Origin of the sequence: Mesorhizobium zhangyense, from assembly GCF_011045115.1 — a bacterium.
GTDB classification, from domain to species: Bacteria; Pseudomonadota; Alphaproteobacteria; order Rhizobiales; family Rhizobiaceae; genus Mesorhizobium_M; species Mesorhizobium_M zhangyense.
The window spans coordinates 1-56271 of sequence record NZ_JAAKZG010000006.1 but is presented as its reverse complement, the minus strand read 5'-3'; the positions used below and the strand labels follow the sequence as shown (position 1 = coordinate 56271).

Genomic DNA, 56271 nt, shown 5'->3' with positions numbered 1-56271 from the left:
GGCTTGCCATTCCCGATCCCTACGCGTAACAGGAAGTGACAACCAACCGGACGATGATGAACGAGAACCCAGAGACTGCCGCCAAGACTGATGCCGGCAGCGGCCAAGCGGCCAACGAAAACACCGAAGACGGTCCTAGTCACAGTTCGGCGTCTTCCGGTGCGGCGACCGAACCTTCCCATGAACGGCCTTCGCTGTTGGAGCGTCTCGCCGGCCTGTTCCGGTCGCGCAACGGGTCGAGCCTCCGCGATGATCTGACTGATGCTCTCGCCGAGAGCACGACGGATGCCGAGTCGTTCTCGCCTGGCGAACGGGCGATGCTCAACAACATCCTGCGCCTGCGCGAAGTGCGCGTCGAAGACGTGATGATCCCCCGGGCTGATGTCGAAGCGATTGAGATCACCACGACGCTCGGCGATCTCATGGCGGTGTTCGAACAGTCCGGTCATTCCCGCATGCCGGTCTATTCTGAAACGCTCGACGATCCGCGCGGCATGGTGCACATTCGTGATGTTCTTGCGCACATAACGAAGCTCGCGCGAACCAAGAAAGGCCGACAGTCGAAGAAGCCGCCCGCTGGTGGCGTGGCGCTGGATTTCGCCAATGTCGACCTGACACGCACGATCGGCGACCTTAATCTCATCCGAACCGTGCTTTTCGTACCGCCGTCCATGCTCGCCTCCGACCTGATGGCACGCATGCAGGCCGCCCGCACGCAGATGGCGTTGGTCATCGACGAATATGGCGGTACCGATGGTCTGGTTTCGCTTGAAGACATCGTGGAGATGGTCGTCGGCGACATCGAAGACGAGCACGACGATGACGAGCCGCTGATCACCCAGACCGGAGACGGTGTTTTCGTCGTCGATGCCAAGGCCGAGATCGACGACGTCGCCAAGATGATCGGCGAGGATTTCGCCGCCGGCGAACATGGCGAATATGTCGACACGATCGGCGGCATGATCTTCAACACGCTCGGCCGTGTGCCGGCGCGGGGCGAAGTCGTGCAGGCGATACCCGGGTTCGAATTCCATGTGCTCGATGCCGATCCAAGGCGCGTCAAGCGGGTGCGTATCGTCGAAACGCAGAAGAGCGAGCGCCGCCGCCGTGCGGCACGGGCCGAGCAGGCCTGATCGCCGCGTTTGGAACGAATAGCGCATGCTGATAAACCTTGTCGCGTGATTCGAGTGACGAGGGGCAGCCTATGGAGCGCCTTGCAGGGCGGGTAATTCTGCTGTGGGGCTGGCGGCGGGCGATCACGGCTTTTCTGGCTGGCGCTCTGGCAGTTCTTTCCCAGGCCCCATACGACTTCTTCGCAGTCTGTTTCGTTTCCTTTCCGGTTCTGGTCTGGTTGCTCGATGGTGCCACTGTGGCATCGCAGCGTGGATTTCTGCGGCGGCTCATGCCGGCATTTGCCACCGGATGGTGGTTCGGCTTCGGCTATTTCCTGGCAGGGTTGTGGTGGATCGGCGGCGCCATGCTGGTGGAAGCCGACAGCTTCGCCTGGGCCCTTCCTTTCGCCGTGGTCGGCATTCCGCTGATCCTTGCCTTCTTTTATGGTTTTGCCTGCGCCGCCGCTCGCCTGTTCTGGAGCAACGGTCTGGGGCGCATCGCAGCGCTTGCCTTCGGTTTCGGCCTGGCCGAATGGCTCAGAACGTTTCTTTTCACCGGCTTTCCCTGGAACGCCATCGGCTACGCGGCGACACCGGTTCCTCTGATGATGCAGAGCGTGTCGGTTACCGGCATGATCGGCATGAACACGCTTGGCGTGTTCGTCTTCGCCATGCCGGCGCTTCTTGCTGCGCGTCAACATCGCCGGCTGGGGCTCTCCCTCGCAGCCGTCCTTGCCCTTGCACATGTCGGTTTCGGCTATGTTCGGCTGGCAGCCCCCGTCAAGCCGGATGGACGCAGCCTCGCGGTGCGTGTCGTTCAGCCCAACATCGACATGACCGAGAAATGGGACGCGAGCGTGCGCGACCGAATTTTCCGCACGCTCCTCGATTTATCGGCCGAAGCGCCCCAGAAGGACGAACCCAAGCCGCAATTGATCCTGTGGCCCGAAACCTCGGTGCCGTTTTTCTTCACTGACCGCCCGGACGCCCTGACGGCGCTTGGTGCTCTTTTGGATGAAGGGCAGATGCTGATCGCCGGCGCGATGCGCGAGGAGGGCGGAAACTCCACCAAAGGTGATGCGCGCTACTACAATTCGGTAGTTGCCATCAATGCTTCGGGTGAAATTGTCGATGCCGTAGACAAAGTGCATCTTGTCCCTTTTGGGGAATACATGCCTTTTGCCGATTTACTGGCTCGGTTTGGCCTCGATCAGATCGTCGCCGGTCCGATGAATCTGGCGCCCGGCATCGAACGTCACGCAATCACCATGTCGTCGGGCATCCGGGCTCTTCCATTTATATGTTACGAAATTATATTTCCTGAATTGGTGGCGGTTGACGCTACGTCAACGGACATTATTGTGAACGTCACAAATGATGCCTGGTTCGGCGATACGCCGGGTCCTTACCAGCATTTCCGGCAAGCGCAGCTTCGTGCCGTTGAGGCGGGGCTACCTGTCGTTCGTGCCGCCAACACGGGGGTTTCGGGGGTGATCGACCAGCGTGGCCGCATAATTGACGCATTGGCGATGAATACGCGCGGCGTAGTCGACGCGACCATATCGTTGGGTCGCTACGACAAATTAACGCTCGGATATGCCGGTATTAACGGTTTGGTTATCCTGTTCGCCTTTGGAGCATTAGGCCTTGGAATGGGGATGGGACAAAAGCTCCGGTCGAATTGACAGCCGGTATATTAGAGATTCATAGTGCGCCCGCCTCAATGTAAGTGGAATGATGGGCGATTGAATTGGGGACAATCACTACATTGTCGTGATAAAATCAAATAGAAGAAGCCGGTTAATCGGCGAGGAAAAAATGATCGACAAGGAAAATAAGAAGAAGCCGAACCCGACAGACATATATGTCGGAAGCAGAATTCGCCTGCGTCGGAACATGTTGGGAATGAGTCAGGAAAACTTGGGTGAAAAGCTCGGGATTACCTTTCAGCAAATACAGAAGTACGAGAAGGGAACGAATAGAGTCGGTGCCAGCAGGCTTCAAGCCATATCTACTATCCTTGGCGTGCCCGTTTCCTTTTTCTTCGAAGATTTCGTGAGCCAGGATACTGCTGGAGGCAAAGGTTTTGGCGAAGAGTCGTCAGCAACTTTCGCCCTCGATTTCGTGACCAGTCCCGAGGGTTTGCAGCTCAACCGGGCTTTCTTCAAGATCGGTGACGCCAAGGTGCGTCGCAAGATCATCGATCTGGTAAAGGTGCTGGCGGCCGATGAGGAAAGCTAGGCGACCTTTCTAGGTCGCCAATTCCAAAAAGGCCTTGCGCCACGCAAAATGTCTGCTTGACGGGCTCTGTGCGGCTTCGGTAACACGTGTGCCGCCAGAACGCGGCATTCTGCCGTTCGTTTCTTTCAAGAGGGGACACCCGTGACGCGGCAGAATTATCTCTTTACAAGCGAATCCGTTTCCGAAGGCCATCCGGACAAGGTCTGCGATCGCATTTCCGACGAAATCGTCGATCTGGTTTATCGCGAAGCAGCGAAGAAAAACGGCAATGGCGAGGCGCAGATGGACGCCTGGGAGGTGCGCGTCGCATGCGAGACGCTGGCCACCACCAATCGCGTCGTCATCGCCGGTGAGGTCCGTGTGCCCAAGTCGCTGCTGAAGCAGGACAAGAACGGCAACATCCTGGAAGACGCCAGGGAATTCCCGATCATCAACCCGTCCAAGTTCAAGTCCGCCGCGCGCAAGGCGATCAGGGCGATCGGCTACGAGCAGGACGGCTTCCACTGGAAGAAGGCGAAGATCGACATCCTGCTGCATGGCCAGTCAGCCGATATCGCCCAGGGCGTCGACAACGCCGCCGACAAGCAGGGCGAGGAAGGCGCGGGCGACCAGGGCATCATGTTCGGCTACGCCTGCAACGAGACGCCGGACCTCATGCCGGCGCCGCTCTACTACAGCCACAAGATCCTCGAACTGCTGGCCGCTGCCCGCCACAAGGGCGAAGGCGATGCCGGCAAGCTCGGCCCGGACGCCAAGAGCCAGGTGACCGTGCGCTACATCGACGGCAAGCCCGCCGAAGTGACCCAGATCGTGCTCTCGACCCAGCATCTCGACGCAAGCTGGGATTCCAAGAAGGTGCGCAAGGTCGTCGAGCCTTACATCATCGAGGCGCTCGGCTCGCTCAAGATCGCGGACGATTGCAACTGGTACATCAACCCGACCGGCAAGTTCGTGATCGGCGGACCCGATGGCGATGCCGGCCTGACCGGACGCAAGATCATCGTCGACACCTATGGCGGTGCGGCACCTCATGGTGGCGGCGCGTTCTCCGGCAAGGACACGACCAAGGTCGACCGCTCGGCAGCCTACGCCGCGCGCTACCTCGCCAAGAACGTCGTTGCTGCCAAGCTGGCCGATCGCTGCACGATCCAGCTTTCCTACGCCATCGGCGTGGCGCAGCCGCTGTCGGTCTATGTCGACCTGCACGGCACCGGAAAGGTCAGCGAAGACGTGGTGGAAACCGCCTTGCGCAATGTGATGGACCTGTCTCCGTCGGGCATCCGCAAGCATCTCGACCTGAACAAGCCGATCTACGCACGCACGGCCGCCTACGGTCACTTCGGCCGCAAGGCCGGCCGCGACGGGTCCTTCTCCTGGGAGAAGACCGACCTCGTCAAGGCGCTCAAGGAGGCGGTCGCGGCCTGATCGTCAGGGGTGATGTTGCTATGAACGCCGAAGCAAGGCGCAGCCGTTCGACCGAAGCTTTTTTCGGTCGGCGGCATGGCAAGACCATGAGTCCGTACCAGGCCGCGTCTCTTGAGGCAGGCCTAGAGAAACACCGGCTCGATCTGGCCGAGATGGCGCCTGCCGATCTGCGCCAGTTGTTTCCCGTGCCGGTTGCCGACGTGCGTCTGGAAATCGGCTTCGGCGGCGGCGAGCATCTCCACCACATCGCCTCGCTTCACCCCGACACCGGCTTCATCGGCGTCGAGCCGTTCGTCAACGGCATGGCCCGCCTGATGACGTCGCTCGCCGAAAAGCCGCTCGCCAATCTGCGCGTCTATGACGACGACGCGACGCGCGTGCTCGACTGGCTACCCGAAGCATCGCTGTCCGGCATCGACCTGCTTTATCCAGATCCCTGGCCGAAAAAGAAGCACTGGAAGCGGCGCTTTGTCAGCGAGGCCAATCTCGACCGTTTCGCGCGCGTGCTGAAGAGCGGCGCTAAATTCCGCTTCGCTTCCGACATAGACACCTATGTGAATTGGACGCTGCTTCACTGCCGCGCCCATGAGGCATTCGAGTGGCAGGCTTCCGATGCCAGCGACTGGCACGAGCCTTACGAGGGCTGGATCCGTACCCGCTACGAGGCAAAGGCAGTTCGTGAAGGCCGTCGGCCAGCCTATATGACCTTCATCAGGGTCTGACTGCGACTACCGCGCGGCTTCGGGAAATTTTACGCGAGCGCGCAACCCACTCCCGCCGGGAGCCGGGAGCAGCGAAAGCTTTCCTGCGAAAAGTCCGGCGATTTCCTCCACGATCGGCAGGCCAAGGCCCGTACCCGGTTTCGAGCCGTCGCCACCGCGCGAAAAGCGCTTCCGGACCGTCTCGATCTGCTCTGAGGAAAGGCCGGGACCGTTGTCTTCGACTTCGAGGATGACGCCGTCATCCCTCAGCACGCGTGCCGTCACCATCGCGCCCGAGCCGGCATAGGCTATGGCGTTCTCGATGAGGTTTCCGATCAACTCGCCCAGCAGCAGCGGCTCGCCCCGGATCACGAGTATCTCTTCGCCTTCGAAACCGAGATCGATCCCAGCCGTTTGTGCTTTCGGGATGCGGTCGGCGGTGCAACCTTGCGCGAGCGCGGTGAGATCGACGGCAACAAGATCCCTGAGGCGTTGGGATGCCGCCTCGTCGATCTTCGCCATCAGCAGCAACTGGGTAAGCATTCGCTCGGCATGGGCAACGGCTTCGTCACCGGTAGCAGCCGCTGTCCGGGCCTCATCAAGCGAATGTGCCCGCGCCGCCAGAGCCAGCTGCGTCCTGATGATGGTCAGCGGCGTGCGCAACTGATGGCTGGCATTGCCGGTGAAATGACGCAGCGCATCGAGCGCCGAGGCTAGTCTGACCATGAAGGAATTGACGGAATCGACAAGTCCCCGCACCTCGTTGGGCACCGATTGCTCGATAGGGCGAAGATCGTCCGGGCTGCGCTCGGTGATGGCTTCGCGGAGTCGGTAGAGCGGCCGCAGTGAGGCGGTGACGGCAAACCAGACGATGATGGCCGCCCCCGCAATAAGTATCGCCAAGCGCAGCGCCGAGCGCAGCAGGATGGTTTCGGTCAACCGCGTGCGGGCGATGGTGGTTTCGGCGACCGTCACGACAAAGGGGACGGAGTTCACGCCGGTCGAGGCCGAGCGCGCCAGCACCGCGAGCCGTATAGGCTCGCCGCGAAACTCCGCGTCGGCATAGACCGCACGCTCGGGCACGGAAACAGCGATTGTCGGCAACGACTGGTAGCCGGTGATGAATGTACCGGGCGGACCTTCCACACGATAGAACACCCGGTCCTGCGCCGCCGATGTCAGCATTTCCAGCGCGACATAGGGGATGTCGACCTCCAGCGTGCCGTCTTCCGCGACGACCACGCGCTCGGCAATCGCCAGCGCCGAGCCGGCAAGCACGCGGTCGGACACGGCATTGGCGGTTTGCACGGCTTCGCCATAGGTGTCGACCAGCGCTATCAGGCCAAGCGCGATCAGCGGCAGCAGCAGCCAGAGAAGGAGCCGGCGGCGCAGCGAATAGGTCGATACGCCAGCCATCAGGAGCTTTGCGTCTTTTCGAGGTAGTAGCCGATGCCGCGCGCGGTGCGCACCGTCAGCCCGTGCGGCGCCAGGCGCTTGCGCAGCCGGCTGACATATTGCTCGATGGCATTGGCGCTCAGATCGTCGTCGAAGCCGGCGAGCGACTCTATGATCGACTGCTTGGTGACGACCTTGCCGGCGCGCAGGAACAGTGTTTCCAGCAGGCTGATTTCGCGCGCCGGCAAATCGAGCGATATCCCGCCGGCTGAAAAGCTGCGCGAATTCTGGTCGAAGGACACATCGCCGAACGCGATGGTGGCGGCCTTCAGTCCCGCCTGCCGGCGCAGGAGCACGCGAACGCGGGCTTCGAGTTCGCCGACGTCGAACGGCTTGATCATGTAGTCGTCCGCGCCGAGGTTGAGGCCCTTGACCCTGTCTTCGAAGGCGCTGCGCGCCGTCAGGATCAGCACGCTGGCATTGTTCTGGCGCGCCCGCATGGTGCGCAGCACGTCAAGGCCGTCCATCTCCGGGAGATTGAGGTCGAGCACGACCACATCGAAACGTTCGGTCGCAAGCACGGCGACTGCCGAGGCGCCGTCGCCGACGATATCCACGGCATAGCCGCTGCCGCGCAGGACGGCAGCGAGTCCGTTTGCCAGTGTGACGTTGTCCTCCACCACCAGTATGCGCACGAATTCCTCATTTTTCCTGGCACCCTAGAGCAATTCCAGGAAAAGTGTGAAACGGTTTTCCGTCCGGAATTGCGTACAAACAAATACTTACGGGAGCGAAAGCTTGTGAACACATTGAGCCTGTTGCATGGTCGCCCGATCATGCGGCTGCTTGCATTCCTCATTCTTCTGCTCTCTGGAGCTTTCTCTGCCACGGCACAAGAGGTGCTCTTCCCGGCATTGGACGGCAACGCGAGCGCGCGCACGCTCATCGTCTACTCCTCGCTGGATACGCCGCTGGTCGAACCGATGATCGCCGGTTTCCAGAAGGCCAATCCGGGCGTTGCGGTTCGCTACGAGGATATGCTGACCTCCGACATCTACGACCGCATCGTGCGCGAGACCGATGCAGGCGAGAAAACCGCGGATATGGCATTCTCGTCGGCTATGGATCTGCAGGTGAAGCTTGCCAATGACGGCTATGCGCAGCAAAGCGATCTCCCGCTGAGCGAGCGCTGGCCGCGCTGGGCGAACTGGCGCAACACGGCTTATGCGCTGACATTCGAGCCCGCAGTCTTCGTCTATCACAAGCCTAGCTTTAGGAATGTCGAGCCGCCTGCCACGCGCAAACAGTTCGTGGATTATCTGCAGCATCAGGGCGATGCTGTTTTCGGCCGCATCGCCACCTACGACATCGAGCGCTCCGGCGTCGGCTTCATGTTCATGTCCCGCGACCAGGAACAGTTCGGCGATATCTGGACGGTGATCCAGGCGATGGGAGCGGCGGGCGTAAAGCTCTATTCGACAAGCTCCGCCATTCTGGAGCGTATCGCCGATGGCCGCTTCGTGCTTGGCTATAACATTCTCGGCTCCTACGCTGCCGATTGGGCGTCGCGCCATCCCGATGTCGGCATCATGCTGCCCAAGGACTATACGGTGGTCATGTCGCGCATCGGGTTGGTGCCGAAGGCGGCGCAGTCGCCTGATCTCGGGCGCAGATATCTCGAGTATTTCATGTCCGCCGAAGGCCAGGCGATCATGGCAAGGCAACTGCATATTGCGGCGGTCAATCCGGACGTGTCCGGCGAGAATACCGCCAGCATGATGCAGACGACGCTGGGCGCTCAGTTGCGGCCGGTGCCGGTCAGTCCCGGCCTGATGGTCTATCTCGATCAGGTCAAGCGCACCCGGCTGATCAAGCGCTGGAACGATGCCTTGCGAGGACAGGAGTGAACTGACAGAATGCCTGCACGATCTTGCCGGATGTCAGCCTTATGTCAGGTTGATGTGGTGATGTGACGGTCGGTTTGGCTGTTGGAGGCAGCCAGAACGGGGAGTTTCGGGAGGAACCAAGCCCATATCCCAGAATATTTGCCCGCGGCCTTGAGGCTTGCGGCAGGGGAAAATGGGTATGCTGACTGCGGTGTGGCACGGCCACGCCCTGCCAGACCTTCCAAACCAGAGAAAGCCCGGATGCCGGTGATGAACCGGGCAATCGAGGCTTCGACAGTCACATCTGGCGCGCCACCTCCTGATGGCGCACCGAACCAAGGAGGAAACATCGTGAAGCATTTCGTACTCGCGTCGATACTGGGTGGCTTGCTTGCCCTTCCGGCACATGCTGCCGACTACAAGATCATGGCGCCCGCAGCGCCCGGTGGCGGCTGGGACCAGACCGCCCGCACCATGCAGACGGCCCTTCAGGACGAAAAGATTTCCGGCAGCGTGCAGGTCAATAACGTCCCCGGCGCCGGTGGCACCATCGGCCTTGCCCAGTTTGCCAATCAGGCCAGCGGCGATCCTTCGCAGCTCATCGTCGGCGGCTATGTCATGGTCGGCGCGATCCTCACCAACGCATCTCCCGTCACGCTCGACCAGGTGACGCCGATTGCCCGCCTCACCGGCGAATTTGAAGCTATCGTCGTGCCCGCCAAGTCCGACATCAAGGACATGGCTGGCCTCGTCGCAAAGCTCAAGGCAGATCCCGGCTCGGTGTCCTGGGGTGGCGGCTCGGCCGGCGGTACCGATCACATCACGGCCGGCCTGATTGCCAAGGCGGTGGGCGTCGATCCGACCAAGGTCAACTACATCGCCTTCTCCGGTGGCGGTGAAGCCCTTGCAGCGATTCTCGGCGGCCAGGTCACGGTCGGCATTTCCGGCTACGGCGAGTTCGAATCGCAGATCAAGGCCGGCGAACTGCGCATCATCGGTATCTCCAGCGACGAGAAGGTCGCGGGCATCGATGCGCCGACCTTCAAGGAAGGCGGCGTTGACGTTTCCATCCAGAACTGGCGCATGGTTGCAGCGGCACCCGGCATCACCGACGAGCAGAAGGCTGCTATCAGCGCCGACGTTGAAAAGATGGTGACGTCGAAGAGCTGGAAGGACGCGCTCGCCACCAAGGGCTGGGCCGACACCTATCTGGCCGGCGACGAGTTCAAGGCGCAGCTTGCCAAGGACATTGAATCGACCTCCGGCATCCTGAAGGACATCGGTCTCGTCAAATGACGGAAAACAACACATCCGGAACCAAGCGCCGCCCTGATCGGGCGGCGTTCGTTATCGCGGCGGTTCTGGCGATCATCGCCGGCGTTATTGCCTGGAACACCGCCAATATGGGCGGCGCCGGCAGCTATTCCCGCCTCGGCCCGACGGCTTTCCCCTATGCGATTGCCGCAGCCCTTTTCGTTCTGGCCGTGTGGACGGTGTTTGCCGCCCTTCGCCATGATTTTCCGGAGCGCGAACCGCAGCAGTTCGGACCGGTCATCTGGATCGTCGGCGGCCTGGCCGCACAGATGCTGCTTTTGAAGTTCGTAGGCTTTTCCATCGCCACCGGCCTGCTGTTTGCCGCCACGGCGCGCGGCTTTGGGCGCGGACCGCTGTGGATGACGATCCCGATTGGCATCGTCCTGTCCTTCGTCGTCTGGTTCATCTTCTCCAAGGGGCTGCAACTGTCGCTGCCCGCAGGTCCGCTCGAGCGGTTTATTTTAGGCTGAAAGGTTAGAGCATGGATACGTTCGGCCTTTTGGCACAAGGGTTCCTGGTTGCGCTGGAGCCGATGAATCTTCTTTACGCGCTGATCGGAGTGACGCTGGGCACCGCCGTCGGCGTGCTGCCGGGCATCGGCCCGGCGCTGACCGTCGCGCTGCTTCTGCCGGTCACCTACAAGCTCGATCCGGCCGGCTCGCTGATCATGTTCGCGGGTATCTACTACGGTGGCATGTATGGCGGTTCGACCACGTCGATCCTGCTCAATACGCCGGGCGAAAGTGCCTCGATCGTTACCGCGCTGGAAGGCAACAAAATGGCCCGCAAGGGCAGGGGCGGGCCGGCGCTGGCGACGGCTGCCATTGGCTCCTTCGTCGCCGGTCTGATTGCGACGTTCGGGCTGGCGCTTATCGCGCCCTTTATCGTCAAATTCGCGCTGTCCTTCGGCCCGGCCGAATATTTCGCGTTGATGGTGCTGGCCTTCATGACCGTTTCGGCTGCCTTCGGCGAGTCTTCCCTGCGTGGCCTGACGGCGCTTTTTCTCGGCCTCGCGCTCGGCTTGATCGGAATCGACCTGCAGACAGGGCAGGCGCGCCTTGCCTTTGGCATTCCCGATCTGCTCGACGGTATCGAGGTGACGACGCTGGCTGTCGCGCTCTTTGCGATTGGTGAAACATTGACGGTTGCCGCGTCACGCAGCAGCGGCGACGAGCGCATCGAGCCGGTGAAGGGCTCCGTCTGGATGAGCAGGGAGGATTGGTCGCGGTCGTGGAAGCCATGGCTGCGCGGCACGGCGATCGGTTTCCCGATCGGCGCCATGCCGGCGGGCGGCGCCGAGATCGGCACCTTCCTGTCCTATTCGGTGGAAAAGCAGCTTGCCAGGAAGCCGGAAGAATTCGGCCATGGCGCGATCGAAGGCGTTGCGGGACCCGAAGCAGCCAACAATGCATCGGCCGCCGGTACGCTGGTGCCGCTGCTGACGCTCGGCCTGCCGACGACGGCGACCGCGGCGATCATGCTGGCCGGCTTCCAACAGTTTGGCCTTCAGCCGGGGCCGTTGCTCTTCGCCAACAATTCATCGTTGGTCTGGGGCCTGATCGCCAGCCTGCTGGTGGCCAATTTCATGCTGCTGGTGCTGAACCTGCCGCTGATCGGCCTGTGGGTCAGGCTTCTGTCGATCCCACGCCACTGGCTCTATGCCGGCATCCTGGTCTTCGCGACGCTCGGCACCATAGGCGCCAACCCGTCGGTGTTCGAACTGGGAATGCTGCTGGCGTTCGGTATTCTGGGCTATCTGCTGCGCCAGTTTGGCTATCCGATCGCACCGGTGGTCGTCGGGCTAATCCTGGGGCCGTTGGCCGAGCAGCAATTGCGCCGTGCTCTGGCGATCAGCCAGGGCGATCTGACGGTGCTGGTGCACTCGCCGATCTCGATCGTGCTGCTGACGCTTGCGGCTGCTGCCGTGATCGTGCCGCTGGTGATGCGGGCACGCGGGCGAGGCAAGGTGCTGTCGCAACTCGCCGCCGACGAGGATTGATCGATCCTCGTCTCATCAACATCCGGCTCTCTAGAGCATGATCCCGAAAAGTTGCAGACTTTTCGGACAAGATCATGCTTCAAAATCAATATCTAGAAGGGCCGGATGTTCTTGAAGGACTCGGGGTTGATGCCGAGGTTGCGGAGGTGATGTTCACTCGGCGTCTTGCGGCCATCGACGGCACGGGACACTGCCACGGCGCTGCCGAATACGCTGAAGAGATCGCTCATCACCGAAATTGCGCTTCGCTTGGTCATTGAAAGCTTCCTTTCGAGTTGTGCATCGCATCAAATTTCTGCTGCGATGCAACATATATAGGAAGCCGTTGATATTTCTGGCAGATGGTTTCCTGCATGCGAGCCATGCGCCCCGCGCATCCTTGGGAAACCTGCCGTCTTGCCCACAGCCAAGCTCGCCGTTCCGTCTTGGACTTGAAACCCGCCGGCCAATGGGTTATATCCCATCCAAATTCTTGGTCGGTATGACGAAGAGTGGGTCCACCCGGTCCCGCTCTTTTTTGTTACCTGGCCCAGCCTCGGACAGGGAATGACGGAAGAGACATCCAGCATAGCAGGCGACGATCGCATCATCCGCGAAAGCGGTGTCGATGCACGCGTGGCTTCGATTATTGCGCCGGTGCTGCGTGCAATCGGCTTTCGGCTGGTGCGCGTGCGGCTTTCGGGCCAGAACGGCCTGACGCTGCAGATCATGGCCGAGCGCGAAGACGGCACCATGACCGTCGAGGACTGCGAAGAGGTCAGCCGCGCGGTTTCTCCCGCGCTCGATGTCGACGACCCGATCGACAAGGCCTATCATCTGGAAGTGTCATCGCCTGGCATCGACCGCCCGCTGGTGCGCAAGACGGATTTCTCCGCCTGGATCGGTCATCTGGTGAAGATGGAAACGTCGATCCTGGTCGCCGACCGCAAGCGTTTTCGCGGCAAGATCGCAGAGACCGACGATGAAAGCGTTCTTATCGAGCGCGACCAGCCTGCTTACGGCGACGAGCCCAGCGTGCGCATACCGTTCGAGACGATTGCCGACGCCCGCCTGATCCTGACCGACGACCTGATCCGGGATGCGCTGAGCAAGGACAACAGGGCCCGCAAAGAAGCCAAGAAAAACCGCGGCGAAGATGAAGACGACGCGGAAGACGAAATCGAAACAGAAGAGTGATTGAGCAGCCGGCCCGCCGGCATTGTTCAGGGAGACGAAGATGGTAGTCAGTGCGAACAGGCTTGAACTGCTGCAGATCGCCGATGCGGTTGCGCGTGAAAAGTCGATCGACAAATCAATCGTGATCGCCGCAATGGCCGACGCGATCCAGAAGGCCGCGCGGTCGCGCTACGGCCAGGAAACCAACATCCGCGCCGACATCAACCCGACCACCGGCGAGATGAAGCTGCAGCGTCTGATGGAAGTCGTGGAAAAGGTCGACGACTACGCGACCCAGATCGCACTGTCCTCGGCGCGCGAGCGCAATCCCGATGCGCAGCTCGGCGACTTCATCGCCGAACAGCTGCCGCCGATGGATTTCGGCCGCATCGCCGCACAGTCGGCCAAGCAGGTCATCGTTCAGAAGGTGCGCGAGGCCGAGCGTGACCGTCAGTTCGACGAATACAAGGATCGCATCGGCGAGATCGTCAACGGCACGGTCAAGCGCGTCGAATACGGCAACGTCATCGTCGATCTCGGCCGTGGCGAGGCGATCATCCGCCGCGACGAGCTGATCCCCCGCGAAAACTATAAGTATGGCGACCGCGTCCGCGCCTATGTCTACGACGTGCGCCGCGAACAGCGCGGCCCGCAGATTTTCCTGTCGCGTACCCATCCGCAGTTCATGGCCAAGCTCTTCACCATGGAAGTGCCGGAAATCTACGACGGCATCATCGAGATCAAGTCGGTCGCCCGTGATCCGGGTTCCCGCGCCAAGATCGCCGTCATTTCGCGCGATAGCTCGATCGATCCGGTCGGCGCATGCGTCGGTATGCGCGGTTCGCGCGTCCAGGCCGTTGTCGGCGAATTGCAGGGCGAAAAGATCGACATCATTCCGTGGTCGCCTTCGGCAGCCTCCTTCATCGTCAATGCCTTGCAGCCGGCTGAAGTCGCCAAGGTGGTTCTCGACGAAGACGCCGAGCGCATCGAAGTCGTGGTGCCGGACGACCAGCTTTCGCTGGCCATCGGCCGCCGCGGCCAGAACGTTCGCCTGGCCTCGCAGCTCACCGGCTGGGATATCGACATCCTGACCGAGCAGGAAGAATCCGAGCGTCGCCAGAAGGAATTCGTCGAGCGTTCGAACCTCTTCATGGAAGCGCTGGACGTCGACGAGATGGTCGGCCAGGTGCTGGCCTCCGAAGGCTTCACCAGCGTTGAGGAAGTAGCCTATGTCGATGCCGACGAGATTTCCTCGATAGACGGCTTTGACGAGGACACCGCCAGCGAGATCCAGACCCGCGCGCGTGAATATCTTGAGAAGATCGAAGCCGAGCATAACGACAAGCGTCTCGCTCTCGGCGTCGAGGACGAACTGCGCGAAATCCCGGGCATCACCACGGCAATGCTGGTGACGCTCGGCGAGGACGGCGTGAAGACGGTCGAGGATTTTGCCGGTTACGCAGTCGACGATCTCGTCGGCTGGAAGGAACGCAAGGACGGCGAGACTAAGTTCTTCCCGGGCGTTCTTGCCACTTACGCCATTTCGCGCACCGACGCTGAACAGATGGTCCTGGCTGCACGCCTGAAGGCCGGTTGGATCACAGAGGACGAAGCAGTCGCTGAGGAAGCGCCTGCCGAAGCCGCTGGTGCGTGAGGTGAACACGCATCGCACGGGACCTGACCCACGAAGAGATGAACGATCGCACCTGCATCGTCACGCGCAAGACCGCCGAGCCGGATGAACTGATCCGTTTCGTTGTCGGGCCGGATTCTGCTGTCGTTCCCGATCTGAAAAGAAATCTTCCAGGGCGTGGTTGCTGGGTGACCGGCGACCGCCTACATGTGGACAAGGCCGTGGCAAAGAACAGCTTTGCCCGCGCCTTCAAGAAGGAAGTCACCGTTTCGCCTGATCTTGGCGCGATGGTGGATATGCTTCTGGCAAAATCCGTCCTTGGTGTCCTCGGACTGGCCCGCAAAGCCGGTGCCATTGCACTTGGCGCGACAAAGGTCGAAAGTGCGGTGCGCAGCGGAAAGGCGCTTCTCGTTCTTCACGCAGTGGAAGCATCGGAAGACGGCCTTCGCAAGATTACCCAGGCACGCCGCGCCACCGCCTATGCCGGCGGCCCCGAAATCTATGCCTACAAACTTTTTTCGGAAGCCGATTTGAGTTTGGCATTAGGGGGCACAAATGTGATACATGCTGCCGTTCTCGCGGAAGACGCGGGAAAAGCGGTGCTGAAGCGCATGGTTGCGCTTGACCGATACCGGGGCGGATCCCCGGATGACCGGGCAATGTTTGCGGCAATTGCTGACGAAGATGAAGCCGCAGAGGATATGGAATGAGCGATACGAAATCGGGTGACGACAACACGTTGAGCGTCAACACGAAGAAGACCTTGACGCTGAAGCGCCCAGGCGTGGAGCAGGGCACCGTGCGGCAGAACTTCTCGCACGGGCGCACCAAGGCCGTCGTCGTCGAAACCAAGAAGCGCAAATTCTCGATGCCCGGCGACAAGCCGGAGCCGACGGCTGCCTCGGTATTCACGCCGAAGCCCGCTCCTGTTGCACCCGCACCCGCTCCGGTCGTTGCAGCACCGGTGGTGCAGGAAGCGCCGAAGCCCGTTGCTGCACCTGCACCCACGCCTCCACCTGCTGCGCCAGCACCCAGGCCCGCACCGGTGGCGGAGCGTTCCGGCATGGTTCTCAACGAGCTGTCGAGCAGCGAGATGGAAGCGCGCCGCCGCGCACTCGAAGGCTCCAAGGCTCGCGAGATCGAAGATCGCCAGCGCGCCCTGGAAGACACGAAGCGCCGCCAGGAAGAAGAAGAGCGCCGTCGTCGCGAGCGTGAGGACTCCGCCCGCCGTCAGGCCGAGGAAGAAGCCCGTCTCCAGACAGAAGCCGAGGCCCGCCGCCGCGCCGAGGAAGAAGCACGCCGTCGTGCGCCTCAGCACGCGGATCTGGTGGCTGACGAACCGGAAGCCAAGAGCAAGAGCGTGGCTTCCCCGCGCAGCGCCGTTCCGATCAAGCGGATCGTAACACCAGAAGTCGCCCGCCCGGCAAAGACCAAGGGCGAGGAAGACCGCCGTCGCGGCAAGCTGACGCTGAGCAGCGCCACCTCAGACGAAGACAGCCGCGGCCGTTCGCTGTCGTCGATGCGCCGCCGTCAGGAAAAGTTCAAGCGTGCCATGCATCAGGAACCGCGCGAGAAGGTTCTGCGCGAAGTGGTGCTGCCTGAAACCATCACCATCCAGGAACTCGCGCAGCGTATGTCCGAGCGGGCCGTGGATGTGGTCAAGTACTTCATGAAGCAGGGCCAGATCCTGAAGCCGGGCGACGTTATCGATGCCGATACGGCGGAGCTCATTGCTGTCGAATTCGGCCACACGGTTCGCCGCGTCGCTGAATCCGATATCGAAGAAGGCCTGTTCGACGTTGCCGACCGTCCCGAGGACATGGAGCCGCGTTCGCCGGTCGTCACCATCATGGGTCACGTCGACCACGGCAAGACCTCGCTTCTCGATGCAATCCGCAATGCCAACGTGGTCTCCGGCGAAGCCGGCGGTATCACCCAGCATATCGGCGCTTATCAGGTCGAGAAGAACGGTCAGAAGATTACCTTCATCGACACGCCGGGCCACGCCGCCTTCACGGCGATGCGTGCCCGCGGTGCGCAGGCGACCGATATTGCCATCCTGGTGGTTGCTGCCGACGACAGCGTGATGCCGCAGACGATCGAGTCCATCAGCCACGCCAAGGCTGCCGGTGTTCCGATCATCGTGGCGATCAACAAGATCGACAAGCCGTCGGCCGATCCGCAGAAGGTGCGCACGCAGCTTCTGCAGCACGAGGTTTTCGTGGAATCGATGGGCGGTGAAGTTCTGGACGTCGAGGTTTCGGCGACCAAGGGCACCAATCTCGACAAGCTGCTTGAAGCAATCCTGCTGCAGGCCGAATTGCTCGACCTCAGGGCCAACGCGAACCGTACCGCCGAAGGCGTCGTCATCGAAGCCAAGCTCGACAAGGGCCGTGGTTCGGTGGCAACCGTTCTGGTGCAGACCGGTACGCTGCTTGTCGGCGACATCGTCGTGGCTGGCAACGAGTGGGGCCGTGTGCGCGCGCTCGTCGACGATCATGGCGAGCACGTGAAGGAAGCGCTGCCGGCGACCCCGGTCGAGATCCTGGGTCTTCAGGGCACGCCGCAGGCGGGCGACCGCTTTGCTGTCGTTACCAACGAGGCGCGGGCACGCGAGATCACCGAGTATCGTCAGCGTCTCGCACGCGACAAGGCCGCTGCCCGCCATGTCGGCCAGCGCGGCTCGCTCGAACATATGATGTCGCAGTTGCAGTCGAGCGGCCTCAAGGAGTTCCCGCTGGTCATCAAGGCCGACGTGCAGGGCTCCGTCGAGGCGATCATCGCCGCGTTGGACAAGCTCGGCACCGACGAAGTGCGGGCTCGCATCGTTCATGCCGGCGCCGGCGGCATCACGGAAAGCGACGTGTCGCTCGCCGAGACGTCTGGTGCAGCCATGATCGGCTTCAACGTGCGTGCCAACCCGCAGGCCCGTCAGGCCGCCGAACAAGCCGGTATCGACATCCGCTACTACAACATCATCTACAATCTCGTGGATGATGTTAAGGCAGCGATGTCGGGCCTGCTGTCGCCGGAACGCCGCGAAACCTTCATCGGCAATGCCGAAATCCTAGAAGTCTTCAACATCACCAAGACCGGCAAGGTTGCCGGTTGCCGTGTCACCGAAGGCAAGGTCGAGCGTGGTGCCGGCGTACGCCTGATCCGCGACGATGTCGTCATCCACGAAGGCACGCTGAAGACGCTGAAGCGCTTCAAGGACGAAGTCTCCGAGGTTCCGGTCGGCCAGGAATGTGGCATGGCCTTCCAGAACTACGAAGACATGCGCCAGGGCGACATCATCGAGTGCTTCCGCGTCGAGATGGTGACGAGGACGCTGTAAGGCATGCAGTTAGGTTACACGCCTGACTACTCAGAGATGATTACGGCGGGCGGCATTGCGGCTCGCCGTATTCTCAGCCCATGGCAGCGCTATTGGTGCTGGCCATATTACATCCTTCTTGGACTTGTGGCCTATGGACTGGGTGTAACCGCAGGCAATTTCTTTCGGCCCGAAATCGGTACCCACTACGCGAATGTCCTTATGATATGCGTAATGGCAGTAATTTATGTGGCCGGCTCTATCATCGGTGTGCGTCTGGGCCGCAGTCTGACGGCGCGCTGGTTGCGAAAGAACAAGCCTGAACGTCCTGTGCAATTCTCTGTCGAGCCAGACGGCCTTCAATGGCGGCAAAGTGGAACCTATACGCACCTTGGCTTTGCGGATATCGACAGAATGGTGGTGACCGGCGATCTGGTTGGTTTCATTTCGGCTGGGAATATTTGTTATGTGCCTCACCGCGCTTTTGAGAGCGTGGAGCAAACCAAAATGCTGGTGCGAACCACATTTGAGCGGATGACTGAGCAGGCCAGGCAACTTTCGTTGAAAGATGTGGCCCTCAGATCGATGATCGCGGCCTGATCGTCATTATACAGGCTCTTTGATCTTACCCGTTGATTATCTGAGAGAGCCGAGCCGAACTCGTAGCTTTAGAAAGACGTAGATGTCCCAACAAAAAGGCCCCTCCCAGCGCCAGCTTCGCGTCGGCGAACAGGTGCGCCATGCGCTGTCCGAGATGCTGCAGCGTGGCGAGATACTCGACCCCGTCATAGAGACGACGGTGATATCTATCTCCGAAGTGCGCATGTCGCCGGATCTGAAGATCGCGACGGCTTTCGTCTCGCCGCTCGGCGCGCGCGACGACGCGGCGGTGATCGAAACGCTCAACAAGCATGCGCGCTTCATTCGCGGACGCGTTTCGTCGGCGTTGCGGCAGATGAAATATATGCCGGAATTCCGCTTCCGGCTGGACACGAGCTACGACAATTTCGCCAAGATCAATGAACTCCTGAAATCGCCGGTGGTCGTGCGGGATCTGGAAGCCGACGACGACAAGGAGCAGGAATAGTGGGGCGCAGGGGCAAGAAGAAAGGCCGGCCGATTTCCGGCTGGCTGGTGTTCGACAAGCCGATCGGCATGGGCTCGACCGACGCGGTCTCCAAGATCAAGTGGCTGTTCCAGGCCGAAAAAGCCGGCCATGCCGGCACGCTCGACCCGCTCGCTTCCGGCATGCTGCCGATAGCGCTCGGCGAGGCGACCAAGACGGTGCCTTACGTTCAAGACGGTGCCAAGGTCTACCGCTTCACGGTTGCCTGGGGCGAGGAGCGCTCGACCGACGATCTCGAAGGCCCGGTGACGAAGACTTCGGAAAAGCGCCCGTCGGAAGCCGAAATCCTGGCGCTGCTGCCGAAATACACCGGCGTCATCATGCAGATACCGCCGCAATTTTCCGCGATCAAGATCGCCGGCGAGCGCGCTTATGACCTGGCGCGCGAAGGCGAAACGGTCGACATTCCCGCCCGGGAAATCGAAATCGGGCGGCTTGAACTCATCGAAACCACGCCGGAAGGCAATTCGGTTTTCGAGATCGAATGCGGCAAGGGCACTTATGTCCGTTCGCTGGCCCGCGACATGGGCCGCGATCTCGAATGCTTCGGCCACATCTCGACGCTGAGGCGCACCGAGGTCGATCCTTTCACCGCCGAGGATCTTGTCACGCTGGAACAGCTGGAGGCCGCGGTGCCGAAGGCGGAAGAAGGGGAAGAGGTGGTGTTGAGCTACGATGCCATCGACGCCTATATCGTTGATACCGGTGCTGCACTTGAGTGCCTGCCGCAGGTGGCTATCACCGACGATGCGGCAGCCAAGATAAGGCTCGGCAATCCGGTCATTATTCGTGGCCGCGATGCGCCCGTGGAAGCCGAGGAAGCCTGTGCCACCGCGCGTGGAAAGCTGGTGGCGATTGGCGCGATCGAGGCCGGCATGTTCAAGCCGAAGCGGGTCTTTGCGGGTTAAAACGCCGACTTTTTGCCGGTTTTCGATTCGCTATGGCCTTTATCGGCTTTTTGCACTATATGCGCCGCAGCATCGCGCAAGATTGCGCATGTGTACTGGCCCCCGCTGGACGACATCCCGGCCGTGGGCGTCCCGTTTCCTCAAATTGAAAGGAAAAACACGATGTCGATTACTGCTGAACGCAAGACCGAATTGCTTTCCGAATTCGCTACCGCCAAGGGTGACACCGGTTCGCCGGAAGTCCAGGTAGCGATCCTCTCGGAGCGGATCAAGAACCTGACCGAGCACTTCAAGGACCACAAGAAGGATAACCATTCCCGCCGTGGTCTTCTGGCCCTGGTTTCGCAGCGCCGCAGCCTCCTTGATTATCTCAAGGGCAAGGATGAGGCCCGCTACCAGACGCTGATCGAGAAGCTCGGCCTGCGTCGCTAAACTCCTGACCGGCGGATTTTCGTCCTGAAAGTCCGCCGGTCTTCTTATTCGGGCCTGCCCACTGCAGGTCCATGCATCCAGATGCCGAGGGCCTTGCGCCTGTCCGGCAGATCAGATGCCAAAGCAGGGTTTCGGCTGCAGCAGAGGGCAGCGCCGAGACCACCCATGGGACCAGTCATGGGGCAGGATTGCAGGATGCCTGGGGCGTTGTCGAACGCCGTTAATCCAGACCTCCCGTTGTCTTGCCCGTGGCTCGTCTGAAACAAGCCAGGAAACGCTGCGCGCATGCATTGCGCCGCCTTTCCGCATTTGAAGGACAAGACATGTTCAAACAACACCGCGTGGAAATCGAGTGGGCAGGACGCCCGCTCATCCTCGAAACCGGCAAGATCGCCCGTCAAGCTGACGGCGCAGTGCTCGCCACCTACGGCGAGACCATGGTGCTGGCCACCGTCGTCTCCGCGAAAGAGCCGAAGCCGGGCTTCGACTTCTTCCCGCTGACCGTCAACTACCAGGAAAAGACCTATGCCGCCGGCAAGATCCCGGGCGGCTATTTCAAGCGTGAAGGCCGTCCGAGCGAGAAGGAAACGCTGGTTTCCCGCCTCATCGACCGCCCGATCCGTCCGCTCTTTGCTGACGGCTACAAGAACGACACGCAGGTCGTCGTCACCGTCGTCCAGCACGATCTCGAAAACGATCCGGACATCCTGTCGATCGTCGCCACGTCTGCTGCCTTGACGCTCTCGGGCGTGCCCTTCATGGGCCCGATCGGCGGCGCACGCGTCGGCTACATCAACGGCGAATACAAACTCAACCCGCATGTCGACGAGATGCCTGAATCGCTTCTCGACCTCGTCGTTGCCGGCACGGGCGACGCCGTTCTCATGGTCGAGTCCGAAGCCAAGGAACTGCCCGAGGACATCATGCTCGGCGCCGTCATGTTCGGCCACAAGGGCTTCCAGCCGGTCATCGACGCGATCATCAAGCTCGCTGAAGTTGCCGCCAAGGACCCGCGCGATTTCACCTCGCCGAGCTATGCTGATCTCGAAGCCGAAATGCTGAAGATCGTCGAAGGCGAACTGCGCGACGCCTACAAGATCACCGACAAGCAGGCCCGCTATGCCGCTGTCGACGCCGTCAAGGCCAAGGTCAAGGCTGCATTCGCACCGGCCGAGGGCGAGGAAGCGAAGTATTCTTCCGACAAGGTCGCGACCGTGTTCAAGGAACTCCAGGCCAAGATCGTGCGCTGGAACATTCTCGACACCGGTTCGCGCATCGACGGCCGTGATCTCTCGACCGTTCGCCAGATCGTGTCGGAAGTCGGCATCCTGCCGCGCACCCATGGTTCGTCGCTGTTCACCCGCGGCGAGACCCAGGCTATCGTGGTTGCGACGCTCGGCACTGGTGAGGACGAGCAGTATGTCGACTCGCTGACCGGCATGTACAAGGAGAAGTTCCTTCTCCATTACAACTTCCCGCCCTATTCGGTCGGTGAAACCGGCCGCATGGGTTCGCCCGGCCGCCGCGAAATCGGCCATGGCAAGCTCGCCTGGCGCGCCATTCGCCCGATGCTGCCGGCTGCCGAGCAGTTCCCCTACACGCTGCGCGTCGTCTCGGAAATCACCGAGTCCAACGGTTCGTCCTCGATGGCGACCGTCTGCGGCACCTCGCTGGCGCTGATGGATGCCGGCGTTCCGCTGGCCAAGCCGGTTGCCGGCATCGCCATGGGCCTGATCAAGGAAGGCGAGCGTTTCGCCGTTCTCTCCGACATTCTTGGCGATGAGGATCACCTCGGCGACATGGATTTCAAGGTGGCCGGCACGCAGGGCGGCATCACCGCACTGCAGATGGACATCAAGATCGACGGCATCACCGAAGAGATCATGAAGGTCGCTCTCGGCCAGGCCAAGGAAGGCCGCCTGCACATCCTGGGCGAGATGGCCAATGCCATCACCGAGGGCCGTTCGGAGCTCGGCGAGTTCGCGCCGCGCATCGAGGTCATGCACATTCCGACCGACAAGATCCGTGACGTCATCGGCTCGGGCGGCAAGGTCATTCGCGAGATCGTCGAAAAGACCGGCGCCAAGATCAACATCGAAGACGACGGCACGGTCAAGATCGCTTCGTCGAACGCCAAGGAGATCGAGGCGGCCAAGAAGTGGATCCACACCATCGTGGCCGAGCCGGAAGTCGGCGAGATCTACGAAGGCACGGTCGTCAAGACCGCCGATTTCGGCGCCTTCGTGAACTTCTTCGGCCCCAAGGACGGCCTGGTTCACATCTCGCAGCTTGCCAACGACCGCGTCGCCAAGACGTCGGACGTCGTCAAGGAAGGCCAGAAGGTCTACGTCAAGCTCATGGGCTTTGACGAGCGCGGCAAGGTCCGCCTGTCGATGAAGGTCGTCGACCAGGAGACCGGCAAGGAAATCGCGCGTGACAAGAAGGCTGACGGCGAAGAAAACGCCGCCTGATCGACGCGAATAATTAAATGAAACGGGCGCGCCGCAAGGTTGCGCCCGTTTTCTTTTGCCTCTGACGCCCAGCTCACGATATCAAGGCAGGCCATGTCCCGAGACGCACTGAAGACCCTTTTTCATCCCTTCGAAGCGGAACTGCTTGCAGCGCCGGGCAAGGGCGAAAAGGTGTTGTTTCTCGGGGCCGAGCCGGGATTTCAACGGCCCGAAGACTTTGATGCCGATCTATCGATGGTGCAGGGATTTCGCCCCTATGTCCGGGGTCTGGAGGCGGGTGGCTATGCCGTTTCGCCGCGTGCCGAGGGCGAAAACTTCGATGCTGCGCTGGTGCTGTGCGGCCGTCATCGCGGTGCCAATGAATTGCTGATTGCCGATGCGCTTCAACGGGTTCGTACAGACGGGCTGATCGTGGTCGCCGGCAGCAAGGACGATGGCATCGCCAGCCTGCGCAAGCGGCTGGACGAAATGGTTGCGATTGACGGACATGCCCCGAAGCACCATGGCGTGGCGTTCTGGTTCCGCCGACCGTCGAATGTGGCGCAGGCAATCGAATTGCTGCGCGCGGGCAATGGCGAAACGATCGTGGACGGACGCTTCCATACCGCGCCCGGCATGTTTTCGGCAGGCGAGATCGATGCGGGATCGAGGCTGCTGGTCGAGAATCTGCCCAAAAAGATCACAGGCGCCGTTGCCGATTTCTGCGCCGGTTGGGGTTACATCGCGGCCGAGCTTGCAGCCCACTATGCCAAGATATCGACGCTTGACCTTTATGAGGCGGATTTTGCCTCGCTCGAAGCCGCCAGGCGCAATGTGGTGGCCACCGCCTCCCTCGTGCCGCGTTTCTTCTGGCACGACCTCTCTGCTGAGCAGGTGGCCCATCGCTACGACCTGATCGTCATGAACCCGCCTTTTCATCAACGGCGGACGGCTGAACCGGATATCGGACAGGGCATGATCCGCGCTGCCGCTGCCGCGCTGAAGCCGGGCGGACGGCTGGTGATGGTCGCCAACCGGCAGCTTCCCTATGAAAAGACGCTGTCGGAAGCTTTCTCGGCGCAGGAAGAAATCTGCCGTACCGGGATGTTCAAGGTGCTTGGCGCGCGACGTTGAAGGCGATGAGACCGTACCGCTTTATGCGACGTGCCGCTCGCTGACGACACCGAGCTTGCCACCGCCGACGATCCTTAGGGGTGCCGGGCGTCCGAACAGATATCCCTGAACGACCTCGCAACCGGCGGCACGCAGAAGCGTTGCCTGGCTCTCGGTTTCCACGCCTTCGGCGATGGTGCGCACGCCGAGCGCGCGGGATAGTCCCACGATCGTCGAAACGACCGCGCCCGAGCTGTTTTCCGTATCGATGCGGCTGACGAAGGAACGATCGATCTTCAGCTTGTCGAAGGGGAAGTCCATGAGGTAGCTGAGATTGGAATAGCCGGTGCCGAAATCATCGACGGCAACGGAAATGCCCATCTCGGAAAGCTGCTTGAGGATGACGCCGGCGCGGTCGCGGTCCTGCATCATCGCCGTTTCGGTGACTTCAAGTTCAAGCCGCTTCGGCCTGATCCCGGTGCTGTCCATCGCGGCCTGGACGGTGCCGACGAAATCCTTGGTCATGAACTGGACCGGCGAGATGTTTACCGCAACGAAGCAGTCGTCTGGGAGATGCCTTGCGTCGCTGCAGGCTCTGCGCAGAACCCATTCGCCGATCGGGACGATCATGCCCGTCTCTTCGGCGATGGGGATGAATTCCATCGGCGGGATCATCCCACGCTCGGGATGTTTCCAGCGGATAAGCGCTTCGTAGCCGACGATGCGCCCGGTCGGAAGGTCGAGTTGCGGTTGGTAGTGGAGATCGAAGTCGCCGCGGTCGAACGCGATCTGAAGTTCGGCCTCTACCCATTGGCGATGGTCTGCCACGAGGCCCATATCCGGGTGGAACACCGACCAGCTGCCGATGCCGCTGGCGCGAGAATGCTGGAGGGCAAGGTTTGACCGGCGCAGGATGACAGCCGGGTCCAGGCCGTCCTTCGGCATGGCAACGATGCCGACCGACAGATTGATCGACTGGAGATGCGTCTTCAGGTGATACGGCTCCATCAGCCGGTCGATCAGCATCTCGACCAGCTTTTCCACCGACATCACGTCGGGGCGGTCCGGATAGAGGATCGCGAATTCGCCGGCACCGATCCTGCCGATCACCACGCCGCGCGGAAGATTGGTCTTCAATCGCTCGGTGAAGCGCTTGATAAGCTCGTCACCCTGGCTGTAGCCGATCGAATCGTTGATCTGCTTGAAGCGATCGATGTCGATATCGATAAGGAAGACCGGCTTTCCGCTCTTCACCGTGGAGGACGCTGCTTCGCCGATCCTGCTCATCATGGCGGTGCGGGCGTGCAGGCCGGTCAGCTTGTCGAATTGCGTTTCATTGTAGACATAGCTGGCCGATTCATCGACGCCGGCATAGAAGGACATCGCCGACCCGGCGGCAGCCAGTGCGCAGAGTGCTGCGATGATAGCCATGACCATTTCGGCATTCATGCCGGCGAGGCCGTCGCCGAACCCGAATTTCAGGCCCCATATGCCCAGCATGAAACTGCCCATGCCGGAAGCGGCAATGGTAATCAACCGGAAAACCGGGCTGCGGTTTGGATCTGTGGCCGCTGGCATGCACTAAGTCCCTAACTTACAGGGTCTTTTCGCACACATCCCCTTAAAATCGGTTTCGCTTAAACTGTTTAATTTTACAGGAAAGCGGAATTATTCGCTGCCATCCGACTGCTTCAATTCCTCGAGCGTCGGCATCGAGACGATGTGGTAGCCGGAATCGACATAGTGGATTTCGCCCGTGACGCCCGATGACAGGTCCGACAGGAGATACAGAGCCGACCCGCCGACCTCGTCGATGGTAACGGTGCGGCGCAGCGGTGAATTGCGCTGCTGGTAAGAAAACATGTGGCGCGCATCGGCAATGCCGGCGCCGGCGAGCGTGCGGACGGGGCCGGCTGAAATCGCATTCACGCGGATGCCGCGCGGCCCGTAATCGTCGGCCAGATAACGCACGCTGGCCTCCAAACCGGCCTTGGCGACGCCCATGACGTTGTAGTTGGGCATGACGCGGGTCGAGCCGGCATAGGTCAGCGTGATCATCGAGCCGCCTTCCTTCATCAGGCCAGCGGCATGGCGCGCCACTTCCGTAAAGGAATAGCACGAGATCACCATGGTCCGGACGAAGTTCTCGCGCGTCGTGTTGGCGTAGAGGCCTTTCAGCTCGTTCTTGTCGGAAAAGCCGATGGCGTGGACGATGAAATCGATGCCGCCCCATTCGCTACCGAGTGTTTCGAAAACCGACGCGATGGATGCGCTGTCCTCAACATCGCAGGGCAGCACCAACGAAGCATTGACCTTTTCGGCCAGCGGCTTCACGCGGCGGCCAAAAGCCTCGCCCTGATAGGTGAAAGCCATCTCCGCGCCATGCGCGGAAAGCTGCTTGGCTATGCCCCAGGCAATAGAGTGATCGTTGGCGACGCCCATGACGAGGCCGCGCTTGCCCTTCATCAAACCTTCCATCGGAAGAATATCCTTAGCCGTTGTGACGCTGGAAAACGAGCGTGGCGTTCGTGCCGCCGAAGCCGAACGAATTCGACAGAACCGTGTCGATTTTCGCGTTGTCGATGCGCTTGCGCACGATCGGCATGCCTTCGAATTCCGGGTCGAGTTCTTCGATATGAGCGCTCTCGCCAATGAAACCGCCCTGCATCATCAGGATCGAATAGATCGATTCCTGCACGCCCGCAGCCCCCAGCGAGTGGCCGGTGAGCGACTTGGTCGAGGTGATGTTCGGTATATTGTCGCCGAACGCCTCGCGGATGGCGCCCATCTCCTTGGAATCGCCGACCGGCGTCGAGGTGCCATGCGTGTTGATGTAGTCAACCGGAGCAGAAACGGTCGCCAGCGCCTGCTTCATGCAGCGCATAGCGCCTTCGCCGGAAGGGGCGACCATGTCGTAGCCGTCGGAAGTGGCGCCGTAGCCGACCAGTTCGCAGTAGATCTTGGCGCCGCGCGCCTTTGCGTGTTCCAGTTCTTCCAGAACCAGCACACCGGCGCCGCCGGCAATGACGAAGCCGTCGCGGTTGACGTCATAGGCGCGCGAGGCGACGGACGCGCGGTCGTTGAACTTGGAGGACATCGCGCCCATGGCGTCGAACAGGTTCGACATGGTCCAGTCGAGGTCTTCGTGGCCGCCGGCGAACATGATGTCCTGCTTACCCCATTGGATCATCTCTGCGGCGTTGCCGATGCAATGCGCCGAGGTCGAGCAGGCCGACGAGATCGAATAATTGACGCCGTGGATCTTGAACCAGGTCGCGAGTGTCGCCGAAGCGGTCGAGGACATCGCCTTTGGCACCGCGAACGGTCCAATGCGCTTCGGACTGTTGTTCTTCAGCGTGATTTCCGACGCTTCCACGATGGTTTTCGTCGAAGGTCCGCCGGAACCCATGATGATGCCGGTGCGCGGGTTGCCGGATATGTCGGCCTCTTCAAGGCCGCTATCGGCGATCGCCTGCTTCATGGCGACGTGATTCCACATGCCGCCCTGCGACAGGAAGCGCGCAGCACGGCGGTCGACGAGCTCAGTGGTGTCGAGCGTCGGCGCGCCCCAGACCTGGCAGCGGAAACCGTGTTCGGCGAAAGAATCGGAGAAACTGATGCCCGATTTGGCATCATGCAGCGAGGCCTGGACCTCCTGCGCATTGTTTCCGATGGACGATACGATTCCAAGGCCCGTGACAACGACGCGTCTCATAATTACTCCTTCGTGACTGCGTGCCCGCGGTCAGGCTGCTTCCTGCTTGGCGAGACCGACCCGCAGGTCCGTTGCCCTGTAGATAGTCTCGCCGTCGGCCTTTAGCCAGCCATCGGCCGTGCCGAGCACCAGCCGGCCGCGCATGACACGCTTGAAATCGATGCCGTATTCGACCTTTTTGACCTTCGGCGTCACCATGCCCTTGAACTTGACCTCGCCGGTGGACAGCGCCATGCCCTTGCCGGGTTCGCCGAGCCAGCCGAGGAAGAACCCGGTCAACTGCCACATGGCATCAAGACCGAGGCAACCGGGCATGACGGGATTGCCGATGAAGTGGCAGGGGAAGAACCAGAGGTCCGGCTTGATATCGAGCTCGGCGCGCACAAAGCCCTTGTCGAACTCGCCGCCGGTCTCGGAAATTTCGGTGATCCGGTCGAACATCAGCATCGGCGGCGCCGGCAGCTGCGCGTTTCCTGGCCCGAACAGTTCACCGCGAGCGCAGGCGAGCAGTTCCTCATATTCGTAGCTGGATTTTGCAACCGCCATGAAATCTCGTCCCTGTATGACTTCCGGGAGCTTCCGCTCCGCTTTGTCCTAGTTCACTAACACAGTCTGTTTCCGCTCGGAAACCGCCGTTTGCGATTAGCCTGCCGGTCTCCCTGGGTCAATGTGCGCCTATTGATCGGTTTGCCCCGACAGAATATATGTCAAGGAACGTATGGCTTTTATCACGCGAAAATCGTGTGGTGAATTTCATGATGAGATGAATTGGATTTGGCGGATTGATGGATTTGACCGTCCCGAACAAGATTGCAGTCGATGAACGTGTGCGCGAAGCGGGCCTGCGCCCGACGCGGCAGCGTGTCGCGCTCGCCAATCTGCTTTTCGCCAAGGGCGACCGCCATCTCTCGGCCGAGGAACTTCACGAAGAAGCTGTGGCGGCCGGCGTGCCGGTGTCGCTGGCAACCGTCTACAATGCTCTTCATCAGTTCACCGAGGCCGGCCTGCTCCGCATTCTGGCTGTCGAAGGTGCAAAGACCTATTTTGACACCAATACCTCCGACCATCATCACTTCTTCATCGAAGGTGAGAACAAGGTCTTCGACATCGCATCCGGTCCGGTGAAGGTGCTCAACCTGCCCGAACCGCCCGAAGGCATGGAAATCGCCAACGTCGACATCGTCGTTCGCCTTCGTCCGAAGCGGGGCGGCTGAGCCGCACATGGGCTCGTTGCGGCCCGTTGACCTCATTGTCAGGCTTGAATGGATTGTCGTCGCTGTTGGAGCGATAGCGGCCTATGCATTTGCCGGCGGCTCGTGGCCGCTCTTTGTGCTGCTGATTCTGGCGCCTGATCTTGCGATGCTGGGCTATCTGGCCGGGCCGCGCGTCGGCGCCTTCGCCTACAACATGCTGCATGTCCTGATCTGGCCCTTGGTGATGCTGGCGGTCGGCCTCTACATAATCGGTGACGCCTTGGTGGTGCAGATCGCATTCATCTGGATTGCCCATATCGCCATAGATCGGGCGCTCGGTTATGGGCTGAAGCTCGCAACGGGATTCCAGGACACGCATCTCGGCCGTATCGGCCGAGACAAAACCTAATCCTTGACCTGCTCGCCGGGATAGGCGCCCCAGACCTGCGTCTGGTTGATCCAGCCGGTGTGACCGTCGAAGGTCATTTCGCACCAGTCGCCATTGCACGACTTGATCGTTCCGACCACGCCCGGCTCGATGATGGCGACCGCTCGCGCCTCGTTGTCCGGCTTGGCCATCAGTGAGATCTTGGCATCCTTGCCGCGCTGCCATGGTGCGGCAATCGCCGTGCGCCGGCCGGACAGCAGCGACTGGTTGATCCAGCCTTCCGAGCCCTCGGCATCGCGCACCCGGCGCCATGTGTCGTATTCCTGGATGATCTCCATCGGCAGGCCCGGCTTCATATAGAGCCAGTCCACGCCATAATTCAGGCCTGGTCCGATGCGCGAATTGACCTTGCCCGACTTGAGGCTGACGAATCGCGGCAAAGGCAAGCCGCTCGGCCCCCTGGTGGTCTCCTGGCCGGGTGCGGCTGCCTGGCCAGCCGTTATCAAGGCCCCCGTCGAGACGAGGGCGAGGCCGAGCACGGCTGCACCAAACGACATACGAAGCGACACGAACCCAAACACTGCCATTCCTTTGCAAGCTCTGCGGCGCCTTACTCATGGCGGCCGCGCCCTTTTTCTTTGTCTTCGACGAGACTGCTTGATACACAGTCAGTCTCGCCAAGACTGGTTTTCAGTTTCGCTCGTCTTGGTTAAAGAGGTCTCAACAGGATCCGGATTCGAGGAAACAATGGCCGCTAAAAAGAAGCCCCTCGTGGTGATCACGCGCAAGCTTCCGGATCAGGTGGAAACCCGCATGCGCGAGCTTTTCGACGCGCGGCTGAACCTCGAAGACCGCCCGATGAGCCAGCCGGAGCTGGTCGCGGCGGTGAAAGAGGCGGATGTGCTGGTGCCGACCGTGACCGATCGCATCGATGCCGCGCTTATCGAGCAGGCCGGTGAAAAGCTCAAGCTCATCGCCAATTTCGGCAACGGCGTCGACAAGATCGACGTGGCTGCGGCCAGCCGGAAGGGAATCACCGTCACCAACACGCCCAACGTTTTGACCGAAGACACCGCCGACATGACGATGGCGCTGATGCTGGCTGTGCCGCGGCGTCTGGCAGAAGGCGCCAATGTGCTTGAAAACGGGACAAAATGGGCCGGCTGGTCGCCGACCTGGATGCTCGGCCGCCGCATCTGGGGCAAGCGCCTCGGCATCGTCGGCATGGGCCGAATCGGCACTGCCGTGGCGCGCCGCGCCAAGGCTTTCGGCTTGGCGATCCACTATCACAACCGCAATCGTGTGCTGAAAAGCGTCGAGGACGAGCTGGAGGCGACCTATTGGGAAAGCCTCGACCAGATGCTCGCCCGCATGGACATCATCTCGGTCAACTGCCCGTCGACGCCGGCGACCTTCCATCTTCTTTCGGCGCGCCGCCTCGCTTTGCTGCAGCCCACGGCCTACCTCGTCAACACGGCGCGCGGCGACCTGATCGACGAGGACGCATTGGTCAAGTTGCTGCAGGACGGCAAGCTGGCGGGCGCTGGCCTCGACGTCTTCGAGCATGAGCCGGCGGTCAATCCCAAGCTGGTCAAGCTCGCCGCCAAGGGCAAGGTCGTCATCCTGCCCCATATGGGTTCCGCGACGATAGAAGGCCGCATCGACATGGGCGAGAAGGTCATCATCAATATAAGAACCTTCATCGACGGCCATCGCCCGCCGGATCGCGTGCTACCGAACCGGATTTGAACGGCCCCTTGCAGATCAGGCTATCGTTGAAACAACGCCGTTCCCGGACACTTCGATACGGCGGTTTCTGAACGCATCGAAACACTGTCGGTCGAGCTTCACCGCAATCGGCGTCTGCCAGCCCATTTCGTGGGCAACGATCAGTCCGAGAAGCAGGATCGCATCAGGCTCATGCAGGATCAGCGCGGCAGGCGCGTGTCCATTATGAACCAGTTCCATCAACACCGCTGACGCCGATGACGAGCCGATCGTTCCGGGCAGGCAAAGCACCTTGCCGGAAATCGTCAGGCCATGCTGCGGATGACGGACATCCGCAATCTTCCCCGTTTTCGGGTCGACGCCGCCCCAGAATGAGATCGGCGCGGTCAAAACCAGCGCCTCGCCTTTGCTGGCACTGCCCGCAACGAGAATTTCGCATTGCAGCGCACTCACGATGCGATTTCCGTAAGTCTTGGCTTACCTAAAATGGCGCTTTCGACGCAGTCTGCGAGAGAGCCGTAAAGCACGGCATAGCCGGTATTGCCCGGCGCATACTGGGCGAATTTTCCCGAATTGGTCATCAGGATGCCATCCCGCAATTCCGGCAGGATCGGCGTGACGACCACGCAGGTATCGGCAACGATGACCACGCCGCACGCTTCCAGTGCCTTGCGTTGCCCGGTCTTTTCCAGTTCGGAAAGAACATGCCGTCCTGTGCAGGCGTAGACCGGAACTTTCAGGCGGCGCCCGGCAATCAGCCTTTCCAATGCTTCGAACTCGGAAAGGGACAGATGAGGGCTGCCGATGGCGACGGCGTCGATCGAGCTTGCTGCAACCGCGGTCGATAGCCGCCGCTGGGTATCGAAGGCCATCTGCGGCGTTACATTGATCGTCGTTTCCGGCACCTCGCCGCCGAGGACTGCCGCCAGATCTGGCGCTTCCGGCGTCACACCGGCGATGTGAAACAACCCGACCGCGCCAGACGATGCAGCTGCGGCACCAAAGGCCTTCAGCGCATCCTCGCCGGGATGCTTCGATATACCCGTCACGACCCCGACGGCGTTTCCCACTTCGCGTCCGTAAAGGCTGCCGAGAACCGGCCAGGCGATTTCGGAGGTGAGGAAGGCGGCGGGCAGGGCGGACACGTCGAACACGAGCGTCGCTCGCCGGTTTTCCGGCCGGTGCAGGCCGTAATCCGCCGCTCGTCCGGTGATGGCGCAGGCGATGTCGAGGAAATCGCCATAGCGGTTCGTGCGCGCACCCAGCACGGAATTGCAGAACACGACTGCGTTGGACTCGCCCCAGGCGACGTCGGAGCCGAGAGCCGGCCGGTGGCCGGCCTGATAGGGTGCGCAGGTCCAGCTCTGCTCGCAGCCGAGCTTGCGATAGGCGTCCATCATGCGCCGCGCCATGCCACGCGCGGGCTCCTCCAGCCGCACCCGTGAACAGCCCATCAGGTCGAGCGCGCCGACATTCAGAGTCGAGCGAACGGCCACTTTTGCACCACCTTCGACGAGCTTTTCCGCGAAAAGCGTGCCGGAATCGCCATGATAGAGCGCGCCGTCGATGTGGGCCGAGGCTACGGGGATAAGGCGCGGGGCGCCGAGCAAACGGGCGCTGTCGATGACGATGCGCATCGCCATGGCCTGGCCGTCGCTGCCGGCGGCAATTTTTCGCTCCGCGTCAGAGAGTTGGAGGCTCAAGCCAGTGCCTTCCGCATAGTCAGGGAAGTTGGCCGATTGTAACCGGGATGGGCCGAGCGTTCGGTTTCCTGAAAACCCAGTTGCTGAAAGGCTTTGTGGTTGCCGGTCAGCTCTATGCGCGTCTGCAACTCAATCGCGGGCTTGCCGTGCTTCCGGGCGTGCTGCTCGGCAGCGCCGAGCAATCGCCTGCCGATGCCCCTTCCCTGCGCTGCCGGATCGACCGCGAGCTTGCCGACATAAAAGTGATCCGCCTTCTCCGCCACGAAGATGCAGCCTAGCAACCGCTCACCATCGGTGGCGAGAAAGACCGTTTCCTGCGCCGCCTTCGCGCGCAGGCTTTCCGGCGTCAGCGCCAAGGCGGAAGAGGGCGGGTCGATGACGCCGTTCATATAGGCGAAGGCGTTCAGGATAAGCGCCAGAAGGCCGTCCCAGTCCTGAAAATCCTCTTGGATCAGCTCGATGGTCAACTCATTCGCAAACCCGCTCATGCAGGCCTCTTGTAGCGCATCGTGTCGAAGCGCGCGGCCAATGCGTCGTAAAGCAACAGCCGTCCAACAAGCGGCTCGCCTATCCCGGTGATGAGCTTGATCACCTCCATCGCCTGCAGCGTGCCGATCACGCCTGTCAGCGCGCCGACGATGCCGGCTTCAGCGCAGGATGGCACCAGTCCCGCCGGCGGTGCCTCGGGAAACAGGTCGCGGTAGCTCGGGTTTTGCACGCCCTTTGCGTTGGTCTCGAAGGGTTTCAACACGGTGATAGAGCCGTCGAACCGCCCGACTGCGGCATGCACCAGCGGCCGGCCTGTCGCAGCGCAGGCGTCGGCGACGGCATAGCGCGTCTCGAAATTGTCGGACCCGTCCGCGACCATATCGTAGCTGGCAATAAGATCCGGCGCGTTTCCTTCGCTCAAGCGAAGATTCTGTAATTCCACACTAACGTTCGGATTGATGCGATGGAGTGACGCCTTCGCACTTTCCAGCTTCGACATGCCGATCGCGCCGGTATCATGGATCACCTGACGCTGGAGGTTGGAGAGCGATACCGTGTCGTCATCGACAATGCCGAGCGTGCCGACGCCGGCAGCCGCCAGGTATTGCAGCACGGGTGCGCCGAGCCCGCCGGCACCGATGACCAGCACACGCGCGCGCTTCAGCTTTTGCTGCCCCGCGCCACCGATCTCGGGCAGCACGATATGGCGCGCGTAGCGTTCGAGTTCTTCGTCGTTGAGTGGAGGCGGGCTGGAAACGTTCATGGGGCGATCATATCGACCGGCAATCTGCTTGTCAGGCATCTTCCGTCGGGTGCACCGAGCCATGGTCGACGGTCAGGAATTGCGCTTTGCCGCGCAGGCTTGAAAACAGCGCGGCCTCCGTGCCGGTCATGAAGGCCTGGCAGTCCAGTTCCTCAAGGATCGCAAACAGTGCTGCCCGCCGCCCGGCGTCCAGATGCGCGGCGATCTCGTCCAGCAGCAGGATCGGCACCGTGCCAGACATCTCTCCGCAAAGCCTTGCATGCGAAATAATGATGCCGACCAGAAGCGCCTTCTGCTCGCCGGTCGAGCAGAGTTCCGCCGGCATCGCTTTTGGCCGGTGGCTGACGATCAGGTCGCTGCGATGCGGCCCTTCCAGGGTGCGGCCGGCGGCACGATCACGCTCGCGGCCCTCGGCCAGCATGCGGCGAAAATTTTCCTCGATCTCAACGGCAGGCTGCAGGCCGATCTGATTTTCCAGCGTGCCGGCAAGGCTGATGTCGGCCTGCGGAAAAGGCCCGGTCGCTGGCAGCTTCTCGATCATCGCGGCCAGCAGGCGCACCATCTCGGCACGCGCGGCGGCAATCGCCACGCCGGTTTCGGCCATCTGCGTCTCGATTGCCTCGAACCAGCCGCGGTCGCGCGATTCTTCGGCCAGAAGCCGGTTGCGGCCGCGCATCGCCTTTTCGTAGTCCAGCGCACGCTGGCCATGGCTGGCATCGATTGCCAGCACGAGACGGTCAAGAAAGCGGCGACGGTCTCCGGCGGGACCGGTGAACAGCGCGTCCATGGCCGGTGTCAGCCAGATCACGCGCAGCCATTCGAGCATGTCCTCGGCTGATTTGGCATTGGCGCCATTGATGCGCACGCGCCGGCCTGCTTCTCCTGGTGCATCGCTTCCCGTCGTTCCGGTGCCGATTTCCGCGTCGCCGTTTTCGCCCTCGACATGGGCATGGACCGTGAAGCCGCCATCGCTGCCTTCGCGGGCAACGTCGCCATAGGGTGCGCGCCGCAGGCCGCGCCCAGGGGTCAGGAAGGAGATTGCTTCCAGCAGGTTGGTCTTGCCGGCGCCGTTGTCGCCGGTAAAAACAACCGCGCCCGGCTGCAAGTCGAGCGAAAGCGCGGTGTAATTGCGGAAGTTCGTAAGCGTTAGCTTACTTATGTGGGTCGACGCCAAATCCGTCTACCTGCCTGTCGACGCAGTTCCAGCCGTCGCGCGCCTAGACACGCATCGGCATGAGCACGTAGAGCGCATCCTCGTCCGACATATCGTGGATAAGCGTTGGCGAACCGGCATCGGCCAGCATGAATCTGGCTTCGCTGCCCGAAAGCTGGGCCGCCACGTCGAGAAGGTATTTCGCGTTGAAGCCGATCTCGATCGGGTCCGACGAATAATCGGCGGCGAGTTCCTCGGTGGCGCTACCCGAATCCGGGTTGTTGACGGCGAGCGTTACCTGGCCTTCCGAGATCGAGAGCTTTACGGCGCGTCCGCGTTCGGACGAGATTGTCGAGACGCGGTCGACCGCGCGGGCAAAGCTTTCGCGGTCGATGACCAGCTTCTTGTCGTTGCCGGTCGGAATGACGCGCTGGTAGTCCGGAAAGGTTCCGTCGATCAGCTTGGAGGTCAGGACGACGCTGCCGATGGTGAAGCGGATCTTGGTGTCGGAAAGTTCGGTGGTCACGGCAACGTCCGGGTCGTCGACCAGCTTCTGCAATTCACTGACGGTCTTGCGCGGGATGATGATGCCCGGCATGCCTTCCGAGCCGGCCGGCGCATCCATTTCGGCGCGCGCAAGACGGTGGCCGTCGGTCGCGACGGAGCGCAGCTTGAGTTTTCCGCCGGATTCGATGGCGTGGAAGTAAATGCCGTTGAGATAGTAGCGCGTCTCCTCGGTGGAGATGGCGAACTGGGTCTTCTCGATCAGGCCCTTCATGGCGGCCGATTCGAGGCGGAAGATATGCGAGAAAGAGCCGGCCGAAAGTTCGGGGAAGTCCGACTGCGGCAGGCACTGCAGGCGGAAGCTCGAACGCCCGGAGATGACGGACATCGCATTTCCGTCTTCGTCGGTCTTCAGCATGACCTCTGCGCCATCCGGCAATTTGCGCACGATATCATAGAGAAGATGCGCCGGAACCGTCGTTGCGCCGGCTTGCTCGACTTTTGCTGCGGTGGCTTCGGTCACCTCGAGGTCAAGGTCGGTGGCCTTCATTTCAAGGCTCGCCCCGTCGGCGCTCAGCAGCACGTTCGACAGAATCGGTATCGTGTTGCGCCGTTCCACCACGCGGTGAACGTGGTTGAGAGACTTCAGGAGGTTTGAGCGTTCCAGGATAACACGCATGACGAAACAAGCTCGCTTGAATGAAGAAACGGAATTCCGGGCTCGGATTCCCGCGAAAGTCCCAACAGGGCCGGATTTCGGTCAAACTGACAGGAAAAAGTCGCGAAAGGCAAGCCCGCGCCGCTGCTCAAAAGCAGTTCCGCGGGCTTTTTGGGGATAACCTTGCTGCGACAGGTGGCCGCCTGTGCAAAGCGGCCAATTTGTCCTGTTCAGGCCTGGTCGGTAATGAGCCGGCGGAGCAATTCGAGTTCCTGCGCCAGCGTGTTGTCGCCGCCGGAGAGATCCTCGATCTTGCGCACTGCATGCAGAACCGTGGTGTGGTCGCGTCCGCCGAAGCGCCGCCCGATTTCCGGCAGCGAACGCGGCGTCATAACCTTTGCGAGATACATGGCGATCTGGCGCGGCTTGACGATGGTGCGCGTGCGGCGGTTCGACAGAAGCTCGGTCTTCGAGACGTTGTAGTGACGCGCGACGATCCTCTGGATGTCCTCGATGCGCACCCGCTTCGGCTCGCCCGAGCGGTAGATATGGCCAAGAATTTCATCGATCCGTTCGATGCTGATCTGCGGTTCGAAGGATTGGCGGAAAAGCAGCTGGTTGAAGGCGCCTTCCAGCTCGCGGCCGCTGCCGGTGACGGTGCGGGCGACGTGGGAGAGAACCTCCTCGTCGATATGCAGGTTCGCATCGTCCGTCTTGGCGCTGGCCAGCCGCGACTGAAGCATGCCGAGCCGCATGCCGTAGTCGGGCGCCGACATTTCGAGCGCCACACCGCCATTGAGGCGCGAGCGAACGCGCGGCTCGAGCGATTCCAGCTCCGCCGGCGGCCGGTCGGCGGCGACGACAACCTGCTTGGCGCTGTCGAGCAGCATGTTGATGAGGTGGCAGAATTCATGCTGGATCGACTTGCCCTGCAGGAACTGCATGTCGTCAATGATGAGCAGGTCGATGTCGCGCAGCTGCTCCTTGAGGGTCAGGGCGTTGTTGTCGCGGATCGCCGTTGCGAAGCGCCACATGAAATACTCCGCGGTGAGATAAACGACGCGGGATTTCGGGTTCTGTTTCAGCGACTCGGCTGCGATCGCTTGCAAAAGGTGGGTCTTGCCGAGGCCGACGGTAGCGTGAAGGAAGAGCGGGTTGAAGCGCGATGTCGATTCAGCAACCGCGCGTGATGCCGCGAGCGCCACACGGTTGGACGGGCCCTCTATGAAGGACTGGAACGTATAACGGGCGTCAAGCGGCGAGCCGAGCACGCTCTGGCGGAAATCGCTGTCGGCCGTATGCGGGCGGGGCGAGGCCGAGCGTTCCATTCCGGGTGCACTGACGGTTGTGCCATTCGAAAGGGCGCTGTGCGTCTGCCGGACGGGCTTGCGTGCCGTCGACTGCTCAATTTCGTCGGAAATCGGGGCAAGCCGCGTCGCCGTGCGCACGACGATGTCGATCTTCAGGATTTCAGGGTCTTCCTGCTTCCAGAGCTCAGCGATGAGGTCAAGATAGTGGCTGTTGATCCAGGACCGCAGGAAGGCCGTCGGCACAGATATGCGCACCAGGCCCTTGGACGCCTCCGTCAGCTTCATACGGCCGAACCAGCTCGAATAGACTTCGCTTCCCAGGCGTGCCTTCAGTTGTGCTTTGACCCGGTCGAATGCCTTCTCCGCGCCGCCTGAAGCCGCCATGTCGTTCCCCTCGATCAGATTTGCTGGAAACAGGAGGCCAGATTTGGCTTCCTTGTCGATGCCGCTATGCATTTTTCTCAATCCCTCGTCTTCCAAACTCACTCGGCCTGCCGAGAACGCGTAATCCCGCGCCCCCCTCTGAGGCAGTCCACACACTCAAACACCGTTGCCACCGCACTTGGCACCGTGCCTACTCAATCACTCAGGCCGCAATCAACTGCGACCGCCGCTTTAATCAAAGCGGCAAAACAAAACCTTTCCGGCGCACGCGCCAGAGCACAATTCCACAGTTTTAATCTGCCTTACCCCACTCGCTATTCACGTCCAAAAGGACAAACCATACGCGTCCGCAGACACTCGTCTGCGCCAAAATCCTCAGATTTCCAGCTAGGTCTTTCAGGCCGTCGGCCCGTCCCTTTTGATGAAGCGACATTACAAAAAACGCTGTGGACAGGGCAAGGCCGCATCTAACCCTTTTTTAACGAATCTGCTCAGGGAAACGCTTGACTCACATCCCCGCTCACGGGGGAGAATCGACAAAAGTCTTTCGATTCAATCCCTTTTCCGACGAATGGGAAATCAGGCGCTTGTTGGGAAATTATTTTAAATATTTCCCTTGACAGCTAATTGTTCACCGGCACCCATCACCCTAATGAACAAGCTGTGGATGACCATCTGTAAGTGTATGATAAAAAACACTAATTTGTGACAAGGCATATTTTGTTGCGGGTGCTAACACCGATCCTGAACATAAGAAAAGGCGCATATGCCGGCAAAGTATTTCCGTCCTGCCAAAGCTTACCCTGGGGCAGTGCCGAACGGATTTTCCAAACCTTTGTTCGGCAAACGAAAAAACCCGGCGGGTTAGGCCGGGTTTCGATATTCGGTGCTAACAATGGCTGTTAGGCAGAAAGCGTCTTCAGCCGCTGTGCAAGGCGGGAAACTTTCCGCGATGCGGTATTCTTGTGCAGGACGCCCTTGGTGGCGGCGCGCATCAGCTCGGGCTGTGCGGCCAGGAAGGCGGCTTCGGCTGCCGTCTTGTCGCCGGCGGCCAGTGCCTCTTCGACCTTGCGGACGTAGGTGCGAACACGCGACCGGCGGTTCTTGTTGACCGCGGCGCGACGAGCGATCTTGCGCGTTGCCTTCTTGGCCGAGGATGTATTGGCCATGGATGCCTCTCTCGTGTCTCAGTGAAAGCGCCTGAAGGATATGCTCACGGCGCAAAAAACAATCGGGCAGCCACAAGGCTGCCTCGGTTGGTGGGGCTTATAGTGCAGCTTTTCGTTTCCGTCAACGCAGTTTCGACTCCGATTTTACGCATCGCCAAACGCACTCGCTCAACGGTTCTTGAAGTTAGCCGTGCGCTTTTCAGCGAAGGCCGCCATGCCTTCCTTCTGATCGTCGAGCGCGAACATCGAATGGAACAGCCGGCGCTCGAAACGAAGGCCTTCCGACAGCGTCGTCTCATAAGAACGATTGACGGCCTCCTTGGCCATCATGACGGCCGGCAGCGAGAAATCCGCAACCTTCGTTGCTGCCTTCAGCGCCTCTTCCAGAAGCTCTCCTGCCGGCACCACCCGCGATACGAGGCCCGAGCGCTCGGCCTCGGCCGCGTCCATCATGCGGCCGGTAAGGCACATGTCCATCGCCTTGGATTTGCCGACGAAACGCGTCAGCCGCTGCGAACCGCCCATGCCCGGCATGACGCCGAGCGTGATCTCGGGCTGGCCGAATTTCGCATTGTCGCCGGCAATGATGAAGTCGCACATCATCGCAAGTTCGCAGCCACCGCCCAGAGCGTAGCCCGACACCGCGGCAATGACCGGCTTGCGGATGCGGGTGAAGGCCTCCCAGCCGGAGAAGAAGTCTTCCATATAGGCGTCGATGTAGCTTTTGGACTGCATCTCCTTGATGTCGGCGCCGGCGGCGAAGGCCTTTTCCGAACCGGTGACGACGATGGCGCCGATCCTGGGGTTTTCCTCGAATGCCTGGCTTGCCGCGAGCAACTCGGTCAGCACCTGCGTGTTCAGCGCGTTCAACGCCTTGGGCCTGTTCAGTGTGATAAGGCCGACCTTGCCGCGTGTTTCGACGACGATCGTTTCATAAGCCATCTGGCGAAGTCCTCCTGTTTTCCGGATAGCCGAGACGGCTTTCTATCGATTTACCTACCGCTGGCAGGAGGAGCAATAGAAGGTGGACCTGCCGCTCTGCACAACCCGTTCGATATGTCCGGCACATCCAGGCGTCGGGCAGGCGACACCCTCGCGGTCATAGACCGAAAAGGAATGCTGGAAATAGCCGAGCGATCCATCGGTGTGGACATAGTCGCGAAGCGAGGAACCGCCTGCCGCAATCGCATCGGCGATCACCGAACGGATTGCCACAGCCAGCTTTTCGCTTGCCTCGGCGGCTTTCTTGCCACGCACGGCAATTGTCCCGGCAGCCCTCAGGGGGGACAAGCCGGCGCGCCACAGCGCTTCCGAGACGTAGATGTTGCCGAGCCCGGCGATAAGACGCTGGTCTAGAAGCGCCGCCTTCAGCGGCGTCTTCTTGTCCCTAAACAGATCGGCAAGCAGCTTGCCGTCGAGCGCGTTGCCGGTAGGCTCTACGCCGAGGCCGGCCAGCATCGGATGGTCTTCGGCCAGGCCTTCGGCAAAAAGCATGAAGCCGAAACGCCGCGGATCGTTGAAGACGATGCGGGCCGGGTCGCCTTTCGGCGTGGTCAGGTTGAAGACGACATGATCGTGCGCGGAAGCCTTGGAGCGCTCGTGATGGAAGACGCCGGGCGTATCGGGATCGCCATCGGTCTCGATCCGGAACGAACCGGACATGCCGAGATGACAGATGAGGACAGGTCCGTCTTCGATATGGGCAGTCAGGTATTTCGCCCGCCGGCCAAGCGCGGTTACCGTCCGGCCTTCCAGCCGTTCGACGAAGCGTTCGGGGAATGGGTAGCGCAGGTTCGGACGCCGCATCTCTACGCTGACGATACGCGCGCCTTCCAGAACCGGCTGCAGGCCGCGCCGGACTGTTTCTACTTCGGGCAGTTCAGGCATGTTGTGCGATCACCGAGGTTACCCGCAAGACATAGGGGCGCTCTTGTGCATTGGCAATTCGGAAACACCAAGGCGTTTTATCGTGGGATAAAGACCCACGTGCCCGCGGATCAGCAGTCGGTGCAGGTGATGGTCTTGGTTATGCGCGGCCGCAGATAGTAGGTTTCGCTCATCGAAATGCCGTCGAAGGCAGCGGCAAGGCCAAGCACCGGCTTTTGCGCTGCTGTCCAGGCGATGAGCGGTAGATAGGCGAGGTCGCTTTCGACTCGAATCAGGAATGTGTTCCTGATCTTGAGCTCAGTCGGAACCGTGGTCTCTTGCTTCGTCGGCTTGGGCGGGTATGGCTCGGAAAAGGCCCCGTCGATCATCTGCCGCGACCACGCGACCTGCACCTTCGGCGAGTCCTCGTCCGTGATTTCGATCGCGGTCACGATAATCGTCGGCTTCGAGCGGTTGTAAGGCTGGATGCTCGACTGACCGATCTGCATGATCGATTCCAACGCGGATTTTGTCACTGAAGTCTGCTGCGTGACGAGATCGGCGACCATGCTGCCGATGCGCCCGATCTTCTTGTTGGCCTCGATGCCTTGCGATACTTCCATGGTCACGAAATACATGGACAGCAGCAACGGCGCGATGAGCGCGAACTCGACCGCGGCCAGCCCCCGCCGGTCGGCATAAAGGCCCGCCGCCTTGCGACAAAGCCGCGCCAGTACCGAATGTGCCCCCGCACCCATAAGCATTCCTTGCCCCTTCATTTGACTGGAACCGTTTCCCGCCATCTCGCGCTCAGTCGTTGAAAGGCTCATTCTGCCAGGTCACGGTGGCAAACTGCAGCGTCTTGCCGTCGCTGAGATTGGACATCGAAGCCCGCAGGAAATCCGTAATGACCGGCCATTTGTAGAAGACGCGCAGCATGTTCTTGGTTTTCGAAGCGCCCGGCTCCACCGAGGGTACCGGACCAGCCACTCCGTCTTTCGTCAGAACGATTTCTCCGTTGACGATTTTGAAACCGGCGGCGGCGGCGTCAGCAAAGGTGTCGTATTTGCGCAGGTCGACGAGCAGGTTGCCGGCACATCCCTTGCTGACCATGATCTTGATGCGGTCGCAGATCAACGTCTTGAGCTTGTCTTCATCCAGCTTGTCCGCACCGCTGCCCGGCCTGATCTGGCCGGTGCGCAATTGCCGTGCGACATCGTCCGTGGCGTTGGAAATGACCTGCTGGGCCGCAAAGGAAATGCAGCTCTCCAATATGGCGAAGATCAGCAATGAAAAGGGGATGACGAGCATCGCGAATTCGATTGCGGTCGCGCCGCTCCGATCGCGGCCGAACCGCGCAAAGACGCCGCGACGTCTGGCACGATCTGGGCCGTTCCCCGCTTCGGAGTTGTCTTTCATGCCCGTTCCCCGCCGATTCCCGTCTGCTATCGGAAGACCCTAACGCAAATCCGTTGAGGCCCGGTTTGGATGACGAATAAATTTCGCGGGGGTTTGTTTACCGGGCAGCAACCATGCGGTCGCTGCAATGTCCGAAATGAAATTGAAGAAGAGGTCAGGCCTTATTGGCCGGAACTCATCTCCACTTCAGATGTCCGCTCGGCTTCGCTCTTGTAGGAACTCTCGCAGTAAGGCGTGCAGGAGAGGGTCTGTACGTCGGCACGCCGGTATATCCGCACGGAGGAGGCGTCGTGGCGGCCGACAATCACCTGTTCGTCGACGATCGGGCTGCCCTGCTGGTCGAGGACGACCAGATTGGTGACGCCGAAACCTTTGCCGGTGAGAACGATGGTCGTCGAATCTTGAACCGACGCATCGGCAATCGCCGGGTTGCCGACGACGATCGTGTCGGCCGGGCGGGACAGTTTGACGATCTTCGCCTGGTTCATGATGACTTCTATGCCCGCGCCCGCCTGTGCAGGCGTGGCAAGGGCAACCGCAGCGACCAGCCCGGCAAGAGCGCCGGCAACACAAATGTATGACTGCGACCTGGCCATGCGGCGCTCCGATGAATGAAGTCTTCAACGGAAAATGAACGATATTGGTGAACCAACGGTTAAATGATTGCAACAAGCCCTGCGTTGCGGGCGCCGGGCGCCGGGCGCCGCCTTGACACCTTCTTAAACTCCCCGGACGCCCGAAATGCAGGTGATTACGCGGCTTTTTAGCCTTTTGAGCTTTAGCGTGCGATTAACCACACAACTTGTCTGAAGCTGGAAAGAATTCGGTAAGGCTGTTTGTTAAGTCGATGGAAAGAGCTGCTCGCTAGATTGTGACCATCCGATCAATGCACCAGAAAAATTGACGGAAGTGCTGTAACACGTGGAGTAGGAGCTCTCATATGTCCAAGATCTTTGCACGTTTCGTAAAAGACGAATCCGGCGCGACCGCTATCGAATACGGTCTGATCGCCGCCCTTATCGCTCTCGCCATCATGGCCGGCGCTGGCGCACTCGGCAACACCATCAGCGCCAAGTTCAACAGCATCGCGTCGACGCTGAACGGCGCTTGAGCCGCATCAAGACTGCATTTCAATGCACGAAAGGGCCGCCGCAATGGCGGCCTTTTTGTTTTCGGTCGGATGCTCAACTCACCAATCCTTAATTGGAGCGGCTTAAGATAGTTTCGACCGTTTTACTCACTTCGTGCGTGGCGCCGATGCTTGAAGCTCTGATCTTCGTCGTCTTTCCTTTCTGCATGCTCTTCGCGGCAATCTCCGACATGCTGTCGATGACCATCGCCAACACGGTGTCGATCGTTCTGGTGGTCGTCTTTGCAATCGTGGCGCCGCTGACCGGCATGGACTGGTCGGCCTACGGCCTGCACTTTGCCGCAGGCGGCATCGTCTTGCTGGTGACCTTTGGATTGTTTGCGCTCGGCGGGATGGGCGGCGGCGACGCGAAACTGCTGGCGGCGACCGCATTGTGGATGGGCCTGAGCACCCATCTTGTCGAGTATCTCGTCATATCCGCGTTTCTCGGCGGCTTGCTGACGATCGCCATACTGAGCTTCCGGGCCTCGGGATTGGCTCTGTTCAGTTCCAGGAACATCTTTCTGCGAAACTTTGCCGACAAGTCGGTCGGCGTTCCCTACGGCATTGCGCTTGGACTTGGCGGGCTGATTGCCTATCCGGGTTCGCCGCTCATGGTCTGGGCCTTAGGGCAGCTCGCCGCAAAGTAAATTTCCTGCAGCTACTGTCTGGCGTGCAACGGCTCGAAACAATCCGTTGCGCGGTGTTTTTATGCTCAGCGCACTTACTTGCGTAAACACTAAATTAATCACGACCATAAGCAATCCATTAACCTTAATTTGACGATTGGCTGTGCAATCTCCGCCTTGGCTATGAGGGTTGCAAAGGGCGAGGTTTGGACGAATGGTTGCATCCAGACTGATTATATTGAGCGTAGCGGTCGCCGCTGCAGGCGGAGCGGGTTACGTTGCCAAGAATATGGCGACGGCACCCCAGGAAATCGTGATCGATTCCGGCCCGCAGCAGCCTGCGATCCAGCTTGCCGACGTGCTGGTCCTGTCCGGCGATGTGCCGATGGGCGAAGCGGTGGGCGATCGTCTTTCCTGGCAATCCTGGCCGGCCGACAACGTCAATGCCAGTTTCGTGACACGCGCAGCCGATCCTGAGGCTATCGACAAGCTGAAGACGTCTCTGGCGCGGGTCGCCATGTATGGCGGCGAGCCGCTGCGGCGCTCCAAGCTGGTTGGCGAAGGCCAGAGCTTCATGTCCTCGATCCTGCCATCCGGAACCCGCGCCATCGCCACACGCATCGCAGCCGACACTTCGGCCGGCGGCTTCATTCTGCCCAACGATTTCGTCGACGTGATCATGACGCGCCGCGCCGACGCCAGCAATTCCGGCTCCGGCTTCATCACCGAGACCATCCTGAGGAATATCAAGATTCTGGCGATCGACCAGGCGATTCAGGAAGACGAGGAAGGCCGGCGCGTGAAGGTCGGCGAGACCGCAACGCTCGAACTGACCCCGCAGCAGGCCGAGATCATAACGGTCGCCCAGCAGATGGCGGATAGGTTGACCCTTTCCCTGCGCTCGGTTGCCGACGCGCAGGAAAAAGCGGGCGACGAGGCCGACTACCTCGTTACGGGAAATGGTCGGCGCGGCACCATACGCCTGATCAAGTCGGGCGAAGTGACCGAAGTGGGAGCCAGGAAATGAGCTCGAACAAGTCGAATCCAGTCATTGGAACGCGTGGCCGTTACCGTGCTTTGAGGCACGCGGTCACGCTGGCTACGAGCTTTGCGATGCTGTTTGGGACTGCGGGCCTGGAAGGCCCCATCAAAGCCCAGGCCGCGGGTCAGGCGCAGGTCGGGTCTTCCACGCGCGATAACCAGCGCGTCAAGCTCGGCCTTAACAAATCCATCGTCATCGACCTGCCTGCCGACGCCTACGATATTCTCGTCGCGAACCCGGCGGTCGCCGATGCCGTCACCCGCACCGCGCGCCGCATCTATCTCTTCGGTAAGGCGGTCGGCGAAACCAACATCTTCGTCTTCGGCGCGAACGGCGAACAGATCGTCAGCCTGGAGCTTGCAGTCGAGCGCGACGTTGCCGGTCTCGAAGATTACATCAAGCGCTTCATTCCCGGCTCCGAGATCAAGGTCGAGCTCATAAACGACAACGTCGTCCTCACCGGCACCGTCGAAACGCCGCTGGACGCAAAACGCGCGGCCGAGCTTGCCGGGATTTTCGTCTCGGGCGGTGAAGCCACGACCGGCCAATATGCGCAGACCGCGACTGGCGGCTCCACCTACGGCGGCGTCGACATCAACAATCCGGACTCCGAACGCCGCGTCAGCAAGATCGTCAACCTCCTCCAGATCATCGGCGAGGATCAGGTCACGCTGAAGGTGACGGTGGCCGAAGTCAGCCGCAACGTCATGAAGCAGCTCGGTGTTAACATGATCGCCGGCGGCGACAGCAATGGCATTAGCTGGGGAGCCGTCAGCGAGAACGCATTCGGGTTGGGGAAGCCGCTCTCACAAGGTGGATTTTCGGTCGGTGGCTCGATGCTCGATGCTTACATCAATGCGATGGAGCAGTCGGGCGTGATGAAGACGCTCGCCGAGCCGACGCTAACTGCCGTCTCGGGTGAAAAGGCAACTTTCAAGGTCGGTGGTGAATTCAATCTGGTTACTGGTGTCACGAACGCTGTTTCAGACGACAACAAGAACGGCGCGACTGTCTATGAGGTCGAAAAGCTGGAATATGGCATCGGGCTCGAATTTCAGCCTGTGGTGCTTTCGCCAGGCCGCATCAGCCTAAAGGTTAGGACCTCGGTTTCCGAACCGACCAATGAGGGTTCTACCCAACTTAGGGGCTCCGGAAGTCAGGTGGGGACCAACTTGCTGTCCATCCGCAAGCGCCTTGCCGACACCACGGTCGAACTGCCTTCCGGCGGATCGATGATGATCGCCGGCCTGGTCCGCGACGACATTCGCCAGGCGGTAAACGGGCTGCCTGGCCTGTCCAAGATCCCGGTGCTCGGCACCTTGTTCCGCAGCCGGGATTTCGTGCGCAACGAGACCGAACTCGTCATCATCATCACGCCCTATCTTTCCAAGCCGGTCGCCCGCAATGCGCTGGCCAAGCCGGATGACAATTTCAATGCCGCCAGCGACGGCGCCGGGATGTTCCTCGGCAAGGTCAATCGTGTGTACGGCACCATGCAGACCACCAGACCGAACGGCCGCTATCACGGCGTCGTCGGCTACATTTACAAATGATCGGGGAAACGGGGCATGGAAAAGGCAACGTTTGATACCAGCATCGCCGCCGAATTTGGACACCCCCGCCGCGGGCGGATAGTGCTACCGGTGCTCGCCGCGATCGCTGTCGTGCTGCTTGCCGGCTGTGCTTCCAAGCGCGACAGCATCACCGTGGGCGCGATCCCGGACGACTATCGCACCAACCATCCGATCGTGATCGCCGAGAAGGAGCAGGTGCTCGACCTGCCCGTCGGCGCCAGCGAGCGTGGAATGACGCGCATCCAGCGTGTGGCTCTGCAGGGGTTCCTGGCCAATTATGACCGGAGCGCAGCAGCCGTTCTCACCATTTTGACGCCTGCGGGAACGCCGAACGCGGCGGCAGCTAGCGATGCCGCAAGAGACTTCGCACGCTTTGCACGGTCGAGGGGCGTCCATGAAAGCCGCATCATCGTATCGCCCTACCAGCCGTCTTCGATGGAGGCCTCCGCCCCGATACGGGTAACCTATACGGCGATGCAGGCCCAGACAGGTCCCTGCGGCCGCTGGCCTGCCGACATCGCCGATACCAGCGACAACAAGCACTACGCGAATTTCGGCTGCTCCTATCAGAACAACCTGGCCGCCCAGATCGCCAATCCGGCCGATCTTCTCGGGCCGCGTCAGCCGAGCGAAATCGACGCTGCAAATCGGGGCAATGTGATTGATGTCTATCGTGACAGGGATATTTCGAATGAGTTCCTGAGAAATTCCGAAGTGGAATACAGCCAGTAAGGTCTTGGAAAGAAAATGGTCATGAACAACCTGGCTTACGACACCAACCCCGACGGTGGCGACGCTGCTCAGCAGGACGTTGCCGCAATGAGCGCGATGCGGCCGGTTCCCCGCATCTCGATCCAGGCTTTTTGCGAAACCGACAGCATCGCAGGCCCTATCGAGCGCGCCGGCGAGGACCGCCGCATGGCCAAGGCCCATCTCAAGGTTCACATGGGCGGCGTGGCGACGGCTATCGAATTCTACCAGACGGCGCCGACGCCCAACCTCATCATCCTGGAGTCGCGCAGCGAGCCCAAGATGTTGCTGCAATCGCTGCAGGAGCTTTCGGAATATTGCGATCCAAGTTCCAAGGTCGTGATCATTGGCCACTACAATGATGTAGGGCTCTATCGCGAGCTGATCCGGTCGGGCATTTCCGAATATGTCGTCGCTCCGATCTCGATGGTAGATATCGTCAGCGTCATCTCCTCGCTGTTCGTCGATCCGGAAGCAGAGCCCATCGGGCGCTCGATTGCCTTTATCGGCGCCAAGGGTGGTGTCGGCTCCTCGACCATCGCGCACAATATCGCCTGGAGCATGTCGACGCTGTTCAGCTCGGAAGTGATGGTGGCCGATCTCGACCTCGCCTTCGGCACCGCAAACATCAATTTCGATCAGGACCCGGCACAAGGCATCGCCGAAGCCGTATTCGCGCCCGAACGCATCGACGAGGTCTATCTCGACCGCCTGCTGGCGCAATGCGCCGAGCGGCTTTCGCTTCTGGCAGCACCGTCAACGCTTGACCGCGTCTATGATTTCGATCCGGAGGCCTTTGCCCAGATCATCGACACCGCGCAGCGCAGCGCGCCGCTGCTGGTGCTCGACGTTCCGCATATCTGGAGCGGCTGGTCGAAGAACACGCTGATGAAGGCCGACGACATCGTCATCACGGCGACGCCGGAACTGGCCAATCTGCGCAACACCAAGAACCTCATCGACATGCTGAAGAAGCTTCGCCCCAATGACGGGCCGCCGAAGCTGGTTCTCAATCAGGCAGGTGTGCCGAAACGGCCGGAGATCTCGGCGTCGGATTTCGCCGAGCCGCTCGGCATCACGCCGATGGCCGTCATTCCCTTTGATCCGCTGCTCTTCGGCAATGCGTCCAACAACGGCCGGATGCTCGGCGAGATGGATGCGAAAAATCCGATCGTGCAGATCATCAACGACATGTCCCATGTCCTGACCGGCAGAAGCGAGATCAAGTCCAGGAAGAAAGCCGGTCTGGGGGGCCTTCTCGGCAGGCTCAAGCGCAAGAAGTAATCGTCAGGCAGCGGATCGGTAGTCGAGCATGTTCGGTAAAAGAGGCAATGAAGATGGAAGCCGGGCCAAGCCCGAGTTCCGCCCACCTGCACCGGTGGCGCCGTCGGCGGGCGTAGCCCTTGCCGCTCCGCCACCACCTGTCGTCGAGGCCCGCACCCCGGCTGCACCTGCTCGCCGCCCCGTCGAAGCGCCGCCGCTGGCGCCCGAGCCGCGCAGGGCGCCACGCGAACGCAGCGAGAGTTATTACGATACCAAGTCGCAGGTCTTTTCCGCGCTGATCGATACGATCGACCTGTCGCAACTGGCCAAGCTCGATCCCGACAGCGCGCGCGAGGAAATCCGCGACATCGTCAACGATATCATCGCGATCAAGAATTTCGCGATGTCGATCTCCGAGCAGGAAGAACTGCTCGAGGACATCTGCAACGACGTGCTGGGCTATGGTCCGCTGGAGCCGCTTCTGGCCCGCGACGACATTGCCGACATCATGGTCAATGGCGCCAAGCAGGTCTTCATCGAAGTCAACGGCAAGGTCGAGCAGACGGGCATTCGTTTCCGCGACAACCAGCAGCTTCTCAACATCTGCCAGCGCATCGTCAGCCAGGTCGGCCGCCGTGTCGATGAATCAAGCCCGATCTGTGACGCGCGCCTGCCCGACGGCTCGCGCGTCAACGTTATTGCGCCGCCGCTGTCCATCGACGGCACTGCGCTCACCATCCGCAAGTTCAAGAAGGACAAGCTCACCCTCGACCAGCTCGTGCGCTTCGGGGCGATCTCGCCGGAAGGCGCGGAAGTGCTGAAGATCATCGGCCGCGTCCGCTGCAATGTCATCATTTCGGGCGGCACCGGTTCCGGCAAGACGACGCTGCTGAACTGTCTGACCAACTACGTCGACCGCGACGAGCGCGTCATCACCTGCGAGGATTCTGCCGAGCTTCAACTCCAGCAGCCGCATGTCGTGCGCCTCGAAACCCGCCCGCCGAACCTGGAAGGCGAGGGCGAGGTGACCATGCGCGATCTGGTCAAGAACTGCCTGCGCATGCGGCCCGAACGCATCATCGTCGGCGAAGTGCGCGGACCGGAGGTCTTCGACCTCCTGCAGGCGATGAACACCGGCCATGATGGCTCGATGGGTACGATCCACTCGAACTCACCGCGAGAATGCCTCAACCGTATTGAATCGATGATCGCCATGGGCGGCTATACGCTGCCGCAGAAGACCGTGCGCGAGATCGTCGTCGGCTCGGTCGACATCATCATCCAGGCTGCCCGCCTGCGCGACGGTTCGCGCCGCATCACCCACGTCACCGAAGTGATCGGCATGGAAGGCGATGTCATCATCACGCAGGATCTGATCCTCTACAACATCAAGGGCGAGGACGCCTCGGGACGGCTGCTCGGCGAGCATGTCTCGACGGGAATCGGGCGCCCGCATTTCTGGGATCGAGCGCGTTATTACGGCGAGGAGCAGCGCCTGGCCACAGCATTGGAAGCCATGGAAAAGCGGGCTGACTGAAAGACGAAAACCGGATGTTCGGCATAGACAGCACCGTATTGATCTTCATCCTTCTGGCCGGCGTCAGCGCCGGCGCGGTCGCTTATGCCTTCCTGTTCAAGTCGATCGAAAACGAGAAGAACGTCGGCAAGCGGCTTGACACCATCAAGGCCGCCGAGACCGATCGATCTGTGGTGAAAGCCGCGCGGGACCGGGTAAGCGAAGCCGCCAAGCGCCGCAAATCCGTCCAGGATTCGCTCAAGGAACTCGACGAAAAGCAGAAAGCCAACAACAAGAATACCAAGAAGCCGCCTTTGCGCATCCAGTTGCGTCAGGCGGGGCTGCAGGTCACGGTCGAGAGGTTCTACGTCTATTCGGTGATCTGCGGCGTTGTCCTGACCATCGCTGCCTACATGCTTGGCGCTCCACTTCTCGTTCTACCCGGTGCGCTGCTTGCCGGCGCGTTTGGTGTTCCGCGCTGGTTCGTTTCTTTCCTGCGCGCGCGCCGGGTCAAGGCATTCCTGAACGAATTTCCCAACGCGCTCGACATCATCGTCCGCGCGGTCAAGTCCGGCCTGCCGCTCAATGACGGCATTCGCCTCATCGCCAATGAATCGCCCGAGCCGGTGAAGACCGAGTTCCGCCGCATCGTCGAGGCGCAGCAGGTGGGCCTGTCCATCCCCGACGCCGCATTGCGCATGGGCGAAACCATGCCCTGTCCGGAAGCCGGGTTCTTCGGCATCGTCATCCAGATCCAGAGCCAGGCCGGCGGCAATCTGTCGGAAGCGCTCGGCAATCTTTCGAAGGTTCTGCGCGACCGCAAGAAGATGAAGGCCAAGGTGCAGGCGTTGTCCATGGAAGCCAAGGCATCCGCCGTCATCATCGGCGCCTTGCCGTTCATCGTCGCCTTCCTCGTCTACCTGTCGAGCCCGGCCTACATCATGCCGCTCTTCACCACGAGCACCGGCCATCTCATTCTGGGTATTTCAGGCATCTGGATGTCGATCGGCATTTTCGTGATGCGCAAGATGATGAATTTCGAGGTTTAGACGGACATGACCGAGCAAGTCGTCAAAGCCCTGACCGATCCGTCCTTCCTCATCGCGCTGCTGGTGGGCATTGCGGTGTTCGCGACCATTTTCACCGCGCTCCCGGCGCTGGGCGGAAACACGCTGAAATCGCGGATGAAGTCCGTGGCGCTGGAGCGCGACGAACTGCGCGCCAAGCAGCGCATGCGCCTTGCCGCCGAAGCCGACCGCCGCCGCAAGGGGCTGCGTGAAGAGCAGTCGATCGGCATGCGCAACATCGTCGAAAAGCTGGACCTCAAGCGGGCACTGGTCGACGAAAACACGCTCAACAAGCTCAAGGTTGCCGGCTTCCGCGGTCAAAATCCGCTGACCAAGTTCCTGTTCTTCCGGCTGGTCCTTCCATTTGTCGGCTTCATCATGGCCGGCGTCTATATTCTCGTTCTCGGCGGCCTGCCTGACCAGCCGCCTTTCGTGAAGCTGTTCGTCTGCATTCTTGTTGCCTATGCCGGCTTCTACGCGCCGATCCTTTACGTCAACAATCGCGCCACCAAGCGCAAGCAGTCGATCCAGATGGCATGGCCGGACGCGCTCGACCTGATGCTGATCTGCGTCGAATCCGGCATGTCCATCGAAGCCGCGATCCGCCGCGTCGCCGACGAGATCGGCACGCAGTCGGTGGAACTGGCCGAGGAACTGATCCTCACCAATGCCGAGCTTTCCTATCTTCAGGAGCGCAAGCAGGCCTATGAAAACCTCGCCAGCCGCACAGGTCTTGAATCGGTCAAGTCGGTGTCGCAGGCGCTGGTCCAGGCCGAGCGTTACGGCACGCCGATCGCTCACGCCCTGCGCGTGCTGGCCAGCGAAAGCCGCGACATGCGCATGAACGCCGCCGAAAAGAAGGCGGCAGCGCTGCCGCCCAAGCTCACCGTGCCGATGATCCTTTTCTTCCTGCCGGTGCTGTTTGCCGTGATCCTGGGACCGGCCGGCATTCAGGTCAGCGAGCGCGGCATCTTCTGAAAACTCCGCCCGAAAAACTAAAGACCGCACAGATGCTGCGCGGTCTTTTGCAAAGCGGTTTGAACGTCGCAGCTCAGTTCGTCGAAGGTTTCTTCTTGTCTTCGTTCTTGATCTGGTTCCAGGCGTTCTGCTGTGCCAGCATGTTGCGCAGATAGGCGACGTTGGCCTGTGCCTGCTCGGGCGACAGTTCCTGCTGGGCGATCTGCTCGGCTTCCTGGAAGCGGCCCTGGAGGCCGACGACGAGAGCGAGGTTCTGGCGCACGCGGCTATCAGCGCCGGGCGCGGAAGATGCCGAGCGCATGTAGGTTTCGGCGGTCTTGAGATCGCCGGACAGCACATAGGACATGCCGAGATTGGACAGGATCGACGGTTCGTTCGGCTTCAGGTCCATCGCCTTGCGATAAAGCTGGCGCGCCTGGTCGGACTGCCCGAGCTGGTCCAGGATCGCGCCTTCGGCCGAAACGAGCTTCCAGTCCGGATATTCCGGCGTCTGCGCGCGGCGCACCGCATCCAACGCCGGCTCGAACTGGCCGACAGAGGCGAGCGCCTTGCCGTAGGCCGCCAGCACGTCGCGGTCCTTGGGCAGCGCGATGGCAAGCTTGCGCATGACGGCCAGAGCCTGATCCGACTGGCCGTTCATCTGCAGCACGCTGGCGTAGCGCAGGGCGGTCGACTTGTCGTTGACGTTCTTCGTATAGGCTTGGCCGAGGGAGGCGGAGGCATAGCCGAGTTCGGTGGACGACATGGTGTCCACCGATTTACCGGATGCGCGCGACACGGAGCCGGTCGTCATCTTGTCGGTGGCGCAGCCGGCGACGCTGGCAGCGAGCGCTAGAAGCAAAGCGGCCGTCGCCAGCCTTTTCCCGGTTGCGTTCGGCGAACGATTGTTCAACATCGGCTCACGTCTCCATCCGTATCGATGGCCACGCTTCGGCCATCTTTCCCCTCTGGAGAAATATTCTGTTAACCCTAACGGACGGTTAAAAAACCGCTCGCGCCATAGTCGATCAGTCAAGGAACCACGCATGCCGCTCGACCTCACCGAGAAAAAGCTGAAGCACTCGAACCCCGTCCATCTCGTCGCCAAGGGCGAGCTTGAAGCCGCGGGCCTCGATCCCGCTGCCAGCGCCTGGGCCAGACATAATGGATTCTCGGGCGAGGCTGGCCGCACGCTCGTCCTGCCGGGCGCTGACGGTGCTATCGCCGGCGCCCTGTTCGGTCTCGGCAAGGCGGACGACGGCAATGGCGCACTCGCACTCGGCGCGCTTGCCAAGGCGCTGCCGGAAGGCGACTGGCATTTTGCCGCCGCGCCGCAAAACCCGGCGCTTGCCTCCCTCGCTCTCGTTCTTGGCGGTTACGTCTTCACCCGCTACGGCAAGAAACCCGGCAAGGAGCTGCGCTTTTCGCTGCCGGAGGGTGCCGACCGCAAGCAGGTCGAGCGCATCGCAGACGGTGTCTTTCTCACCCGAGATCTGGTCAACACGCCGACCAACGACATGGGGCCTGACGCGCTTGAAAAAGCCGCGCGCAAGCTGGCCAGGAAGCATGAGGCGAAGATCGACGTCATCACCGGAGACGATCTCCTTAAGCAGAATTTCCCGATGATCCACGCCGTCGGCCGCGCCTCGGCAGAAGCGCCGCGCCTGATCGACATCGTCTGGGGCGACAAGAACGCACCCAAGGTGACGCTGGTCGGCAAAGGCGTCTGCTTCGACACCGGTGGCCTCGACATCAAGCCTTCGAGCGGCATGCTGCTGATGAAGAAGGATATGGGCGGCGCGGCCAATGTGCTCGGCCTTGCCTCGATGATCATGAGCGCCGGCCTGAAGGTCAGGCTGCGCGTGCTCATCCCCGCCGTCGAGAACGCCATCTCGGCGAATGCCTTCCGCCCGAGCGACATCCTGACCAGCCGCAAGGGCATCACCGTCGAGATCGGCAACACCGACGCCGAGGGCCGGCTGGTGCTGGCCGATGCGCTGGCGCTGGCCGACGAGGAGGAGCCGCAGCTTCTGATCGACATGGCGACACTTACGGGTGCTGCCCGTGTAGCGCTCGGCCCCGACCTGCCGCCCTTCTACACCGGCGACGATGCACTCGCCGCCGATCTTGCTGCGGCGGCTCTCGCTGTCGAGGACCCGCTGTGGCGCATGCCGCTGTGGAAACCCTACGATGCCAAACTGTCTTCGAAGGTCGCCGACATCAACAACGTCACCACAGACGGTTTTGCCGGCTCGATCACGGCGGCGCTCTTCCTCCAGCGCTTCGTCGAAAAGGCGGCAAGCTGGGCGCATTTCGACATCTACGCCTGGAATCCGGCAGACCGGCCCTATGGCCCGGCCGGCGGCGAGGCACAGGCGATCCGCGCGCTGGAGAAGGTGATTTCGGATCGCTACGGCTGATCCTGCGGCACTGAAACGGAACCGAAACGTTTTGCCGTCATGCTGGTGGGATGTCAGTCCATTTGCGTCCCAGCCAGGCCTTGCGGCTTTGGCAGCAGGTCTTGCTCTCCGAAGTGCGCGACGACGCGCCTGACCTTACCGTGCGCCAGGCGGCAATCCTGCTGACGATCTATCTCGACCCGCCGCCGCACACGGTGCGCGGGCTTGCTGCGAAGCTCAACGTCACCAAACCGGTGATCACCCGCGCCCTCGACACGATGGGCGCGCTGAAGCTGGTGTCGCGCCACCGCGACGAACTCGACAAGCGCAACGTGCTGATCAAGCGCACGGTCGAGGGCGCGCTCTATGTCGAGCGGCTGGGCGATGCTATCATTGCCAAAGCAATGGAGTTGCCGCTTTGACTGCCCACGATGCCCGCCTGCATGCCTTCCGCGCTGACCTTGCCGATGCCCGGCTGCAGGGCGAGGTGTCCGCTGAGCGCTTCGTTTACGGCAGGCCGGCGCGCATTTCGGTGCCGGTTGCCGATGTCCGCAAGGCACCGCGGCCGGACGCCGGCGTCAACACGCAGCTGCTGTTCGGCGACGACGTGCTCGTCTTCGAGGAAAACGAAGGCTGGGCCTGGGTGCAGGCCGAGCGCGACGGCTACGTCGGCTATGTCGCCGATACGGCCCTGAGCGCACAAAATACCGCGCCGACGCATATCGTCTCAGCACCGCGCACTTTCGTCTATCCGGGACCGGACCTGCGTTTCCCGCGCACCGCCGATCTGTCGATGGGATCGACGGTTACGGTCACCGGCGCTGCTGAAACGCGCGGCACGGTGTATTCCGTGCTGGCATCGGGCGAGGGGATGATCGCTAGCCACCTGCGTCCGATCGGCGAATTTGCTGCCGACTATGTTAGCGTCGCCGAAATGTTCATCGGCACGCCCTATCTCTGGGGCGGCGTGTCCGGCTTCGGCATCGATTGCTCGGGCCTTGTCCAACTGGCCATGCGCATGACCGGCAGGGACGTGCTGCGCGATTCCGACATGCAGGCAACTGGCCTTGGCGAGGTGCTTGACGTCGGGCCGGATTTTTCGGGCCTCCAACGCGGCGACCTGGTGTTCTGGAAAGGCCACGTCGCCATCATGACCGACACTGAGAACATGATCCACGCCAACGGCCACACCATGATGGTTTCGCGCGAGGGGCTCAAAGAGGCGGTCGCCCGCATCGGCTATCTCTATGGCGGGCCGACGGGATTCAGAAGGCCTTAGGGCTGAGGCTGCACCCTT

Annotated in this window: 57 protein-coding genes (1 of these 57 only partly in view); 35 read left to right on the top strand and 22 right to left on the bottom strand. The window is 61.2% G+C overall.

Annotation, left to right across the window (positions count from 1 at the left end; genetic code table 11):
* The 6 genes from ybeY to trmB form a co-directional block, all read left to right on the top strand.
* A protein-coding gene (ybeY, locus tag G6N74_RS15870; RefSeq protein WP_165118927.1) for an rRNA maturation RNase YbeY crosses the window boundary here: on the top strand, window positions 1-29 show its final stretch. It extends 478 nt beyond the left edge of the window; only the last 29 of its 507 coding nucleotides appear in the window; the start codon falls outside the window, past its left edge; the stop codon is at window positions 27-29.
* Between the two features lie 27 nt (window positions 30-56).
* Window positions 57-1133, top strand: a complete 1077-nt coding sequence (locus tag G6N74_RS15865) for a hemolysin family protein (protein ID WP_165118926.1) — start codon at window positions 57-59, stop codon at window positions 1131-1133.
* A 71-nt stretch (window positions 1134-1204) separates the two neighbouring features.
* On the top strand, window positions 1205-2797 hold the full coding sequence (gene lnt / locus G6N74_RS15860) for an apolipoprotein N-acyltransferase (RefSeq protein WP_165118925.1): 1593 nt from the start codon (window positions 1205-1207) through the stop codon (window positions 2795-2797).
* Window positions 2798-2930: 133 nt separating this feature from the next.
* The gene (locus G6N74_RS15855) at window positions 2931-3353 is read left to right on the top strand and encodes a helix-turn-helix domain-containing protein (RefSeq protein ID WP_205826708.1); all 423 of its coding nucleotides are present in this window, start codon (window positions 2931-2933) and stop codon (window positions 3351-3353) included.
* A gap of 141 nt (window positions 3354-3494) precedes the next feature.
* Entirely contained in the window at window positions 3495-4778 is a 1284-nt protein-coding gene (gene metK, locus G6N74_RS15850; protein ID WP_165118924.1) for a methionine adenosyltransferase, read from the top strand.
* 20 nt (window positions 4779-4798) lie between these two features.
* Window positions 4799-5500 (top strand): tRNA (guanine(46)-N(7))-methyltransferase TrmB, encoded by a 702-nt coding sequence (trmB, locus tag G6N74_RS15845; RefSeq protein WP_165118923.1) that lies wholly within the window; start codon window positions 4799-4801, stop codon window positions 5498-5500.
* Window positions 5501-5506: 6 nt separating this feature from the next.
* Here the strand turns inward: trmB and G6N74_RS15840 are convergent, their stop codons facing one another.
* The gene (locus G6N74_RS15840; protein ID WP_165118922.1) at window positions 5507-6895 is read right to left on the bottom strand and encodes a sensor histidine kinase; all 1389 of its coding nucleotides are present in this window, start codon (window positions 6893-6895) and stop codon (window positions 5507-5509) included.
* A complete protein-coding gene (locus G6N74_RS15835; protein ID WP_165118921.1) occupies window positions 6895-7569 on the bottom strand; it encodes a response regulator transcription factor in 675 nt (224 codons plus the stop codon). Before G6N74_RS15835 ends, G6N74_RS15840 begins: the two co-directional genes overlap by 1 nt.
* A 141-nt stretch (window positions 7570-7710) precedes the next feature.
* On the opposite strand from G6N74_RS15835, the gene G6N74_RS15830 reads away from it, so the two are divergent.
* From G6N74_RS15830 to G6N74_RS15815, 4 genes are all read left to right on the top strand, one after another.
* Window positions 7711-8781: an ABC transporter substrate-binding protein gene (locus G6N74_RS15830; RefSeq protein ID WP_165119212.1), complete on the top strand. Its 1071-nt coding sequence runs from the start codon at window positions 7711-7713 to the stop codon at window positions 8779-8781.
* 330 nt (window positions 8782-9111) lie between these two features.
* Complete coding sequence (locus G6N74_RS15825; RefSeq protein ID WP_165118920.1) at window positions 9112-10056, top strand: Bug family tripartite tricarboxylate transporter substrate binding protein; 945 nt, start codon at window positions 9112-9114, stop codon at window positions 10054-10056.
* Window positions 10053-10544 carry a tripartite tricarboxylate transporter TctB family protein gene (locus G6N74_RS15820; protein WP_165118919.1) on the top strand — a complete coding sequence of 164 codons (492 nt, stop codon included), beginning with the start codon at window positions 10053-10055 and terminating at the stop codon, window positions 10542-10544. The genes G6N74_RS15825 and G6N74_RS15820 overlap by 4 nt, the downstream gene beginning before the upstream one ends.
* Window positions 10545-10555: 11 nt before the next feature.
* The gene (locus G6N74_RS15815; protein ID WP_165118918.1) at window positions 10556-12073 is read left to right on the top strand and encodes a tripartite tricarboxylate transporter permease; all 1518 of its coding nucleotides are present in this window, start codon (window positions 10556-10558) and stop codon (window positions 12071-12073) included.
* Window positions 12074-12165: 92 nt separating this feature from the next.
* Here G6N74_RS15815 and G6N74_RS15810 read toward each other — a convergent pair whose 3' ends face one another.
* A complete protein-coding gene (locus tag G6N74_RS15810; RefSeq protein ID WP_165118917.1) occupies window positions 12166-12330 on the bottom strand; it encodes a hypothetical protein in 165 nt (54 codons plus the stop codon).
* Window positions 12331-12619: 289 nt separating this feature from the next.
* Between G6N74_RS15810 and rimP the strand changes: the two genes are divergently transcribed.
* From rimP to G6N74_RS15760, 10 genes are all read left to right on the top strand, one after another.
* The gene (gene rimP / locus G6N74_RS15805; protein WP_165118916.1) at window positions 12620-13249 is read left to right on the top strand and encodes a ribosome maturation factor RimP; all 630 of its coding nucleotides are present in this window, start codon (window positions 12620-12622) and stop codon (window positions 13247-13249) included.
* A 40-nt stretch (window positions 13250-13289) separates the two neighbouring features.
* Window positions 13290-14882 (top strand): transcription termination factor NusA, encoded by a 1593-nt coding sequence (gene nusA / locus G6N74_RS15800; RefSeq protein WP_165118915.1) that lies wholly within the window; start codon window positions 13290-13292, stop codon window positions 14880-14882.
* A gap of 38 nt (window positions 14883-14920) precedes the next feature.
* Window positions 14921-15571, top strand: coding sequence for an RNA-binding protein (locus G6N74_RS15795; RefSeq protein WP_165118914.1), 651 nt, complete (start codon window positions 14921-14923; stop codon window positions 15569-15571).
* Window positions 15568-18198 (top strand): translation initiation factor IF-2, encoded by a 2631-nt coding sequence (gene infB, locus G6N74_RS15790; RefSeq protein ID WP_165118913.1) that lies wholly within the window; start codon window positions 15568-15570, stop codon window positions 18196-18198. The genes G6N74_RS15795 and infB overlap by 4 nt, the downstream gene beginning before the upstream one ends.
* A gap of 3 nt (window positions 18199-18201) precedes the next feature.
* The gene (locus tag G6N74_RS15785) at window positions 18202-18777 is read left to right on the top strand and encodes a hypothetical protein (protein WP_165118912.1); all 576 of its coding nucleotides are present in this window, start codon (window positions 18202-18204) and stop codon (window positions 18775-18777) included.
* Window positions 18778-18859: 82 nt separating this feature from the next.
* Window positions 18860-19264 (top strand): 30S ribosome-binding factor RbfA, encoded by a 405-nt coding sequence (gene rbfA, locus G6N74_RS15780; RefSeq protein WP_165118911.1) that lies wholly within the window; start codon window positions 18860-18862, stop codon window positions 19262-19264.
* Window positions 19264-20211, top strand: coding sequence for a tRNA pseudouridine(55) synthase TruB (gene truB / locus G6N74_RS15775; protein ID WP_165118910.1), 948 nt, complete (start codon window positions 19264-19266; stop codon window positions 20209-20211). Before rbfA ends, truB begins: the two co-directional genes overlap by 1 nt.
* Window positions 20212-20373: 162 nt before the next feature.
* Window positions 20374-20643, top strand: a complete 270-nt coding sequence (gene rpsO, locus G6N74_RS15770) for a 30S ribosomal protein S15 (RefSeq protein WP_091911211.1) — start codon at window positions 20374-20376, stop codon at window positions 20641-20643.
* Window positions 20644-20966: 323 nt separating this feature from the next.
* Window positions 20967-23114: a polyribonucleotide nucleotidyltransferase gene (gene pnp, locus G6N74_RS15765; RefSeq protein WP_165118909.1), complete on the top strand. Its 2148-nt coding sequence runs from the start codon at window positions 20967-20969 to the stop codon at window positions 23112-23114.
* Window positions 23115-23207: 93 nt separating this feature from the next.
* Window positions 23208-24227: a class I SAM-dependent methyltransferase gene (locus G6N74_RS15760; protein ID WP_165118908.1), complete on the top strand. Its 1020-nt coding sequence runs from the start codon at window positions 23208-23210 to the stop codon at window positions 24225-24227.
* 21 nt (window positions 24228-24248) lie between these two features.
* Here G6N74_RS15760 and G6N74_RS15755 read toward each other — a convergent pair whose 3' ends face one another.
* From G6N74_RS15755 to fabA, 4 genes are all read right to left on the bottom strand, one after another.
* Window positions 24249-25784 carry a putative bifunctional diguanylate cyclase/phosphodiesterase gene (locus G6N74_RS15755; RefSeq protein WP_165118907.1) on the bottom strand — a complete coding sequence of 512 codons (1536 nt, stop codon included), beginning with the start codon at window positions 25782-25784 and terminating at the stop codon, window positions 24249-24251.
* 90 nt (window positions 25785-25874) lie between these two features.
* Entirely contained in the window at window positions 25875-26684 is an 810-nt protein-coding gene (fabI, locus tag G6N74_RS15750; protein WP_165118906.1) for an enoyl-ACP reductase FabI, read from the bottom strand.
* Window positions 26685-26697: 13 nt separating this feature from the next.
* Window positions 26698-27921, bottom strand: coding sequence for a beta-ketoacyl-ACP synthase I (gene fabB, locus G6N74_RS15745; RefSeq protein ID WP_165118905.1), 1224 nt, complete (start codon window positions 27919-27921; stop codon window positions 26698-26700).
* Between the two features lie 30 nt (window positions 27922-27951).
* A complete protein-coding gene (fabA, locus tag G6N74_RS15740) occupies window positions 27952-28467 on the bottom strand; it encodes a 3-hydroxyacyl-[acyl-carrier-protein] dehydratase FabA (RefSeq protein WP_091911200.1) in 516 nt (171 codons plus the stop codon).
* Window positions 28468-28706: 239 nt separating this feature from the next.
* Here fabA and irrA point away from each other — a divergent pair, with 239 nt between their 5' ends.
* Both irrA and G6N74_RS15730 read left to right on the top strand, forming a co-directional pair.
* Complete coding sequence (irrA, locus tag G6N74_RS15735; protein ID WP_091911198.1) at window positions 28707-29135, top strand: iron response transcriptional regulator IrrA; 429 nt, start codon at window positions 28707-28709, stop codon at window positions 29133-29135.
* Window positions 29136-29151: 16 nt separating this feature from the next.
* Window positions 29152-29523, top strand: a complete 372-nt coding sequence (locus G6N74_RS15730; protein WP_165119211.1) for a DUF4260 domain-containing protein — start codon at window positions 29152-29154, stop codon at window positions 29521-29523.
* Here the strand turns inward: G6N74_RS15730 and G6N74_RS15725 are convergent.
* Window positions 29520-30083 (bottom strand): SH3 domain-containing protein, encoded by a 564-nt coding sequence (locus G6N74_RS15725; RefSeq protein WP_165119210.1) that lies wholly within the window; start codon window positions 30081-30083, stop codon window positions 29520-29522. The two genes, G6N74_RS15730 and G6N74_RS15725, sit on opposite strands and share 4 nt — an antisense overlap.
* Before the next feature lie 166 nt (window positions 30084-30249).
* Between G6N74_RS15725 and G6N74_RS15720 the strand changes: the two genes are divergently transcribed.
* A complete protein-coding gene (locus G6N74_RS15720) occupies window positions 30250-31251 on the top strand; it encodes a 2-hydroxyacid dehydrogenase (protein WP_165118904.1) in 1002 nt (333 codons plus the stop codon).
* 15 nt (window positions 31252-31266) lie between these two features.
* Here the strand turns inward: G6N74_RS15720 and G6N74_RS15715 are convergent, their stop codons facing one another.
* The 13 genes from G6N74_RS15715 to G6N74_RS15655 all read right to left on the bottom strand — a co-directional run bounded on the left by G6N74_RS15715 (window position 31267) and on the right by G6N74_RS15655 (window position 43244).
* The gene (locus G6N74_RS15715) at window positions 31267-31683 is read right to left on the bottom strand and encodes an aconitase X swivel domain-containing protein (protein ID WP_165118903.1); all 417 of its coding nucleotides are present in this window, start codon (window positions 31681-31683) and stop codon (window positions 31267-31269) included.
* Window positions 31680-32933, bottom strand: a complete 1254-nt coding sequence (locus G6N74_RS15710) for an aconitase X (protein WP_165118902.1) — start codon at window positions 32931-32933, stop codon at window positions 31680-31682. The genes G6N74_RS15715 and G6N74_RS15710 overlap by 4 nt, the downstream gene beginning before the upstream one ends.
* A complete protein-coding gene (locus tag G6N74_RS15705) occupies window positions 32930-33421 on the bottom strand; it encodes a GNAT family N-acetyltransferase (protein ID WP_165118901.1) in 492 nt (163 codons plus the stop codon). The genes G6N74_RS15710 and G6N74_RS15705 overlap by 4 nt, the downstream gene beginning before the upstream one ends.
* Window positions 33418-34185, bottom strand: a complete 768-nt coding sequence (locus G6N74_RS15700; protein WP_165118900.1) for a molybdopterin-synthase adenylyltransferase MoeB — start codon at window positions 34183-34185, stop codon at window positions 33418-33420. Before G6N74_RS15700 ends, G6N74_RS15705 begins: the two co-directional genes overlap by 4 nt.
* A gap of 31 nt (window positions 34186-34216) precedes the next feature.
* Window positions 34217-35359 carry a DNA replication/repair protein RecF gene (gene recF, locus G6N74_RS15695; protein ID WP_165118899.1) on the bottom strand — a complete coding sequence of 381 codons (1143 nt, stop codon included), beginning with the start codon at window positions 35357-35359 and terminating at the stop codon, window positions 34217-34219.
* Window positions 35360-35402: 43 nt separating this feature from the next.
* Window positions 35403-36521, bottom strand: a complete 1119-nt coding sequence (gene dnaN, locus G6N74_RS15690) for a DNA polymerase III subunit beta (RefSeq protein WP_165118898.1) — start codon at window positions 36519-36521, stop codon at window positions 35403-35405.
* 209 nt (window positions 36522-36730) lie between these two features.
* On the bottom strand, window positions 36731-38266 hold the full coding sequence (gene dnaA / locus G6N74_RS15685; protein WP_165118897.1) for a chromosomal replication initiator protein DnaA: 1536 nt from the start codon (window positions 38264-38266) through the stop codon (window positions 36731-36733).
* Between the two features lie 830 nt (window positions 38267-39096).
* On the bottom strand, window positions 39097-39363 hold the full coding sequence (rpsT, locus tag G6N74_RS15680) for a 30S ribosomal protein S20 (protein WP_091911182.1): 267 nt from the start codon (window positions 39361-39363) through the stop codon (window positions 39097-39099).
* A 168-nt stretch (window positions 39364-39531) separates the two neighbouring features.
* Window positions 39532-40305, bottom strand: a complete 774-nt coding sequence (locus G6N74_RS15675; RefSeq protein ID WP_091911180.1) for an enoyl-CoA hydratase — start codon at window positions 40303-40305, stop codon at window positions 39532-39534.
* A 54-nt stretch (window positions 40306-40359) separates the two neighbouring features.
* The gene (gene mutM, locus G6N74_RS15670; protein ID WP_165118896.1) at window positions 40360-41250 is read right to left on the bottom strand and encodes a bifunctional DNA-formamidopyrimidine glycosylase/DNA-(apurinic or apyrimidinic site) lyase; all 891 of its coding nucleotides are present in this window, start codon (window positions 41248-41250) and stop codon (window positions 40360-40362) included.
* Window positions 41251-41360: 110 nt separating this feature from the next.
* Window positions 41361-41987 carry a TadE/TadG family type IV pilus assembly protein gene (locus G6N74_RS15665; RefSeq protein WP_246245777.1) on the bottom strand — a complete coding sequence of 209 codons (627 nt, stop codon included), beginning with the start codon at window positions 41985-41987 and terminating at the stop codon, window positions 41361-41363.
* 52 nt (window positions 41988-42039) lie between these two features.
* The gene (locus G6N74_RS15660) at window positions 42040-42648 is read right to left on the bottom strand and encodes a TadE/TadG family type IV pilus assembly protein (protein WP_165118894.1); all 609 of its coding nucleotides are present in this window, start codon (window positions 42646-42648) and stop codon (window positions 42040-42042) included.
* Window positions 42649-42809: 161 nt separating this feature from the next.
* Window positions 42810-43244, bottom strand: a complete 435-nt coding sequence (locus tag G6N74_RS15655) for a pilus assembly protein N-terminal domain-containing protein (RefSeq protein ID WP_165118893.1) — start codon at window positions 43242-43244, stop codon at window positions 42810-42812.
* Between the two features lie 344 nt (window positions 43245-43588).
* Between G6N74_RS15655 and G6N74_RS15650 the strand changes: the two genes are divergently transcribed.
* The 9 genes from G6N74_RS15650 to G6N74_RS15610 all read left to right on the top strand — a co-directional run bounded on the left by G6N74_RS15650 (window position 43589) and on the right by G6N74_RS15610 (window position 52596).
* Window positions 43589-43759: a Flp family type IVb pilin gene (locus G6N74_RS15650; protein WP_091911174.1), complete on the top strand. Its 171-nt coding sequence runs from the start codon at window positions 43589-43591 to the stop codon at window positions 43757-43759.
* Window positions 43760-43905: 146 nt separating this feature from the next.
* Complete coding sequence (locus G6N74_RS15645; RefSeq protein WP_165118892.1) at window positions 43906-44427, top strand: A24 family peptidase; 522 nt, start codon at window positions 43906-43908, stop codon at window positions 44425-44427.
* 193 nt (window positions 44428-44620) lie between these two features.
* Window positions 44621-45433: a Flp pilus assembly protein CpaB gene (gene cpaB, locus G6N74_RS15640; protein WP_165118891.1), complete on the top strand. Its 813-nt coding sequence runs from the start codon at window positions 44621-44623 to the stop codon at window positions 45431-45433.
* An 86-nt stretch (window positions 45434-45519) separates the two neighbouring features.
* On the top strand, window positions 45520-47001 hold the full coding sequence (locus tag G6N74_RS15635; RefSeq protein ID WP_246245787.1) for a type II and III secretion system protein family protein: 1482 nt from the start codon (window positions 45520-45522) through the stop codon (window positions 46999-47001).
* A 15-nt stretch (window positions 47002-47016) separates the two neighbouring features.
* Complete coding sequence (locus G6N74_RS15630) at window positions 47017-47754, top strand: CpaD family pilus assembly protein (protein ID WP_165118889.1); 738 nt, start codon at window positions 47017-47019, stop codon at window positions 47752-47754.
* A 21-nt stretch (window positions 47755-47775) separates the two neighbouring features.
* On the top strand, window positions 47776-49056 hold the full coding sequence (locus G6N74_RS15625) for a CpaE/TadZ family protein (RefSeq protein WP_205826705.1): 1281 nt from the start codon (window positions 47776-47778) through the stop codon (window positions 49054-49056).
* A 28-nt stretch (window positions 49057-49084) separates the two neighbouring features.
* On the top strand, window positions 49085-50572 hold the full coding sequence (locus tag G6N74_RS15620) for a TadA family conjugal transfer-associated ATPase (RefSeq protein ID WP_165118887.1): 1488 nt from the start codon (window positions 49085-49087) through the stop codon (window positions 50570-50572).
* A 14-nt stretch (window positions 50573-50586) separates the two neighbouring features.
* Window positions 50587-51600, top strand: a complete 1014-nt coding sequence (locus G6N74_RS15615) for a type II secretion system F family protein (RefSeq protein ID WP_165118886.1) — start codon at window positions 50587-50589, stop codon at window positions 51598-51600.
* A 6-nt stretch (window positions 51601-51606) separates the two neighbouring features.
* Window positions 51607-52596 (top strand): type II secretion system F family protein, encoded by a 990-nt coding sequence (locus G6N74_RS15610; protein ID WP_165118885.1) that lies wholly within the window; start codon window positions 51607-51609, stop codon window positions 52594-52596.
* Window positions 52597-52669: 73 nt separating this feature from the next.
* On the opposite strand, the gene G6N74_RS15605 is transcribed toward G6N74_RS15610, so the two are convergent.
* Window positions 52670-53491: a tetratricopeptide repeat protein gene (locus tag G6N74_RS15605; RefSeq protein WP_165118884.1), complete on the bottom strand. Its 822-nt coding sequence runs from the start codon at window positions 53489-53491 to the stop codon at window positions 52670-52672.
* 130 nt (window positions 53492-53621) lie between these two features.
* Between G6N74_RS15605 and G6N74_RS15600 the strand changes: the two genes are divergently transcribed.
* The 3 genes from G6N74_RS15600 to G6N74_RS15590 are packed head-to-tail and all read left to right on the top strand — an operon-like array spanning window position 53622 to window position 56253.
* Window positions 53622-54995 (top strand): leucyl aminopeptidase family protein, encoded by a 1374-nt coding sequence (locus G6N74_RS15600; RefSeq protein ID WP_205826704.1) that lies wholly within the window; start codon window positions 53622-53624, stop codon window positions 54993-54995.
* 50 nt (window positions 54996-55045) lie between these two features.
* Window positions 55046-55396 carry a MarR family winged helix-turn-helix transcriptional regulator gene (locus tag G6N74_RS15595; RefSeq protein WP_165118883.1) on the top strand — a complete coding sequence of 117 codons (351 nt, stop codon included), beginning with the start codon at window positions 55046-55048 and terminating at the stop codon, window positions 55394-55396.
* The gene (locus G6N74_RS15590; RefSeq protein ID WP_165118882.1) at window positions 55393-56253 is read left to right on the top strand and encodes a C40 family peptidase; all 861 of its coding nucleotides are present in this window, start codon (window positions 55393-55395) and stop codon (window positions 56251-56253) included. The genes G6N74_RS15595 and G6N74_RS15590 overlap by 4 nt, the downstream gene beginning before the upstream one ends.
* Window positions 56254-56271: the final 18 nt, after the last annotated feature.

What these genes read in the sequence shown, in the direction of transcription:
- G6N74_RS15865 (WP_165118926.1), top strand. Translation starts at nt 57, where the DNA reads ATGAACGAGAACCCAGAGACTGCCGCCAAGACTGATGCCGGCAGCGGC.
- lnt (WP_165118925.1), top strand. Translation starts at nt 1,205, where the DNA reads ATGGAGCGCCTTGCAGGGCGGGTAATTCTGCTGTGGGGCTGGCGGCGG.
- G6N74_RS15855 (WP_205826708.1), top strand. Translation starts at nt 2,931, where the DNA reads ATGATCGACAAGGAAAATAAGAAGAAGCCGAACCCGACAGACATATAT.
- trmB (WP_165118923.1), top strand. Translation starts at nt 4,799, where the DNA reads ATGAACGCCGAAGCAAGGCGCAGCCGTTCGACCGAAGCTTTTTTCGGT.
- G6N74_RS15840 (WP_165118922.1), bottom strand. Translation starts at nt 6,895, where the DNA reads ATGGCTGGCGTATCGACCTATTCGCTGCGCCGCCGGCTCCTTCTCTGG.
- G6N74_RS15830 (WP_165119212.1), top strand. Translation starts at nt 7,711, where the DNA reads ATGCGGCTGCTTGCATTCCTCATTCTTCTGCTCTCTGGAGCTTTCTCT.
- G6N74_RS15820 (WP_165118919.1), top strand. Translation starts at nt 10,053, where the DNA reads ATGACGGAAAACAACACATCCGGAACCAAGCGCCGCCCTGATCGGGCG.
- G6N74_RS15815 (WP_165118918.1), top strand. Translation starts at nt 10,556, where the DNA reads ATGGATACGTTCGGCCTTTTGGCACAAGGGTTCCTGGTTGCGCTGGAG.
- G6N74_RS15810 (WP_165118917.1), bottom strand. Translation starts at nt 12,330, where the DNA reads ATGACCAAGCGAAGCGCAATTTCGGTGATGAGCGATCTCTTCAGCGTA.
- rimP (WP_165118916.1), top strand. Translation starts at nt 12,620, where the DNA reads ATGACGGAAGAGACATCCAGCATAGCAGGCGACGATCGCATCATCCGC.
- nusA (WP_165118915.1), top strand. Translation starts at nt 13,290, where the DNA reads ATGGTAGTCAGTGCGAACAGGCTTGAACTGCTGCAGATCGCCGATGCG.
- G6N74_RS15795 (WP_165118914.1), top strand. Translation starts at nt 14,921, where the DNA reads ATGAACGATCGCACCTGCATCGTCACGCGCAAGACCGCCGAGCCGGAT.
- infB (WP_165118913.1), top strand. Translation starts at nt 15,568, where the DNA reads ATGAGCGATACGAAATCGGGTGACGACAACACGTTGAGCGTCAACACG.
- G6N74_RS15785 (WP_165118912.1), top strand. Translation starts at nt 18,202, where the DNA reads ATGCAGTTAGGTTACACGCCTGACTACTCAGAGATGATTACGGCGGGC.
- rbfA (WP_165118911.1), top strand. Translation starts at nt 18,860, where the DNA reads ATGTCCCAACAAAAAGGCCCCTCCCAGCGCCAGCTTCGCGTCGGCGAA.
- rpsO (WP_091911211.1), top strand. Translation starts at nt 20,374, where the DNA reads ATGTCGATTACTGCTGAACGCAAGACCGAATTGCTTTCCGAATTCGCT.
- pnp (WP_165118909.1), top strand. Translation starts at nt 20,967, where the DNA reads ATGTTCAAACAACACCGCGTGGAAATCGAGTGGGCAGGACGCCCGCTC.
- G6N74_RS15760 (WP_165118908.1), top strand. Translation starts at nt 23,208, where the DNA reads ATGTCCCGAGACGCACTGAAGACCCTTTTTCATCCCTTCGAAGCGGAA.
- G6N74_RS15755 (WP_165118907.1), bottom strand. Translation starts at nt 25,784, where the DNA reads ATGCCAGCGGCCACAGATCCAAACCGCAGCCCGGTTTTCCGGTTGATT.
- fabI (WP_165118906.1), bottom strand. Translation starts at nt 26,684, where the DNA reads ATGGAAGGTTTGATGAAGGGCAAGCGCGGCCTCGTCATGGGCGTCGCC.
- fabB (WP_165118905.1), bottom strand. Translation starts at nt 27,921, where the DNA reads ATGAGACGCGTCGTTGTCACGGGCCTTGGAATCGTATCGTCCATCGGA.
- fabA (WP_091911200.1), bottom strand. Translation starts at nt 28,467, where the DNA reads ATGGCGGTTGCAAAATCCAGCTACGAATATGAGGAACTGCTCGCCTGC.
- irrA (WP_091911198.1), top strand. Translation starts at nt 28,707, where the DNA reads ATGGATTTGACCGTCCCGAACAAGATTGCAGTCGATGAACGTGTGCGC.
- G6N74_RS15720 (WP_165118904.1), top strand. Translation starts at nt 30,250, where the DNA reads ATGGCCGCTAAAAAGAAGCCCCTCGTGGTGATCACGCGCAAGCTTCCG.
- G6N74_RS15705 (WP_165118901.1), bottom strand. Translation starts at nt 33,421, where the DNA reads ATGAGCGGGTTTGCGAATGAGTTGACCATCGAGCTGATCCAAGAGGAT.
- G6N74_RS15700 (WP_165118900.1), bottom strand. Translation starts at nt 34,185, where the DNA reads ATGAACGTTTCCAGCCCGCCTCCACTCAACGACGAAGAACTCGAACGC.
- dnaN (WP_165118898.1), bottom strand. Translation starts at nt 36,521, where the DNA reads ATGCGTGTTATCCTGGAACGCTCAAACCTCCTGAAGTCTCTCAACCAC.
- dnaA (WP_165118897.1), bottom strand. Translation starts at nt 38,266, where the DNA reads ATGCATAGCGGCATCGACAAGGAAGCCAAATCTGGCCTCCTGTTTCCA.
- rpsT (WP_091911182.1), bottom strand. Translation starts at nt 39,363, where the DNA reads ATGGCCAATACATCCTCGGCCAAGAAGGCAACGCGCAAGATCGCTCGT.
- G6N74_RS15675 (WP_091911180.1), bottom strand. Translation starts at nt 40,305, where the DNA reads ATGGCTTATGAAACGATCGTCGTCGAAACACGCGGCAAGGTCGGCCTT.
- mutM (WP_165118896.1), bottom strand. Translation starts at nt 41,250, where the DNA reads ATGCCTGAACTGCCCGAAGTAGAAACAGTCCGGCGCGGCCTGCAGCCG.
- G6N74_RS15665 (WP_246245777.1), bottom strand. Translation starts at nt 41,987, where the DNA reads ATGGGTGCGGGGGCACATTCGGTACTGGCGCGGCTTTGTCGCAAGGCG.
- G6N74_RS15660 (WP_165118894.1), bottom strand. Translation starts at nt 42,648, where the DNA reads ATGAAAGACAACTCCGAAGCGGGGAACGGCCCAGATCGTGCCAGACGT.
- G6N74_RS15655 (WP_165118893.1), bottom strand. Translation starts at nt 43,244, where the DNA reads ATGGCCAGGTCGCAGTCATACATTTGTGTTGCCGGCGCTCTTGCCGGG.
- G6N74_RS15650 (WP_091911174.1), top strand. Translation starts at nt 43,589, where the DNA reads ATGTCCAAGATCTTTGCACGTTTCGTAAAAGACGAATCCGGCGCGACC.
- G6N74_RS15645 (WP_165118892.1), top strand. Translation starts at nt 43,906, where the DNA reads ATGCTTGAAGCTCTGATCTTCGTCGTCTTTCCTTTCTGCATGCTCTTC.
- cpaB (WP_165118891.1), top strand. Translation starts at nt 44,621, where the DNA reads ATGGTTGCATCCAGACTGATTATATTGAGCGTAGCGGTCGCCGCTGCA.
- G6N74_RS15635 (WP_246245787.1), top strand. Translation starts at nt 45,520, where the DNA reads ATGCTGTTTGGGACTGCGGGCCTGGAAGGCCCCATCAAAGCCCAGGCC.
- G6N74_RS15630 (WP_165118889.1), top strand. Translation starts at nt 47,017, where the DNA reads ATGGAAAAGGCAACGTTTGATACCAGCATCGCCGCCGAATTTGGACAC.
- G6N74_RS15625 (WP_205826705.1), top strand. Translation starts at nt 47,776, where the DNA reads ATGAACAACCTGGCTTACGACACCAACCCCGACGGTGGCGACGCTGCT.
- G6N74_RS15620 (WP_165118887.1), top strand. Translation starts at nt 49,085, where the DNA reads ATGTTCGGTAAAAGAGGCAATGAAGATGGAAGCCGGGCCAAGCCCGAG.
- G6N74_RS15615 (WP_165118886.1), top strand. Translation starts at nt 50,587, where the DNA reads ATGTTCGGCATAGACAGCACCGTATTGATCTTCATCCTTCTGGCCGGC.
- G6N74_RS15610 (WP_165118885.1), top strand. Translation starts at nt 51,607, where the DNA reads ATGACCGAGCAAGTCGTCAAAGCCCTGACCGATCCGTCCTTCCTCATC.
- G6N74_RS15605 (WP_165118884.1), bottom strand. Translation starts at nt 53,491, where the DNA reads ATGTTGAACAATCGTTCGCCGAACGCAACCGGGAAAAGGCTGGCGACG.
- G6N74_RS15600 (WP_205826704.1), top strand. Translation starts at nt 53,622, where the DNA reads ATGCCGCTCGACCTCACCGAGAAAAAGCTGAAGCACTCGAACCCCGTC.
- G6N74_RS15595 (WP_165118883.1), top strand. Translation starts at nt 55,046, where the DNA reads ATGTCAGTCCATTTGCGTCCCAGCCAGGCCTTGCGGCTTTGGCAGCAG.